The 55,434-nt window shown below is 71.0% G+C and carries 50 protein-coding genes, 3 tRNA genes, 1 pseudogene and 1 riboswitch (1 of these 55 only partly in view); of the genes and pseudogenes, 30 read left to right on the top strand and 24 right to left on the bottom strand.

Annotated features, from left to right (window positions below; translation table 11 throughout):
- From ACWDLG_RS36250 to ACWDLG_RS36240, 3 genes are all read left to right on the top strand, one after another.
- Window positions 1–606, top strand: partial view of an ATP-binding protein gene (locus ACWDLG_RS36250; protein ID WP_449928794.1) — the 3' end only. 927 nt of this gene lie to the left of the window's left edge; the window shows 606 of its 1,533 coding nt (coding positions 928–1,533); the start codon falls outside the window, past its left edge; it ends in the stop codon at window positions 604–606.
- Window positions 603–1,256 (top strand): response regulator, encoded by a 654-nt coding sequence (locus tag ACWDLG_RS36245; RefSeq protein ID WP_449928792.1) that lies wholly within the window; start codon window positions 603–605, stop codon window positions 1,254–1,256. Before ACWDLG_RS36250 ends, ACWDLG_RS36245 begins: the two co-directional genes overlap by 4 nt.
- Window positions 1,257–1,331: 75 nt before the next feature.
- Entirely contained in the window at window positions 1,332–3,329 is a 1,998-nt protein-coding gene (locus tag ACWDLG_RS36240; protein WP_449928790.1) for a VanW family protein, read from the top strand.
- Window positions 3,330–3,335: 6 nt separating this feature from the next.
- Here the strand turns inward: ACWDLG_RS36240 and ACWDLG_RS36235 are convergent, their stop codons facing one another.
- Window positions 3,336–4,400 (bottom strand): PQQ-dependent sugar dehydrogenase, encoded by a 1,065-nt coding sequence (locus tag ACWDLG_RS36235; RefSeq protein WP_449928788.1) that lies wholly within the window; start codon window positions 4,398–4,400, stop codon window positions 3,336–3,338.
- Window positions 4,401–4,438: 38 nt separating this feature from the next.
- Here ACWDLG_RS36235 and ACWDLG_RS36230 point away from each other — a divergent pair, with 38 nt between their 5' ends.
- The 5 genes from ACWDLG_RS36230 to ilvC all read left to right on the top strand — a co-directional run bounded on the left by ACWDLG_RS36230 (window position 4,439) and on the right by ilvC (window position 11,725).
- Window positions 4,439–5,347 (top strand): 2-hydroxyacid dehydrogenase, encoded by a 909-nt coding sequence (locus tag ACWDLG_RS36230; RefSeq protein WP_449928786.1) that lies wholly within the window; start codon window positions 4,439–4,441, stop codon window positions 5,345–5,347.
- A gap of 257 nt (window positions 5,348–5,604) precedes the next feature.
- A complete protein-coding gene (locus tag ACWDLG_RS36225; RefSeq protein WP_449928885.1) occupies window positions 5,605–8,247 on the top strand; it encodes a putative bifunctional diguanylate cyclase/phosphodiesterase in 2,643 nt (880 codons plus the stop codon).
- Between the two features lie 208 nt (window positions 8,248–8,455).
- Window positions 8,456–10,192: an acetolactate synthase large subunit gene (locus tag ACWDLG_RS36220; protein ID WP_449928784.1), complete on the top strand. Its 1,737-nt coding sequence runs from the start codon at window positions 8,456–8,458 to the stop codon at window positions 10,190–10,192.
- Window positions 10,189–10,713 carry an acetolactate synthase small subunit gene (ilvN, locus tag ACWDLG_RS36215; protein ID WP_354909714.1) on the top strand — a complete coding sequence of 175 codons (525 nt, stop codon included), beginning with the start codon at window positions 10,189–10,191 and terminating at the stop codon, window positions 10,711–10,713. Before ACWDLG_RS36220 ends, ilvN begins: the two co-directional genes overlap by 4 nt.
- Window positions 10,714–10,735: 22 nt before the next feature.
- Window positions 10,736–11,725, top strand: coding sequence for a ketol-acid reductoisomerase (gene ilvC / locus ACWDLG_RS36210; protein ID WP_354910059.1), 990 nt, complete (start codon window positions 10,736–10,738; stop codon window positions 11,723–11,725).
- A 49-nt stretch (window positions 11,726–11,774) separates the two neighbouring features.
- On the opposite strand, the gene ACWDLG_RS36205 is transcribed toward ilvC, so the two are convergent.
- Window positions 11,775–13,355 carry an MFS transporter gene (locus ACWDLG_RS36205; RefSeq protein ID WP_449928781.1) on the bottom strand — a complete coding sequence of 527 codons (1,581 nt, stop codon included), beginning with the start codon at window positions 13,353–13,355 and terminating at the stop codon, window positions 11,775–11,777.
- A 185-nt stretch (window positions 13,356–13,540) separates the two neighbouring features.
- Between ACWDLG_RS36205 and ACWDLG_RS36200 the strand changes: the two genes are divergently transcribed.
- A complete protein-coding gene (locus tag ACWDLG_RS36200; RefSeq protein ID WP_449928779.1) occupies window positions 13,541–16,696 on the top strand; it encodes a BTAD domain-containing putative transcriptional regulator in 3,156 nt (1,051 codons plus the stop codon).
- Window positions 16,697–16,928: 232 nt separating this feature from the next.
- On the opposite strand, the gene ACWDLG_RS36195 is transcribed toward ACWDLG_RS36200, so the two are convergent.
- Window positions 16,929–17,795, bottom strand: a complete 867-nt coding sequence (locus ACWDLG_RS36195) for a CAP domain-containing protein (protein WP_449928777.1) — start codon at window positions 17,793–17,795, stop codon at window positions 16,929–16,931.
- A gap of 387 nt (window positions 17,796–18,182) precedes the next feature.
- Complete coding sequence (locus ACWDLG_RS36190) at window positions 18,183–18,845, bottom strand: DUF998 domain-containing protein (RefSeq protein WP_449928775.1); 663 nt, start codon at window positions 18,843–18,845, stop codon at window positions 18,183–18,185.
- 133 nt (window positions 18,846–18,978) lie between these two features.
- Here ACWDLG_RS36190 and ACWDLG_RS36185 point away from each other — a divergent pair, with 133 nt between their 5' ends.
- From ACWDLG_RS36185 to ACWDLG_RS36175, 3 genes and pseudogenes are all read left to right on the top strand, one after another.
- Window positions 18,979–19,302, top strand: coding sequence for a YciI family protein (locus ACWDLG_RS36185; RefSeq protein WP_449928773.1), 324 nt, complete (start codon window positions 18,979–18,981; stop codon window positions 19,300–19,302).
- A 12-nt stretch (window positions 19,303–19,314) separates the two neighbouring features.
- Window positions 19,315–20,538 (top strand): annotated as a pseudogene (locus tag ACWDLG_RS36180) (RNA polymerase sigma factor); the annotation flags it as partial.
- Complete coding sequence (locus ACWDLG_RS36175; protein WP_449928883.1) at window positions 20,524–21,285, top strand: site-specific integrase; 762 nt, start codon at window positions 20,524–20,526, stop codon at window positions 21,283–21,285. The pseudogene ACWDLG_RS36180 and the gene ACWDLG_RS36175, both read left to right, overlap by 15 nt.
- Before the next feature lie 833 nt (window positions 21,286–22,118).
- On the opposite strand, the gene dacB is transcribed toward ACWDLG_RS36175, so the two are convergent.
- The gene (dacB, locus tag ACWDLG_RS36170; protein WP_449928771.1) at window positions 22,119–23,666 is read right to left on the bottom strand and encodes a D-alanyl-D-alanine carboxypeptidase/D-alanyl-D-alanine endopeptidase; all 1,548 of its coding nucleotides are present in this window, start codon (window positions 23,664–23,666) and stop codon (window positions 22,119–22,121) included.
- Between the two features lie 186 nt (window positions 23,667–23,852).
- Entirely contained in the window at window positions 23,853–24,404 is a 552-nt protein-coding gene (locus ACWDLG_RS36165; protein ID WP_449928769.1) for an FHA domain-containing protein, read from the bottom strand.
- Between the two features lie 80 nt (window positions 24,405–24,484).
- Between ACWDLG_RS36165 and ACWDLG_RS36160 the strand changes: the two genes are divergently transcribed.
- The 3 genes from ACWDLG_RS36160 to ACWDLG_RS36150 are packed head-to-tail and all read left to right on the top strand — an operon-like array spanning window position 24,485 to window position 28,226.
- Window positions 24,485–24,997, top strand: coding sequence for a PadR family transcriptional regulator (locus tag ACWDLG_RS36160; protein WP_354909692.1), 513 nt, complete (start codon window positions 24,485–24,487; stop codon window positions 24,995–24,997).
- The gene (locus ACWDLG_RS36155) at window positions 24,994–25,692 is read left to right on the top strand and encodes an ABC transporter ATP-binding protein (protein ID WP_449928767.1); all 699 of its coding nucleotides are present in this window, start codon (window positions 24,994–24,996) and stop codon (window positions 25,690–25,692) included. Before ACWDLG_RS36160 ends, ACWDLG_RS36155 begins: the two co-directional genes overlap by 4 nt.
- Window positions 25,689–28,226, top strand: coding sequence for an FtsX-like permease family protein (locus ACWDLG_RS36150; protein WP_449928765.1), 2,538 nt, complete (start codon window positions 25,689–25,691; stop codon window positions 28,224–28,226). Before ACWDLG_RS36155 ends, ACWDLG_RS36150 begins: the two co-directional genes overlap by 4 nt.
- Here the strand turns inward: ACWDLG_RS36150 and ACWDLG_RS36145 are convergent.
- The 3 genes from ACWDLG_RS36145 to ACWDLG_RS36135 form a co-directional block, all read right to left on the bottom strand.
- Entirely contained in the window at window positions 28,219–28,986 is a 768-nt protein-coding gene (locus ACWDLG_RS36145) for a class I SAM-dependent methyltransferase (RefSeq protein ID WP_449928763.1), read from the bottom strand. The two genes, ACWDLG_RS36150 and ACWDLG_RS36145, sit on opposite strands and share 8 nt — an antisense overlap.
- The gene (locus ACWDLG_RS36140; RefSeq protein WP_449928761.1) at window positions 28,925–30,295 is read right to left on the bottom strand and encodes an MFS transporter; all 1,371 of its coding nucleotides are present in this window, start codon (window positions 30,293–30,295) and stop codon (window positions 28,925–28,927) included. Before ACWDLG_RS36140 ends, ACWDLG_RS36145 begins: the two co-directional genes overlap by 62 nt.
- An 81-nt stretch (window positions 30,296–30,376) precedes the next feature.
- On the bottom strand, window positions 30,377–31,234 hold the full coding sequence (locus tag ACWDLG_RS36135) for a hypothetical protein (RefSeq protein ID WP_449928759.1): 858 nt from the start codon (window positions 31,232–31,234) through the stop codon (window positions 30,377–30,379).
- A 231-nt stretch (window positions 31,235–31,465) separates the two neighbouring features.
- On the opposite strand from ACWDLG_RS36135, the gene serA reads away from it, so the two are divergent.
- Complete coding sequence (gene serA, locus ACWDLG_RS36130; RefSeq protein ID WP_449928757.1) at window positions 31,466–33,055, top strand: phosphoglycerate dehydrogenase; 1,590 nt, start codon at window positions 31,466–31,468, stop codon at window positions 33,053–33,055.
- Window positions 33,056–33,383: 328 nt separating this feature from the next.
- On the top strand, window positions 33,384–33,506 hold the full coding sequence (locus tag ACWDLG_RS36125; RefSeq protein WP_354909674.1) for a hypothetical protein: 123 nt from the start codon (window positions 33,384–33,386) through the stop codon (window positions 33,504–33,506).
- A 217-nt stretch (window positions 33,507–33,723) separates the two neighbouring features.
- On the opposite strand, the gene ACWDLG_RS36120 is transcribed toward ACWDLG_RS36125, so the two are convergent.
- Window positions 33,724–34,212, bottom strand: a complete 489-nt coding sequence (locus ACWDLG_RS36120) for a C40 family peptidase (protein WP_354909672.1) — start codon at window positions 34,210–34,212, stop codon at window positions 33,724–33,726.
- A 162-nt stretch (window positions 34,213–34,374) separates the two neighbouring features.
- Window positions 34,375–34,518, bottom strand: a riboswitch (cyclic di-AMP (ydaO/yuaA leader).
- Between the two features lie 100 nt (window positions 34,519–34,618).
- Between ACWDLG_RS36120 and ACWDLG_RS36115 the strand changes: the two genes are divergently transcribed.
- The 3 genes from ACWDLG_RS36115 (at window position 34,619) to ACWDLG_RS36105 (ending at window position 37,605) form a co-directional block, all read left to right on the top strand.
- Window positions 34,619–35,671 (top strand): 3-isopropylmalate dehydrogenase, encoded by a 1,053-nt coding sequence (locus tag ACWDLG_RS36115; RefSeq protein ID WP_354909669.1) that lies wholly within the window; start codon window positions 34,619–34,621, stop codon window positions 35,669–35,671.
- 209 nt (window positions 35,672–35,880) lie between these two features.
- Window positions 35,881–36,978, top strand: coding sequence for a branched-chain amino acid aminotransferase (locus ACWDLG_RS36110; protein WP_449928753.1), 1,098 nt, complete (start codon window positions 35,881–35,883; stop codon window positions 36,976–36,978).
- A gap of 174 nt (window positions 36,979–37,152) precedes the next feature.
- Window positions 37,153–37,605 carry a hypothetical protein gene (locus tag ACWDLG_RS36105; protein WP_449928751.1) on the top strand — a complete coding sequence of 151 codons (453 nt, stop codon included), beginning with the start codon at window positions 37,153–37,155 and terminating at the stop codon, window positions 37,603–37,605.
- A 48-nt stretch (window positions 37,606–37,653) separates the two neighbouring features.
- Here ACWDLG_RS36105 and ACWDLG_RS36100 read toward each other — a convergent pair whose 3' ends face one another.
- From ACWDLG_RS36100 to ACWDLG_RS36085, 4 genes are all read right to left on the bottom strand, one after another.
- On the bottom strand, window positions 37,654–38,442 hold the full coding sequence (locus tag ACWDLG_RS36100; protein WP_449928749.1) for a dienelactone hydrolase family protein: 789 nt from the start codon (window positions 38,440–38,442) through the stop codon (window positions 37,654–37,656).
- A gap of 122 nt (window positions 38,443–38,564) precedes the next feature.
- Window positions 38,565–39,152 carry a GNAT family N-acetyltransferase gene (locus ACWDLG_RS36095; RefSeq protein ID WP_449928747.1) on the bottom strand — a complete coding sequence of 196 codons (588 nt, stop codon included), beginning with the start codon at window positions 39,150–39,152 and terminating at the stop codon, window positions 38,565–38,567.
- 15 nt (window positions 39,153–39,167) lie between these two features.
- Complete coding sequence (locus tag ACWDLG_RS36090) at window positions 39,168–39,728, bottom strand: Uma2 family endonuclease (RefSeq protein WP_449928745.1); 561 nt, start codon at window positions 39,726–39,728, stop codon at window positions 39,168–39,170.
- Between the two features lie 124 nt (window positions 39,729–39,852).
- On the bottom strand, window positions 39,853–40,497 hold the full coding sequence (locus ACWDLG_RS36085; protein ID WP_449928743.1) for an O-methyltransferase: 645 nt from the start codon (window positions 40,495–40,497) through the stop codon (window positions 39,853–39,855).
- Between the two features lie 69 nt (window positions 40,498–40,566).
- Between ACWDLG_RS36085 and ACWDLG_RS36080 the strand changes: the two genes are divergently transcribed.
- Window positions 40,567–41,217, top strand: coding sequence for a DsbA family protein (locus ACWDLG_RS36080; RefSeq protein ID WP_449928741.1), 651 nt, complete (start codon window positions 40,567–40,569; stop codon window positions 41,215–41,217).
- A gap of 175 nt (window positions 41,218–41,392) precedes the next feature.
- On the top strand, window positions 41,393–42,967 hold the full coding sequence (cimA, locus tag ACWDLG_RS36075; RefSeq protein WP_354909650.1) for a citramalate synthase: 1,575 nt from the start codon (window positions 41,393–41,395) through the stop codon (window positions 42,965–42,967).
- 207 nt (window positions 42,968–43,174) lie between these two features.
- Here cimA and ACWDLG_RS36070 read toward each other — a convergent pair whose 3' ends face one another.
- Window positions 43,175–44,806, bottom strand: coding sequence for a heparinase II/III family protein (locus ACWDLG_RS36070; protein ID WP_449928738.1), 1,632 nt, complete (start codon window positions 44,804–44,806; stop codon window positions 43,175–43,177).
- Between the two features lie 96 nt (window positions 44,807–44,902).
- Between ACWDLG_RS36070 and ACWDLG_RS36065 the strand changes: the two genes are divergently transcribed.
- Window positions 44,903–45,490 (top strand): HD domain-containing protein, encoded by a 588-nt coding sequence (locus ACWDLG_RS36065; RefSeq protein WP_449928736.1) that lies wholly within the window; start codon window positions 44,903–44,905, stop codon window positions 45,488–45,490.
- 4 nt (window positions 45,491–45,494) lie between these two features.
- On the opposite strand, the gene ACWDLG_RS36060 is transcribed toward ACWDLG_RS36065, so the two are convergent.
- Entirely contained in the window at window positions 45,495–45,875 is a 381-nt protein-coding gene (locus tag ACWDLG_RS36060) for an antibiotic biosynthesis monooxygenase family protein (protein ID WP_449928734.1), read from the bottom strand.
- Between the two features lie 143 nt (window positions 45,876–46,018).
- On the opposite strand from ACWDLG_RS36060, the gene ACWDLG_RS36055 reads away from it, so the two are divergent.
- Window positions 46,019–46,222, top strand: a complete 204-nt coding sequence (locus ACWDLG_RS36055) for a cold-shock protein (protein WP_449928732.1) — start codon at window positions 46,019–46,021, stop codon at window positions 46,220–46,222.
- Window positions 46,223–46,272: 50 nt separating this feature from the next.
- Here the strand turns inward: ACWDLG_RS36055 and ACWDLG_RS36050 are convergent, their stop codons facing one another.
- From ACWDLG_RS36050 to ACWDLG_RS36025, 6 genes are read right to left on the bottom strand one after another with little or no spacing between them, the layout of a single operon-like run.
- Window positions 46,273–46,854 carry a hypothetical protein gene (locus tag ACWDLG_RS36050; RefSeq protein WP_449928730.1) on the bottom strand — a complete coding sequence of 194 codons (582 nt, stop codon included), beginning with the start codon at window positions 46,852–46,854 and terminating at the stop codon, window positions 46,273–46,275.
- Window positions 46,851–47,495, bottom strand: a complete 645-nt coding sequence (locus ACWDLG_RS36045) for a DUF6286 domain-containing protein (RefSeq protein ID WP_449928728.1) — start codon at window positions 47,493–47,495, stop codon at window positions 46,851–46,853. The genes ACWDLG_RS36050 and ACWDLG_RS36045 overlap by 4 nt, the downstream gene beginning before the upstream one ends.
- Window positions 47,492–47,830, bottom strand: coding sequence for an Asp23/Gls24 family envelope stress response protein (locus tag ACWDLG_RS36040; protein WP_449928726.1), 339 nt, complete (start codon window positions 47,828–47,830; stop codon window positions 47,492–47,494). Before ACWDLG_RS36040 ends, ACWDLG_RS36045 begins: the two co-directional genes overlap by 4 nt.
- On the bottom strand, window positions 47,827–48,015 hold the full coding sequence (locus ACWDLG_RS36035) for a DUF2273 domain-containing protein (RefSeq protein WP_449928724.1): 189 nt from the start codon (window positions 48,013–48,015) through the stop codon (window positions 47,827–47,829). Before ACWDLG_RS36035 ends, ACWDLG_RS36040 begins: the two co-directional genes overlap by 4 nt.
- A complete protein-coding gene (locus ACWDLG_RS36030; protein ID WP_354909634.1) occupies window positions 48,015–48,290 on the bottom strand; it encodes a hypothetical protein in 276 nt (91 codons plus the stop codon). The genes ACWDLG_RS36035 and ACWDLG_RS36030 overlap by 1 nt, the downstream gene beginning before the upstream one ends.
- Window positions 48,287–48,751, bottom strand: coding sequence for an Asp23/Gls24 family envelope stress response protein (locus tag ACWDLG_RS36025; protein WP_354910057.1), 465 nt, complete (start codon window positions 48,749–48,751; stop codon window positions 48,287–48,289). The genes ACWDLG_RS36030 and ACWDLG_RS36025 overlap by 4 nt, the downstream gene beginning before the upstream one ends.
- 147 nt (window positions 48,752–48,898) lie before the next feature.
- Between ACWDLG_RS36025 and ACWDLG_RS36020 the strand changes: the two genes are divergently transcribed.
- Together ACWDLG_RS36020 and gltX are read left to right on the top strand one after the other, a co-directional pair.
- Window positions 48,899–49,663, top strand: a complete 765-nt coding sequence (locus ACWDLG_RS36020) for a fumarylacetoacetate hydrolase family protein (RefSeq protein ID WP_449928722.1) — start codon at window positions 48,899–48,901, stop codon at window positions 49,661–49,663.
- On the top strand, window positions 49,656–51,032 hold the full coding sequence (gene gltX, locus ACWDLG_RS36015; protein WP_449928720.1) for a glutamate--tRNA ligase: 1,377 nt from the start codon (window positions 49,656–49,658) through the stop codon (window positions 51,030–51,032). The genes ACWDLG_RS36020 and gltX overlap by 8 nt, the downstream gene beginning before the upstream one ends.
- On the opposite strand, the gene ACWDLG_RS36010 is transcribed toward gltX, so the two are convergent.
- Complete coding sequence (locus ACWDLG_RS36010) at window positions 50,926–52,188, bottom strand: MATE family efflux transporter (RefSeq protein ID WP_449928718.1); 1,263 nt, start codon at window positions 52,186–52,188, stop codon at window positions 50,926–50,928. The two genes, gltX and ACWDLG_RS36010, sit on opposite strands and share 107 nt — an antisense overlap.
- Before the next feature lie 54 nt (window positions 52,189–52,242).
- Between ACWDLG_RS36010 and ACWDLG_RS36005 the strand changes: the two genes are divergently transcribed.
- Entirely contained in the window at window positions 52,243–52,803 is a 561-nt protein-coding gene (locus tag ACWDLG_RS36005) for a PadR family transcriptional regulator (protein ID WP_449928716.1), read from the top strand.
- 76 nt (window positions 52,804–52,879) lie between these two features.
- On the opposite strand, the gene ACWDLG_RS36000 is transcribed toward ACWDLG_RS36005, so the two are convergent.
- The gene (locus tag ACWDLG_RS36000; protein ID WP_449928714.1) at window positions 52,880–54,850 is read right to left on the bottom strand and encodes a M3 family metallopeptidase; all 1,971 of its coding nucleotides are present in this window, start codon (window positions 54,848–54,850) and stop codon (window positions 52,880–52,882) included.
- 158 nt (window positions 54,851–55,008) lie between these two features.
- Here ACWDLG_RS36000 and ACWDLG_RS35995 point away from each other — a divergent pair.
- The 3 genes from ACWDLG_RS35995 (at window position 55,009) to ACWDLG_RS35985 (ending at window position 55,394) form a co-directional block, all read left to right on the top strand.
- Window positions 55,009–55,080, top strand: a tRNA-Gln gene (locus ACWDLG_RS35995).
- A gap of 148 nt (window positions 55,081–55,228) precedes the next feature.
- Window positions 55,229–55,304, top strand: a tRNA-Glu gene (locus ACWDLG_RS35990).
- A gap of 17 nt (window positions 55,305–55,321) precedes the next feature.
- Window positions 55,322–55,394: transfer RNA gene (locus ACWDLG_RS35985), tRNA-Glu, on the top strand.
- Window positions 55,395–55,434 lie beyond the last annotated feature (40 nt).

Raw genomic sequence — 55,434 nt, 5'->3', positions numbered from 1 at the left:
CGCGAGCTGGAGTCGGCCAGCTCCACCACCGGGGCGCTGCGGGCCCAGGCCCACGAGTTCGCCAACCGCATGCACACCGTCGTCGGCCTGCTGGAGCTGGGCGAGCACGAGGCGGCGATCAGCTTCATCACCAGGACCACCCGCAACACCTACGCGACCGGCATCCGCGAGCGGGTCGCCGACCCCACGCTGGCCGCCCTGCTGCTGGCCAAGTCGGCGGAGGCCGCCGAGCGCGGCGCGACGCTCGTGCTCGCCGACGACACCTGCGTGCCGCAGGACGCGGTCGACGACCCACAGGACGCCGTGCTCGTCGTCGGCAACCTGGTGGCCAACGCGCTCGACGCGCTCGACGGCGCGCCGGGCACGATCGAGGTGTCCGTCCGGGCCACGCAGGAGGGCCTGCGGGTGCGGGTCGGCGACTCAGGCCCCGGCATCACCCCCGACCTGGTCGACGAGGTCTTCAGAGAAGGGTTCACCACCAAGGCCGCCCGCTCGGGGCCGCGCGGGCTCGGCCTCGCCCTGACCAGGCAGGCGTGCCTGCGCAGGGGCGGCTGGGTGCGGGTTCACAACGCGGGAGGCGCCGTGTTCACGGCGCTGCTGCCATGACCGTCAGGGTGCTCGTCGTCGACGACGACTTCATGGTGGCCCGCATCCACAGCGGCTACGTGGAGAAGGTGGAGGGGTTCGAGGTCGTGGGGGCCGTCCACACCGGCGAGGCGGCGCTGGAGGCGGTGGCCGGGCACCGTCCCGACCTGGTGCTGCTCGACATCTACCTGCCGGACATGTCGGGCCTCGAGGTGCTGAACCGGCTGCGCGGCGTCGACGTCCTCATGATCAGCGCGGCTCGCGACCTGCCGACGGTCAGGGCGGCGATGCGCGGCGGCGCGTTCAGCTATCTCATCAAACCGTTCACCGCCGCCGCGCTGGCCGAGCGGCTGGCCCAGTACGCCGACACGCGCAGGCAGCTCACCGCCATCGGCCCCGAGGTGCGCCAGGACGACATCGACCGCCTGTTCGGGGTGACGAAGACGCCGCTGCCCAAGGGCCTGTCGTCGGCGACCTGCGCGCTGGTGGCCGACGCGCTGCGCGAAGCGGGCGGCGACCTGTCGGCCAGCGAGGCCGCCACGCTGACGGGGCTGTCGAGAGTCAGCGCGCGCCGCTATCTGGAATACCTTTGTGCGGCGGGCAAGGCGGAGCTGCGTCCGCGGTACGGCACGGCGGGCCGTCCCGAGCACCGCTATCGCTGGATGTCCTGATTCAAGGTACATATCGCACCAGCAGTGCCTTAGTGTTTCCTGAGGAAAGGCAGCGGATTGGGAGGAGCTTGAGGCGTGGCGAACGCCCGACCGATGGACCCACCGACCGACCCGTTCGCCTCGGTGCCCACGCCCCCGCCGGGCGGCGGCAGGAAGCCGCGCGTCGGCGGGCTGCCGCCGGGAGTCTCGCCCGACATCTACGGCCCATCCGGCGGCCAGGCTCCGCCCTCCGCCGGATCAGGCGCGCTGCCTCCCGTCGCCCCGCCGCCACAGCCGTGGCCGATGGCCGACGGGCAGCACCACGAGCCCCCGCCCCCGCCGCCGCCCGTCTTCGGCCTGCAGGAGCGCCAGCCCTCCGCCGAGCCGCCGCCACCCCCTCCGCCGCCCAGGCGCCGCCGCGTGCTGCCCGCGATCGCCATCGCGGTGGTGGTGCTGCTGGCCCTGGCGTACGTCGTCCCCGCGGTGATCATGTCGGGGTCGGTCCTGCGCGGCACCGAGGTCGGCGGCGTCGACATCGGCGGGCTGACCGTGACCGAGGCCGCCGACAAGCTCCGTGACGAGCTGGCGCCCACGATCGAGCGGCCGCTCCAGGTCGAGGTGAACGGCCGCAAGGAGACCGTCCAGCCCGACGAGGCGGGCGTCGAGCTCGACGTCGTCGGCACGATCGAGCAGGCGCCGAGCGGCTTCCCCAGCCCGGTCGAGGTGTGGCGGGCGCTGACCGGCACCACGGCGATCGAGCCGAAGGTCACCGTCGAGTCGGCCCAGCTCTCCAGGACGGTCGAGGCGCTGGCCGCCAAGGTCGACCAGAAGGCGCGGGAGGGCAAGGTCGCCTTCAAAGGGCTCGAGCCCGTCACCGTCGCCCCCCGCGAAGGCCGCGTCCTCGACCAGGCCGCCGCCGCCAAGCTGATCAGCGCGGCCTTCCTCGGCCCGCGCAAGAGCGTGACGCTGCCCGTCGAGACCGACAAGCCCACGACCACGCCCGCCGCGGTCAAGGCCGCCGCGGCCACCGCGACCCGCGCCGTCTCCGGTCCGATCACCCTGACCAGGGACGGCAAGCAGGCGCAGATCCCCGCCGCCGTCATCGCCGCCAACCTCACCTTCGTCGCCGACGGGGAGGGCGGGCTCGAACCCCGCTTCGACGCGCGCGAGGCGATCGCCGGCATCGAGAGCCAGCTCGTCGACGCCGCGCAGGCCCCCCGCGACGCCACCTACGACGTGGTCGGCGGCAAGCTCAAGCTCGTCAAGGCCCGCAAGGGCAAGGGCGTCGATGACAAGAAGCTGGCCACGGACGTGGCCGAGGCGCTGAAGACGGGCGGCAGCCGTACGATCCCGGTCGAACTGGCGGTCGTCTCCCCGCGCCTGACCGACAGCGAACTGCGCGCCATGGGCATCAAGGAGAAGGTCGGCTCCTTCACCACCCAGCATCCCTGCTGCGCCGCCCGGGTCACCAACATCCAACTGATGGCCAGGACCCTCAACGGCTACATCGTCAAGCCCGGCGAGACCTTCTCCATCAACGGCATCGTCGGCGAGCGGACCGCGGCCAAGGGCTACGTGCCGGCCGGGCAGATCGTCGCCGGCAAGATGGAGGACGGCGTCGGCGGCGGCGTCTCGCAGTTCGCCACCACGATGTACAACGCCGCCTACTTCGGCGGGTTCCAGGACGTCGAGCACCTGGCCCACATGTACTGGATCTCCCGCTACCCCGCCGGGCGCGAGGCGACGGTCTTCTGGCCCAGCGTGGACCTGAAGTGGAAGAACGACTCCGAGTACGGCGTGCTGGTGAAGACCTCCTACACCGGCACCTCGATCACCGTGGACCTGTGGAGCACCAAGCGGTACGACAAGGTCGAGTCGATCTCCTCGCCGAAGCGTGCCTTCGTCGCCGCCACGGCCAAGGAGGACGACAGCCCCGGCTGCACGCCGCAGGATCCGCACGACGGGTTCACCGTCGACGTCACCCGGGTGATCACCAAGAACGGGGCCGAGGTCAAGCGGGAGACGAAGACCACCGTCTACCGCATGGGCCCGAAGGTCACCTGCGTGAAGCCCGCCTCGGACGACACGGAGTGACGCCGCTCAGCTCAGCGGCACCGACAGGATCCGGTCGTCGCCGTCGCGCGGGTCGCCCCTGCCGTCGTGGTTGCTCGTGCCCACCCACAGGGTGCCGTCCGGCGCCGTGGTGACCGCCCGCAGCCTGCCGTAGGTGTCGTCGAAGTGGGCCACGGGCGTGCCCGCCGAGCCGTCCTGGCCCAGCGGCACCTGCCACAGCCGCCTGCCCTGGAGCGCGCCCACCCACAGCGAGCCCTTCGCGTAGGCCATGCCCGAGGGGGACGCCTCCGAGGTGCTCCAGGTGACGATGGGGTTGATGAAGGCCGGATCGGAGCCGACGCCCTCCACCTCGGGCCAGCCGTAGTTGCCGCCGGCCTTGATCAGGTTCACCTCGTCGTAGGACTGGGCGCCGAACTCCGAGGCGTACAGGCGGCCGGCCGGGTCCCACGCCAGGCCCTGCACGTTGCGGTGACCGTAGCTGTAGACCAGGGTGCCGAACGGGTTGCCGGGGGCGGGCGCGCCGTCCTCGGTCATGCGCAGGATCTTGCCGCCGAGCGAGTCGCGGTCCTGCGACAGCCGCCGGTCGCCGGTCTCGCCCGTGGTGGCGTACAGGAAGCCGTCGGGGCCGAAGGCGAGCCTGCCGCCGTCGTGGATGCCGCCCTTCGGGATGCCGTCGACGATCACCTTGGCGTCGGTGAGCCGGTCGCCGGTGAGGCGATAGCGGACGATCCTGTTGTCCTCGGCCGCGGTGAAGTAGAGGAAGACCCGCTCGCCCTTCACCGCCACGCCCATGAGCCCGCCCTCGCCGTCGGGCTCCACCCCCTCGACCCGGCCCAGCGAGGTGACCCCGCCCGCCGCCGTCACGCGCAGCAGCCTGGCGCGGTCGCGCTCGGTGACCAGCGCGTCGCCGCCCTCCAGGAACGCGATCGCCCACGGCACCCGCAGGTTTCGCGCGATCGTGCGGGGTTCGCCGGGCGTGGTCGACGGCGTGGCCGTGCCGGCCGGGCGCGCGCCGCCGCCGACCTCGGCCGGCGCCGCCGCGCATCCCGCGGCGAGTGCCATGACGATCATGATCTGGAAGATGGACCTCATGTGCCCCATACTCGTGCCTTCCCCATAAAGTTCCGCGTATGAAGATCTGGGTGCCGTCCGAAGAAGCCGCAGGAGTGCTGGCCGATCTGCCCGATGTCGAATGCGTCGTCCACGACGGCCGCGGGCCCGTCCCCGACGGGGCCGACGAGGTCGAGGTGTGGATCCCGCCGCTGATCCCCGTGCCGGACACCCCCGGGCTCATGGCGAGCATGAAGCGGCTGCGGCTGGTGCAGACCGTGACGGCGGGCGTGGACCCTTACCAGCCGTACCTGCCCCCGGGCGTCACGCTGTGCAACGCCCGCGGTGTGCACGACGCCGGCACGGCCGAGTGGGCGGTCGGGGCGATGATCGCGGCGCTGCGCGACTTCCCCGCCTTCGCCGACGCCCAGCGCAGGGGCGAGTGGACCTACCACCACACCGGGGTGCTGGCCGACGCCCGCGTGCTGATCGTCGGCTACGGATCCATCGGCGCGGCGCTCGAGCGCAGGCTCGCCGGGTTCGAGGTCGAGATCGTCAGGGTGGCCAGGACGGCCCGCGAGGGCATCCACGCCATGGAGGATCTGGACGCCCTCCTTCCCGAGGCCGACGTCGTGGTGCTGCTCGTCCCCGCGACGCCCGTCACCACGGGCATGGTCGACGCCGGCTTCCTGGCCCGCATGAAGGACGGGGCGCTGCTCGTCAACGCCGCCAGGGGCACGGTCGTCGACACCGGCGCGCTGGTCGCCGAGCTCGTCTCCGGACGGCTGAGGGCCGCGCTCGACGTGACCGACCCCGAGCCGCTGCCCGAGGGGCACCCGCTCTGGAACGCGCCAGGGGTGTTCATCACGCCGCACGTGGCGGGCAGCACGCCCGCCTCCACGCGCCGCGCGCTGCGGCTGATCCGCTCCCAGCTGCTGCGATACCTGGCGGGCGAGCCGTTGAAGAACGTCATCACGGAGTCGTACTGACAAAGGGAATCCCGAACGTGTCTGCGTCGTGACCTTCGGTGCGTACGGTGGTCGTCATCGATGATTCCACGACAGCCATCCATGACCCGTTGTCAAGGCGATCTTCGGAGCAAAGTGGTCCTCATGGTTATCAGATCGGTGACGACTCCCCGGTTGTCGCCCCCCGCGCGCCCGCGAGAGCACACACTGGCGATGTGCGACTGCCGGACTCCGGCAGTCACGTGAGCTGACTTGACACGGGATGGGCAACGACATTGATCCGCTGGCGTGATCCACGGGCGCCGCTGGCCGCCGCAGCCGCGACAGGCGTGGCGGGGCTGGCCGCCGCCCTCGTCGCGGGCGCGCCGGCCCTGGCGACCGCCGCGGTCGCGGGAGGGCTGGCCGCGCTGCTGGCCGCGGTCTCGCTGCTGGTCGCCTCGGTGAAGATGGCGCCCCAGCACCGCACCACGGCGCGCTGGCTGGGCTCGGCGGCCGTGGTCTGGCTGCTCGGCGTGGTGCTGCGCCCCGTCGCGGGCTCCAGCCTGGCGGTCAACTTCTCCGATCTGCTCATGCTCGTCGCCACCGTGCTGCTCGCGGGGGGGTGCGTGCTGTCCGCCGGCAGGCAGATGCGGCCTCAGGTCGTGCTGAGACAGCTGACCGACGCCTACCTGTGCGCGGCCGCGCTCTTCCTGATCAGCTGGGCGGTCGCGCTCCGACCGCTCTACGTCGACGTCGGCGACTCGTCGACGTTCATGATCACGCTGTTGCCCGCGCTGATCGGCCTGCTGCTGACCTGCGCGGTGGGGCCCGTGGTCATCACCGCGAGGTCCCCGCTCTGGCCGCTCGGCCTCGCCGGCCTGGCCGTACTGGCCGCCGCGACCATCGGTGAGCTGGCGGCAGCCGTCGCCAGGCTCGGCGGCGTCGAGCCGCCCCGGTGGAGCCTCCTGCTCGCCCCCGTCGCCTTCCTGCTGCTGGCCGCGCTGCCGTGGAGCGGCAGGAGATCGCGGATCGTCGAGGCGGGCGACGAGGCCGCGAAGGCGCCGACCGGCCAGGTCACCGCCACGCTGCTGGCCGCCGTGCCGCTGTGCCTGGTCGTGATCGCCGCGATCGCCATGCTGCTCAACCTCAAGGGCCCGCCCGTGACCGGCGTCGCCGTCATCGCCGTCTCCGCGGTGGTGATCCTGGTGGTGCGCGTCTTCGTGCTCATCGGCGCCACCGCCCGCATGCGCCATCTCGTCGCGCTCGGCGAGCGCCAGCTCCGCGAGCTGGCCGAGAGCACCGGCGACGTGGTCCTGCTGTGCGACTACGAAGGCGTCGTGCGCGAGATGGGCGCGGGCGTCGAGGCCATCTACGGCTACCAGGCCGACGACCTGGTGGGCGGCTCGATCTTCGACTACATCCACCCCGAGGACGTGCCCGGCATCCAGCTGGCCCTGCGCCAGATGGACCTCGACGACGACCAGGCGGCACCGGGCGCCTGCCTGATCGCCTGCCGGGTGCGCGCCGCCGACGGCACCTGGCGGCCCACCGAGTCCGTGGCCACCCGCCACGTGCGCGGCCAGGACCTGCTGCTGATCACCACCCGTGACATCAGCGACGAGGAGGCGCTGCGCAACCAGGTCGCGCACCTGACCTTCCACGACGGCGTCACCGGGCTGCCCAACCGCTCCTACTTCGAGGAGCGCACCCGCGAGGTGCTCGAGGGCAGGCAGTCGGGCCGCACCGCGGTGATCTTCCTCGACCTCGACGGGTTCACCTCGGTCAACGACTCGGTGGGGCACGCCAGCGGCGACTACCTCCTGGGGCAGGCGGCGCGCCGCCTGCGCGGTGCCGTACGGCCCGACGACACGCTGGCGCGCTGGGGCGGCGACGAGTTCGCCGTGCTGGTCGAGACGGGGCCCGAGGCGGCGCAGGTCGCCGTCGATGTGGCCGAGCGGCTGGTACGGGCGGTCTCGCAGGAGCCGTTCAGGGTGGCCGACCGCGACGTGGCGCTGACCGCCAGTGTGGGCGTGGCCTTCGCCGAGGACGGCCTGCCGGCGGGCGACCTGATCCGTAACGCCGACGTGGCGATGGCCAGGGCCAAGGAGCTCGGCGGGCGCAGGGTCGAGGTGTTCGCCGCGCACATGCACGCCGACGTGGTGCGCAGGCTCGAGCTGGCCGCCGACCTGCACCGGGCGCTGGTCGAAGAGCAGTTCGCCATCGAGTACCAGCCCGTCGTCGACCTGGCCACCTCCAGGGTCACCGCCGTCGAGGCGCTGGTGCGGTGGTGGCGCGGGTCGGTGTTCGTGCCGCCGGAGCAGTTCCTCGGCCCCGCCGAGGACACCGGGCTCATCGTGCCGCTGAGCGAGTGGATCCTGCGCGAGGCCTGCCGCGAGGTGGCCGCCTGGCGCGCCTCCTCGTGGGACATCGGCCTGTCGCTCAACCTGTCGGCCCGGCAGATCACCGCGCCGCGTTTCGTCGAGACCATCTCCGAGGCGCTGGAGGAGAGCGGCCTGCCCGCCTCCGCGCTCACCCTCGAGGTGATCGAGGAGATGCTGGTCGAGGACGCCGAGGAGACCATCAGCAGGCTGTCGGAGCTGCGCGCCCTCGGCGTACGGCTGGCCATCGACGACTTCGGCACCGGCTACGCCTCGCTGGCCTTCCTGCGCCAGCTCCCGGTCGACATGATCAAGATAGACCCGTCGTTCGTCTCCGGCCTCGGCCGCGACGAGACGCTGACGCTGCTCACCCGCACCATCGTCCGGCTCGGCCACGACCTCGGGCTGATCGTCGTGGCCGAGGGCATCGAGCGGCCCGAGCAGCTGGAGCTGCTCAGGGAGATGGGTTGCACCCGAGGTCAGGGCTACCTCGTGGCCCGGCCCATGGCGGCGCGCGGGGTCGACTCGCTCATGCGTACCAATCTCACAAGTCTCGGATCGTGAGACGCGCGTTCCACCAAATTGACACAGCAGCCCTAGGAGCGGCTATCGTGTGTTCCATGCTTCGCAGTGAGATTCTCGTAGTACTTCGCCGGCGCGCAGGCCGTTAGCGAAGCACGTCGACCTGCGCGCCGCCCCAGCCCCGCACCCCCCGTGCGGGCCGGGGCATTTTTTATGTCCTCAATGCTCAACGCCACGCAAGGAACGAGCGATGACCGAACGGATGACAGGTGCACAAGCCCTCGTGAGGGCGCTGGAGCACGTCGGAGTCGACACCGTGTTCGGGATCCCTGGCGGCGCCATCCTTCCCGCCTACGATCCCCTCTACGACTCGACCAAGGTCCGTCACGTGCTTGTACGGCACGAGCAGGGCGCGGGTCACGCCGCCGAAGGCTACGCCCAGGCGACGGGCAGGGTCGGGGTGTGCATGGCGACCAGCGGTCCTGGCGCGACGAACCTGGTGACGCCCATCGCCGACGCCTACATGGACTCGGTGCCCATCGTGGCGATCACCGGCCAGGTCGCCAGCAGCATGATCGGCACGGACGCCTTCCAGGAGGCGGACATCTCCGGCATCACCATGCCGATCACCAAGCACAGCTTCCTGGTCACCGACGCGGCCGACATCGCCCGCACGGTCATGGAGGCGTTCCACATCGCCTCCACCGGACGCCCCGGGCCGGTCCTGGTCGACATCTCGAAGGACGCGCTGCAGGCCGAGACCACCTTCGTCTGGCCGCCGGTCATGCAGCTGCCCGGCTACCGCCCGGTGACCAGGCCGCACTCCAAGCAGATCCGTGAGGCGGCCAAGCTCATCGCCGAGTCCAAGCGGCCCGTCCTCTACGTCGGCGGCGGCGTCCACAAGGCGGGCGCCTCGGCCGAGCTGCTGCGGCTGGCCGAGCTGACCGGCATCCCCGTCGTCACCACGCTGATGGCGCGCGGCACCTTCCCCGACAGCCACCCGCAGCACATGGGCATGCCCGGCATGCACGGCAGCGTGTCGGCGGTCGGCGCGCTGCAGCAGTCCGACCTCATCATCGGCCTGGGCGTGCGCTTCGACGACCGGGTCACCGGACAGCTGTCCACCTTCGCGCCCCACGCCAAGGTCGTCCACGCCGACATCGACCCCGCGGAGATCTCCAAGAACCGCCACGCGGACGTGCCGATCGTCGGCGACTGCCGCGAGGTCATCACCGAGATGATCGCGGCCGTCGAGGCGGAGAACCGCAAGGGCGACTACACCGACTGGTGGAAGACGCTCAACGGCTACAAGACGACCTACCCGCTCGGCTACGAGGAGTTCGCCGACGGCTCGCTGGCGCCGCAGTACGTCATGGAACGGCTGAGCGCGCTCGCCGACTCCGACACCTACTTCGTCGCGGGCGTCGGCCAGCACCAGATGTGGGCCGCGCAGTTCATCGACTACGAGCAGCCCGGCCGGTTCATCAACTCGGGCGGCCTGGGCACCATGGGCTTCGCCGTCCCGGCGGCCATGGGCGCCAAGATGGGCCGCCCGGAGGCGACGGTCTGGGCGGTCGACGGCGACGGCTGCTTCCAGATGACCAACCAGGAGCTGGCCACCTGCGCGATCGAGGGCGTGCCCATCAAGATCGCGGTCATCAACAACGGCAACCTCGGCATGGTCAGGCAGTGGCAGACGCTGTTCTACGACCAGCGTTACTCCAACACCGACCTGCAGACGAAACTCCGGATCCCCGACTTCGTCAAGCTGGCCGAGGCCTATGGTTGTGTGGGCCTGCGGTGCGAGCGGCCGGAGGACGTCGACACCGTCATCAAGGAGGCCATGGAGATCAACGACCGTCCGGTTATCGTCGACTTCGTGGTCCACCAGGACGCCATGGTGTGGCCGATGGTCGCGGCGGGCACCAGCAACGACGACATCAAGATCGCCCGGGACATGGCGCCGACGTGGGAGAACGAGGAATGAGCAGGCACACGCTGTCGGTGCTGGTGGAGAACAAGCCGGGCGTCCTGGCCCGGGTGTCCTCCCTGTTCAGCAGGCGCGGCTTCAACATCGACTCGCTGGCGGTCGGGCCGACCGAGCACTCCGACATCTCGCGCATGACCATCGTGGTCAGCGTCGAGGAGCTCCCGCTGGAGCAGGTCACCAAGCAGCTCAACAAGCTGGTGAACATCCTCAAGATCGTCGAGCTCGACAGTTCCCAGTCGGTCCAGCGCGAACTCATGCTGATCAAGGTCAAGGCCGACGCCGAGACCAGGTCTCACGTTCTCGAGCTGGTCCAGCTGTTCAGGGCCCGCTGCGTCGACGTCGCGTCCGACGCGGTGACCATCGAGGTCACCGGCACCCCGGACAAGCTCGAGGCCTTCATCAAGGTGCTGGAGCCGTTCGGCATCAAGGAGCTTGTCCAGTCGGGCATGGTGGCCATCGGCCGCGGCGCCCGTTCCATCACCGACCGGTCCCTCAGGGCACTGGACCGTACCGCCTGAAAGGTTTATGTAAGTGACCGAGATCTTCTACGACGACCAGGCCGACCTGTCGATCATCCAGGGCCGGGTCGTGGCCGTCATCGGGTACGGCAGCCAGGGCCACGCCCACGCCCTCTCCCTGCGTGACTCCGGCGTCGACGTCCGCGTGGGCCTGCCCGAGACCTCCAAGAGCAGGGACCTGGCCGCGGCCGAGGGCCTGCGCGTGGTCACCCCCGCCGAGGCGGCCGCCGAGGCCGACCTCATCATGATCCTCGCGCCGGACCACCTCCAGCGCGGCATCTACGAGAACGACATCAAGCCGAACCTCCAGGAGGGCGACGCGCTCTTCTTCGGCCACGGCCTCAACATCCGCTACGGCCTCATCGAGGCGCCCGAGGGCGTCGACGTCGCCATGGTCGCCCCCAAGGGCCCCGGCCACCTCGTGCGCCGCCAGTACCAGGCGGGCCGCGGCGTGCCGTGCCTCGTCGCGGTGGAGAAGGACGCCTCCGGCAAGACCCTCGACCTGGCGCTGTCCTACGCCAAGGGCATCGGCGGCACCCGTGCGGGCGCACTGAAGACGACCTTCACCGAGGAGACCGAGACCGACCTGTTCGGCGAGCAGGCCGTCCTCTGCGGTGGCGTGTCCGAGCTGATCAAGGCGGGCTTCGAGACGCTGATCGAGGCCGGGTACCAGCCCGAGGTCGCCTACTTCGAGTGCCTCCACGAGATGAAGCTGATCGTCGACCTCATGTACGAGGGCGGCGTCTCCAAGATGTACTGGTCGGTGTCCGACACCGCCGAGTACGGCGGCTACACCCGCGGCCCGCGCGTGGTCACCGAGGAGACCAAGAAGGAGATGAAGCGCATCCTGGCCGAGATCCAGGACGGCACCTTCGCCCGGCAGCTGGTCGAGGAGTTCGACGGCGGCCAGAAGGAGTTCACGCGCTTCCGCGACGAGCTGGCCGAGCACCCGATCGAGAAGACGGGCGCCAAGCTGCGTCCGATGATGAGCTGGCTCAAGTCCGAGGGCTGACCCGCTCCCGGGCGTCCCTGACCGGGGCGCCCGGGCGGCGTCGCGCCCCTCACGGGGAAGCGGCGCCGACGAGGGCCGCGTCGCCCTCCGCCCTGTCGCCGGTACCTGCCCTGTCGGCTGTACCGGTCCCGTCGCCGGTACCTGTCCTGTCGCCGGTACGGCAGGCCCGCCCACGCGCCTCCGCGGTCACCGGCAGGCCTCCGTCCAGGGGACGCTCCTCGAGCGCGCGGGGCCGCTCGCCGTCACGGACCGCGCCCCCTCCTTCCAGCAGCCGCCAGGTCAGCACGGCCGCGCCCAGCGCGAACACCACCAGCAGGGCCAGCCCCGCGCGCGCCGCGCCCGTCCAGTCGCCGGCGTCGAGCACGCCGAAGAACACCAGGCCGGTCGCCGTCACCCCGAGCACGCCGCCCACCTCCTGGACGGTTCCCAGCACACCGGCCGCCGCGCCCGCGTGCGCCTGCCGTACCGACGCCAGGACCGCCGACAGCAGCGGCGACATCACCAGGCCCATCCCCGCGCCCGCCAGGAAGAGCCCGGGGAGCAGCGCGCCCGCCGGTCCGCCGAGCGCGTGGACGTTCCACAGCAGTCCCGCGGCGAGGGTGAGCGCGCCCGCCACGGGCAACCGCCTGCCCTGCCGCGAGCCCATGCCGCGCCTGGAGCACAGCGACGCGGCGAAGAATCCCGCGTTGACCGCCGTGAACAGCGCGCCCGACGCCATCGGGGTCAGGCCCCTGCCGTCCTGCAGGTAGAGGGCGAGCAGGAACGACAGGCCGGAGGAGCCGCCGAACAGGAGCGCCACGGCGCCCAGCCCCGGCACGAACCCGCGCTCGCGGAAGACGCTCAGGTCGAGCAGGGGGTTCGCGAGCCGCTTCTGCCTGGCGACGAACGCCGCCATGAGGGGGAGCGAGGCGGCGAGGCAGGCCCATGACCAGGCCGGCCAGCCGGCTTCCTGGCCGTGGGCGAGCGGGAAGACGACGGCCACCAGGCCCGCGGCCACCAGTGCCGCCCCCAGCAGATCGAGCCTGCGCCGCTCCGGCCGGCGGTGGTCCGCGGGCGCGGCGGGTGGGCCGGGCAGGAGACGGCGGGCGCGGGCCAGGGCGAGCAGGCCGATCGGGACGTTGACCAGGAAGCAGCCGCGCCACCCGAGCCCCGCCACGTCCGCCGCGATCAGCGCGCCGCCGACGACCTGGCCGCCGACGCCCGCGAGGCCGACGGCGGTGCCGTACCAGCCGAACGCCTTCGCCCCGTCGGCGCCCTGGTAGAGCGTCCTCATCAGGGTCAGCACCTGCGGCGCCATCAGCGCCGCCGCGCCGCCCTGCGCGATCCGCGACGCCACCAGGAAGGCCGGGTCGGGGGCCGCGCCGCAGGCCGCAGAGGCCAGCGTGAACAGGGCGAGGCCGGCGAGGAAGACCCGGCGGGGGCCGTGGAGGTCGCCGAGCCGTCCCGCGATGATCACGCCGGCCGCGTACGCCAGGCCGTAGCCCGCGATCACCAGCTGGGTCGCGGACTCGCCGGCGCCGAGGTCGGCGCGGATGGCGGGCAGCGCGACGTTGGCGATGAAGAAGTCGAGGGTCGTGACGAACGCGGCCACGAGCAGGACGGGCAGCGCCCTCCACCTGGTGCCGCTCATGGCCGGACCGCGACCTGGTCGAGGCCGTCGACGGCGGGCGGGCTGGGGACGTGCGGGCGGCAGGTGCCGCATGCCTTCCTGGGGCGGTTCATGGGGATCAGCGTGGAGAGGGCGGGTTATGGAAGCCTTACGGTGATCCCGTAGCCGCCCCGAAATCGTCGGTGGCGCTTGTTAGCTTGAGCGGCATGCGATTCGGGGTGCTCGGCCCGCTGGCGGTCTGGTCGACGGAGGGGCGTTCGCTGCGCATACCCGAGGCGAAGGTCCGGGCCCTGCTGGCCGACCTGCTCGCGCACGCGGGCCGGCCGGTCCCGGCCGACCGCCTGATCGACGACCTGTGGGGTGACCGGCCGCCGGGCAAGCCGGCGGCGGCGCTGCGGGTCAAGGTGTCCCAGCTGCGCAGGGTGCTGGAGGAGGCGGAGCGGGACGGCAGGCGGCGGCTGGCCTTCGCCCCCTCGGGCTACGCGCTGCGCGTGGAGCAGGGCACGCTCGACGCCGACCGGTTCGAGGCGCTCGCCGGGAAGGCCCGCGCGAGCGACGACCCCGCCACCAAGGTCGCGCTGCTGGCCGACGCGCTGGCGTTGTGGCGCGGCGAGCCGTTCGCCGACGTCGCCGACGAGGAGTTCGTCCGGCCGGTGCGCGCCCGCCTGGCCGAGCAGCGGCTGGTGGCGATCGAGGAGCAGGCCGAGGCGAGGCTCGCCCTCGGCGAGCACGCCCAGCTCGCGGCCGAGCTGGCCGACCTGGTGGCCGAGCACCCGCTCCGCGAGCGGCTGCGGGCCGTCCACCTGCGCGCCCTCTACGGCGCGGGCCGGCAGAGCGAGGCGCTCGACGGCTACGCCGGGCTGCGCACCCTGCTGGCCGAGGAGCTCGGCCTCGATCCCGGGCCCGAGCTGGTGGCGCTCCACCAGGCGATGCTCGAGCAGAACCCCGCGCTCGACGCCCCGCCCGCCACCACTCCCACCAACCTGCCCGTGCCCATGACCGGCCTGATCGGCAGGGAGGGCGCCACGGCCGAGGTGCGGTCGCTGGTCGAGTCCCACCGGCTGGTCACGCTCACCGGGCCGGGCGGGGTCGGCAAGACCCGGCTCGCGCTGGAGGTGGCCGCGCAGCTCGAAGGAGCGCACCCCGACGGGGTATGGCTGGTCGAGCTGGCCGCCCGACCCGCCACCGGCGGGGTCGTCGACGCCATCGCGGCGGCGATGGGCGTCCGTGACGACAGGGCGGCGGGCAAGCGGGGCGCCGACGCCACCGAGCGGCTGGCCGACGTGCTGCGCGCCAAACGCGTGCTGCTCCTGCTCGACAACTGCGAGCACGTCGTCGACCAGGTCGCCGCCGTCGCCGAGAGGCTGCTGCGGTCGGCGCCCGCGCTACGCGTCCTGGCCACCAGCCAGGAGGCGCTGGCCATCGACGGGGAGCGGCTGTGGGCAGTCCAGCCGCTCGACCTGCCCTCGGGCACGGGCGACGCCGCCGCCTCCAGCGCCGTGCGGCTCTTCGCGGCGCGGGCGACCGCGGCCGCGCCGGGGTTCGTCCTCGACGAGCGCAACGCGGAGGCGGTCGCGGCCGTCTGCCGCCGCCTCGACGGGCTGCCGCTCGCGCTGGAGCTGGCCGCCTCACGCATGCGCGTGCTCAGCCCGGCCCAGCTCGCCGATCGGCTCGACGACCGGTTCCGCCTGCTCGGCGCGGGCAGGCGGGGCGCCCCTGCCAGGCAGCAGACCCTGCGCGCGATGATCGACTGGAGCTGGGAGCTGCTCACGGAGGCCGAGCGGGTCGTGCTGCGCCGCCTGGCCGTCCATGCCGACGGCTGCACGCTGGAGGCCGCCGAGGCGGTGTGCTCAGGGGAGGGCGTGCACCCGGCCGACGTGCTCGACCTGCTGGCCAGGCTCGTCGACCGCTCGCTCGTCGTCACCGTGACGACGCCGCTGGGCACCCGCTACCGCCTGCTGGAGTCGGTGGCCGCCTACTGCCTCGAACGGATGGAGGAGGCGGCCGAGCTCGCATGCGTGCGGCGCCGCCACGCCCACCACTACCTCGCCCTCGCCGAGGAGAGCGGCCGGCGGGCCGCGGGGCGGTCGCGGTGGCTGGCGGCCATCGACGCCGAGAGCGCCAACCTGCGCGCCGCGCTCGACACCGCGGCCCGCCAGGGCGCGGCGGAGCTCGCGTTGCGCCTGGCCAACGCCATGGCTCTGCATTTCCTGATGCGCTGCCGCTTCGACGAGGGGCGCAGGGCGCTGGCTCTGGCGCGGTCCGTCGAGGGCGCGGCAGACCCGGTCCTCAGGGCGCTGGCCGAGATCCTGGAAGCGGGCCTGACGCTGCGCCTGGGGGTCGCCGTCGATCTGAGGGGGCGGGTGGAGGCCGCGCTCGCCGTGCTGGAAGCGGCGGGAGATCTCCACCTGCTGGCCAGAGCCCAGTGGTTCCTCGGGTTCAGCATGTGGGGCCACGGTGTCCAGCTCCGCAGCGAGGAGCTGATCGCCAGGTCTCTCGCGGTGTGCGAGACGGTCGGCGACCGGTGGGGCACGGCGGCCGGTCTCGTCGCCCGTGCCCTCCACGCCATGATGAGGGGCGACCTCCCCGGTGCCGAGCGGGACGGCGAGCGCAGCGCGGAGCTGTTCGAGGAGCTCGGCGATCACTGGGGGATCCTGCAGACGGTCGAGCCGCTGGCGACGCTCGCGGAGATCGACGGTGACTACGAGCGGGCCGCGGCGCTTCACTCCCGGGGCCTGGCCATGGCCGAGGAGCTGGAGCTGGGGTTCGAGGTCTCCAGGTACACGGCGGGGCTGGGCCGCATCGCGCTGCTGCGGGGCGACTACGCCAGGGCCGACGAGCTGCACGAACGGGCCAGGCGGCTGGCGGTGACGCAGGCGCATCCCTACGCCGAGCAGTTCGCCGAGATCGGGCTCGCGCTCAGCGCCCGGCGGCAGGGCCGGCTCGACACCGCGGAGAAGCACCTGCGCACCTCGCTCGACTGGATCAGGAAAGCGGGGGAGTCGGGCTCGGCCCTGCTGCTGGCGGAGCTGGGCTTCATCGCCGAGCTGCGGGGCGATGCCGAGCTGGCCACGTCCCTGCACCGCGAGAGCCATGCCCATGCCAGCGCCATCGCCGATCCCCGGGCGATCGCGCTGGCGCTGGAGGGAATGGCGGGGGCGGTGTCGCTGGGCGGCGATCACCGGCGTGCCGCCAGGCTGCTCGGGGCGGCCGCGGCGGCCAGGGAGTCGGTGGGGCGACCGCTGCCGCAGGCCGAACGCGGCGACGTCGACCGGATCACGGCGCGGGTGGTGGCAGCGCTGGACGAGGAGCCCTTCCTGGCCGAGTTCCGGGCGGGCGCCGGCGACCCGGTCCCGGTGTGAGCCGTCGGACCTCGGCGGGTCCCGGAGGCGGGCATCGGGCGAGGCAACGGCGCGGGCCCGCCTGACACTCCCTTGTGAGCCGCCGGATCTGGGCGGGTTCCGGAGTCGGGCGTCCGGGCAACGGAACGGCGCGGGCCCGCCTGCCGCTCCCTTGTGCGGAGGAGGAGCGGCGGCGGGCCCGCTGGGAGGCGTCGGGCGGGGTGATGGGTTGACCCGACGCACGTGAGGGAAATCAGTGGCGGGCGAAGACCTGGGTCCAGTGCGGGCCCTTCGCGTCGTGCCCGACACCGATGTGGGTGTAGTTGCAGTTCATGATGTTCGCGCGGTGCCCCGGGCTGTTCATCCAGCCCCGAACCACGTCGGCGGCGGTGCGCTGGCCCATGGCGATGTTCTCTCCCCAGGCGCTGACGGGGGAGAAGCCCGAGGCCTTGATGCGGTCGCCGGGGCCGCGGCCGTCGGGTGAGGTGTGGCTGAAGTAGCCCTTGGCCGCCATGTCCGCCGAGTGGCCCTCGGCCGCGGCGCGCAGCTGCGGGTCGTGGGTGAGCGGCTTGCAGCCGCCGGAGGCGCGCTCCGCGTTGGTGAGCTTGACGACCTCGTCCTCGATGGTCGTGCCGCCGCCGGTCGGCGTGCTCGTCGGGGTCGCCGTCGACGTGGTGGTCGGGCTGGCGGTCGGGGTGGTGGTCGGGCTCCCGGTGGGCGACGGCGCGGGCGTCGGGGCGGTGTCGCACGAGATCGAGGCGACGCCGGAGCGGTGCGAGTTGCCCCGGTAGTCGGTCGCGGTCACGTAGAGGCGGCGCGGCACGTCGCTGCAGCGGATCCCGGCCACGACGCTGCCGTTGGTGACGAGCTGCGAACCGCTCTTGAGCAGGCGGTCCGGTCCCGGGCGCACCTCGATGACGCGGACCCGCAGGCGCGTCTGGTCGTCGCAGCCGGTCCGGGCGGCGCCGCCCCTGACGGTGCCGGTGGTGTCGAGGTATGGCTTGGCCGCGACCACGCGGCAGGAGTTCTTCGGCTGGGTCTCCGCATACGCGGCGGTGACCGACGTGCTCAATGCCGCCAGACTTCCGAGGCAGGCGAGTGCCTGGAGCTGTCTGCGCACGTTGTCCTCCGTGGGGTTAGACACTGGGTCGATGACGCATTCTGGTGTGACTGAAACGAAATGTCACGAAAAAACCACGAAAATCTGGGGCTCCATGTGTCCCTTTCGTAACAAAGATCTCTTCTGTCCGCGGTAAACCATGTGCCCGACCTGCGCGTCTACGTCTCTTCGATCTCTGCGCCACCAGATGTGATGTGAAACATGTCGAGTGCCGGATTCCGCCCGCGCCGAAACCGCTGATCAGCCGCGGTCCACCTCGATCGCCCCTCGCCCTTTCCACGCCGATCTCATGCCGGAACCCCGGTACGCCGAACGGCCCTGCCTCTCCCGTCCGCCCCGGAGGTGGGGCGGAGGGGAGGAGCAGGGCCGGGAGGGGCAGAGCGGCGGTCACGAGCTGCGGCGGTAGCGGGCGGCGACCACGGAGATCCAGAGCATCGCGGTGATCGCCCCGATGGCCAGGGTGAGGGAACCTGCCGTGCCCCCGCTCATCGCCCAGCCGTTGCCGAGCAGGAGGGCGGTGCCGGCGACGCGGGAGGCGACGGCGCGGCCGCGGTCGCCGGCCCGGCTGAAGTGGCGGCCCAGGATGTAGCAGGCGGCGATCAGGGCGGCGAAGGCGATCGATCCGGCGGCCATGTGGCCGTAGCCGTGCCAGCTGATCGTCTGCGGCATGCCGTACGGGGTGCCGGTGGGGAAGCCGTCGCCCGGGTCCATGACCAGGACGCCGGCGGCCATCATGCCGATGCCGTTGAGACGGACCAGCCGCGGCACCCACGTCCCGCCGGGGGTGCCGTGCATCGCACGGCGCAGGCCGGACGCGCCCACGACGGTCAGCACGCCCGCGACCAGGAAGTTGGCGATCTGCAGCCAGCCGAGTGAGCCGTTGGCCAGCGCGCTCAACGGGTGGCGGGTCAGGTCGAAGCCCTCGCGGGTGGCGGCCTGCAGGAGTGAGACCGTCGCCCACAGCGGCGCGGCCACGGTCGCGCAGGTGAGCAGGGCGCGGGTGGTGGCGGCGGGCCCGGCGGTGGCGGTGGGGAGCTGGATGGCGGTCATGTCCGGTGCCTTTCTCGGTGTCGGTTCTCATCCAGACGTCGATCCAGCGATGTGACAGGGAATGCGTGTGTTCCCTGTCGCTAGGGTGGTACGACGCGTAGGCAGCGACACGCGAACACGAGGAGGCAGACCCATGCGCTACCTGATGATGTCCAAGGCTTCTGACACGCCCCCCGACGAGACCCTCTACGTCGAGATGGCCGCGTTCGTCGAGGAGCTGACCGCGGCGGGCATCCTGCTGGCCACCGGCGGCCTCGAGCCCGGCGGCATCCGCGTGACGTCCGCCGGCGACGAGATCACCGTGACCGACGGGCCGTTCGCCGAGGCGAAGGAGGCCGTGGCCGGGTTCGCGCTGGTCGAGGTGCGCTCGAAGGAGGAGGCGATCGAGCTGACCCGCCGCTTCCGCAAGATCGTCGGGGACGGCGAGAGCGTCATCCAGCAGGTCTTCGGGGCCTGATCCGCTGCCGGCATGTCCACGACGGACACCCATCGCAGCGTCGACGCGGTCTGGAAGCTGGAATCGGCGCGGATCATCGCCGCGCTCGCCCGGATGGTGCACGACGTCGGCCTCGCCGAGGAACTGGCCCAGGACGCGCTCGTCGCCGCGCTCGAACAATGGCCGCAGTCGGGGGTCCCGGATAATCCGGGCGCCTGGCTCATGGCCGTCGCCAAGCGCAGGGCCATCGACCACATCCGGCGCTCCGCCCGCCTGGAGAGCGGGTACGAGCGGTTGGCCCATGAGCTTCACCAGCCGCAGGACACCGAGCAGCAGGACACCGAGCAGCAGGACGTCCTACGGCTGATGTTCGTCTCCTGCCACCCCGTGCTGCCGACCGAGGCGCGGGTCGCGCTGACGCTGCGGCTCCTCGGCGGCCTGACCGCCGCGGAGATCGCGCGGGCGTTCCTCGTCACCGAGCAGCGGATCGCCCAGCGCATCGCCCAGGCGAAGCGGACCCTCGCCGCGGCGGCGGTGCCGTTCGAGCTGCCCGACGGCACGGAGACGGCCGCGCGCCTGTCGTCGGTGCTCGAGGTCATCTACCTGATCTTCAACGAGGGGTACTCGGCGACGTCGGGCGACGACCTGATGCGGCCGGGGCTCTGCCTGGAGGCGCTGCGGCTCGGCCGGCTGCTGGCCACGCTCGCCCCGGACGAGGCCGAGGTGCACGGGCTGGTGGCGCTCATGGAGATCCAGGCGTCCCGCTCGGCCGCGCGGACCGGGCCGTCGGGAGAACCCGTCCAGCTGCACGAGCAGAACCGGGGTCGCTGGGACCAGCTCCTCATCCGCCGCGGGTTCACCGCGATGCTGCGGGCCAGGGCGATCGGCGGCGCTCCCGGCCCCTACGTGCTGCAGGCGGCGATCGCCGTGTGCCACGCGCAGGCGCGAACCCCCGAGGACACCGACTGGGCGCAGATCGCCGCGCTGTACGAAGGGCTGGCCCGCCTGCTGCCGACGCCGATCGTGCAGCTCAACCGGGCTGTGGCCGTCGGGATGGCGCACGGGCCGCAGGCCGGGCTCGCCGTGGCCGACACCCTCGTCGAGGATCCCGTGCTGCGCGACTACCACCTGCTGCCGAGTGTCAGGGGCGATCTCCTGCTCGGCCTGGGACGGCACGCGGAGGCGCGGCTGGAGTTCGAGCGCGCCGCGGCCCTCACCAGGAACGCCGCCGAGCGTGACTTCCTGCGCCGCCGCGCCGACGAGATCGCGGTCACCGGCGCGCCCGTCCGGACGCTTGGCCGGGCCGTACAGGAATTCCTGGCACGGGACGATCTCGGCGCCCCGACGATCCGCTCCTACCGGCAGACCCTGCGCCGCCTGCTCCTGGCCCTGGGCGAGCAGCTGCCTCTGGACTCCCTCACCGCCGCCCACGTCACCCGGGTGTTCCAGACGGCCTGGGGCGACGCGGCGGCCAGGACGTGGAACCGGCATCGGTCCGCCATCCGGTCGTTCGGCGCCTGGGCGTCCCTGGACGATCTCGCGGCGGGCCTCGACCGGCGACCCGAGACGCGCGCACCCGCGGAGCGGATCGGCCCGGCACAGCTGGAGGCGCTGTGGAGCAGCCCTGACCTGCCCCTGCGCGAGCGGACGTTGTGGCGGCTGCTGCACGAGTCCGGGGCCGGGGTGACGGCCGTCCTGTCGCTGAACGTGGAGGACCTGGACCTCGACGACCGCCGGGCCCGCGCGGGCGGCACCTGGGTGAGCTGGCGCTCGCAGACCGCCGGACTCCTCCCTCTCCTGGTGGCCGGCCGCACCCGTGGGCCGGTGTTCCTCACCGATCGGCGGCCGCGGCCGGCCACGACGCCGGCGGCCGACCTGTGCCCGGAGACGGGACGCCGCCGCCTGTCCTACGAGCGGGCGGAGTACCTGTTCAAGCAGGCGACGAAAGCCCTCGATCCGTCGGGCGGCGGCTACACCCTCCGCCGGCTGAAGGTCGTCTCGTAGCCGCTCCCTCCTCCCTCCCGGCCGGTACGGCACGCCGTGCCACGCGCCACCCCTGGCGCGTGGCCGGCCTCCGTCCAGGGACACGCGTCACCGAGCGCCCGTGGCCGGGCGCCGTTACGGAAGGTGATGTCCGGACGGTACGTGGCGGATGGGGCCGCGGTCCCGGCACCGAGAGCTCCCGACCTCGGTGGAGTCCGTGGCGTCGATGGCCGCGCGACCGTGGCGGTCGGAGGGCGGCCCGTGCCCCTGATGCCGGCGGTCCCGTGACACCAGCGGCTCGGTCGAGATGCGGACCCCGTGATACCAGCGATTCGGTCGAGATGCGGATCCCCCGTGACTCCCGCGGTTCGGTCGAGATGCGGATCCGTAGGCGGGGCCCGGGACCTGCCGAGCCTCGGGCGGGTGGAACCGGCGAACCCGGTGGACCGGGTGGGCCGTGGGCGGTGCGGGGTGGGTGGTGCGCGGGGTGCGTGGGGTCGTGGGTTCGGAGGGTGCGTTGTGCGCGGGATGCGTGGGGCTGGGCGGTGCGAGGTGGGTGGTGCGCGGGGTCCGTGGGGTTGTCGGTTCGCGGGGTGCGTTGTGCGCGGGGCGCGTGGGGCCGTGGCGATGTGGGGTGGGTGGTGCGCGGGGTCCGTGGGGTTGTCGGTTCGCGGGGTGCGTTGTGCGCGGGATGCGTGGGGCCGTGGCGATGTGGGGTGGGTGGTGCGCGGGGTGCACGAGCTGTGGGCTTCGCGGGGCGGGGGTGTGTGGGGTGCCGGAGGTGTCAAGTGTGTGGAAAGGGGACGGCCCGCCTGGAAGGTTCCGGGCGGGCCGTGCGGGTGGCGGTCAGAGGGTCAGCACTCGACGGGCTTGAGCCACGAGCACTCCAGCTCGCCGCCCTCCGGCGCGGCCGGGCTCTCCTCGCCGCGCAGCTGGGCGGCGGTGTCCGGAGCGGTGCGGCTGAACTTCGCCAGCCGTACCGCGATCTTGTCCTCGATGTCCTTGGGGGACCCGGACAGGTACTGGTTCAGCATGATCGAGAACACCAGCGGCTCGCCCTCGGCGCTCGTCACGTACCCGGACAGCGACGTGACGCTCGTCAGCGACCCGGTCTTGGCGTGGACGTTGTTGGCGGCGGGCGTGCCGCGCATCCGGCTGCGCAGGGTGCCGCCGGTGAAGCGGTCGGCGTTGCCGGCGATGGGCAGCGCGTCGTACCAGGTCTTGAACCACGGCTTGCTCCGCACCGACAGCAGCAGCTGGCTGATGGAGGTGGCGGTGACGCCGTCGCGGCGGGACAGGCCGGAGCCGTCGCGCAGGTTCAGGATCTGCACCCCGTTGGCCTTGGCGAAGTCGGAGGTGGCCTTGAGCCCGGCGGCCCACGTGCCCTGGCCGGCGACCTTGCGGCCCATGGCCTTGGTCAGGATCTCGGCGTGGATGTTGTTGCTGAGCTTCATGAACGGCACCAGCAGCTCGCTCAGCGGCATCGACTCGTGCTTGGCCAACTCGGTCGCCCCCTCGGGCGCGCCGCTGACGGTGGGCCCGAGGACCTTGACGCCGTGGGCGTTCAACGCCTTGCGGAACAGGGAGGCGGCGTAGCGGGTGGGGTCGTCGACGGCCACCCACTCGCTGTACGGCCCGGCCACGGTGCCGGTGATGACGACCGTGTTGGTGGCGTGCCGGCGTTCGACGAGCACGTCGGTCGAGGTGCCGACGGTGGCGTTGTTGACGATCTTCAGGTAGTCGGTCTCGGGGGTGGTGGAGACCTTGACCTTGTCCCCGTCGGGTGCGACCGAGACGATGACCGAGCCCGCGTCGTAGTCCTTGTCGGGTGAGGCGGTCAGCGCGGAGATCGGGGCGGCGTAGTAGGCGGTCTCGTCGTCCCAGGCCCAGTCCTGGCCGAGCCGTACCGTGTCGAACCAGGTGTCGTCGGTGACCAGCTTGCCGGTGACGAGCTTGACGCCCTTCGCGGCGACGGCGGCGGCGAGCGCGTCGTAGTCGGCGGCCAGCATCGTCGGGTCGCCGGTGCCGCGCAGCACCAGGTCACCGGTGAGCACGGACCCGACGGTACGGCCGGCGGCCAGCGCGCTGGTGGTGAACCGGTGGTCGAGGCCGAGCACCTCGGCCGCGGCCGCGGAGGTGAACAGCTTGGCGTTGGAGGCGGGGGTCATGAGCTTGCCCGCGTCGTTCGAGTAGAGCTCCTCGCCGGTGGCGGCGCTCTTGACCACGACGCCGGCGCGGGCGATGTCCAGCCGGGAGTCGCTGAGGATCTGGTTGAGGTCCTGGGTGAGGTCGGCGACGCCGGGGGAGGGGTCGGCGGCCGTGGCGGGAGCGACGGGGCCGGACGCCCACGCGAGGGCCACGACGAGCGCTCCGGCGGCGAGTGAGGCGGGGGTGCGACGCATGGAGGTCTCCAGGGTGCGTACTTGGTCTCGCAGGGATCATGGGAGCGCCGATCCCCCGCCGCAATCCGCAAATTTCCGTATCTTTCCCAGCGTGCTTGCGGAGGTTGGCCATCCCGCACGTCGCCGCAGCGTGTGACGGCAGGTGGAAGCGCCTCGGCGCGGAACGGAAACCGCGGGCGATGCGGGTCAGGCGGTGGTCGCCGGGCTGGACACCAGGAAGCCCACGTCGCCGAACGAGATCTCGTCGCCCGAGCGCACGCGCGCGGGCCCCACCAGCCGCCATCCGTTGAGGCGGGTGCCGTTCAGCGATCCCAGGTCGACCAGCATCCATGACCCGTCGTCGGTCCTGCGCAGCTCGGCGTGCACCCGGGAGACGGTCAGGTCGGCCAGCACCAGGTCGCAGGCCGACCCTCGGCCGACCACGTACCTGAGCCGGCTGTCGTCGGGCAGCGCCAGGCGTGGCAGGCGCGGCTTGCGCCACGCGGACTGCACCCGGGTGGTGAACTCCGAGACCGAGGCCACCACGTCGGTCAGCCGCTGGCGAAGGGTGTTGCGCGGGGGAAGGTCGGCGACCAGCTCGTCGAGCTCGTGGCGGCTGCGCGCACGTAGTGCCTGATCGACTCGGCCCACGAACGTGTCGTGACTCAGACGCCCCTCGACGGCGCGGTCGCGGAGCTCGTCGATGGCGCGATCACGTTCCCCATCGGAGGCGCGAAATGGGGGTTGCGTCGAGCTCATGCCCCGAGTATCGGCCCGAACCGCGTTTCCTGTCCAGAAAACCTTGAATGGGGCATACTGCGTATGCATACTCAGTATTCATGTCGATCAGACACGGGCTCCTGGCGCTGCTGAGCCAGGGGCCTCGGTACGGCTATCAGCTGCGCGCGGAGTTCGAGGCGTCGACGGGGGCGACCTGGCCGCTCAACATCGGCCAGGTCTACACGACGCTTTCGCGCATGGAACGGGACGGCCTGGTCGCCTCCGGCGAGGAGGACGAGCAGGGCCGGGTCGTCTACACGGTCACCGAGGCCGGTCGGGCCGAGATGGGGCGATGGTTCAGCACCCCCGTCGCCCAGTCCGACCGGCCGAGGGACGAGCTGGTCATCAAGCTGGCGATGGCCGTCACCGCGAAGGACGTGGACGTCGGCAAGGTCGTGCAGCGCCAGCGGACCGCCACGATGCGCACCCTGCAGGAGCTGACCCGGGCCAAGCGCGCCGGCTCGGCGGGCCCCGCCCAGCGTCTGGTGCTGGATTCGATGATCTTTCAGGCCGAGGCCGAGCAGCGCTGGCTCGACCACTGCGAGGCCGTACTCAAGGAGGCTGGAGCATGAAGCAGGTGGTGGTGTCGTTGCACGACGTGGCGCGCGTGCACGGGGAGGGCGAGGCCGCCGTCCACGCCCTGAGGGGCGTCAGCCTGCAGGTCGCGTCGGGGGAACTGGTGGCGGTCATGGGCCCGTCGGGCTCGGGCAAGTCGACGCTGCTCAACCTCGCGGGCGGCCTCGACCGGCCCACCGGCGGCACGGTGACCGTCGAGGGCGTCGACCTGGCGACGGTCAGGGACCTGGCGGCGCTGCGGCGCAGGAGCGTCGGCTACGTCTTCCAGGACCTCAACCTCATCCCCTCGCTGACCGCGGCGGAGAACGTCATGCTGCCCCGCGAGCTCGACGGCGTGCGCGCCCGCGACGCCCGGCGGGAGGCGCTCGAGGTGCTGGGCCAGGTGGGCCTGGCGCACGTCGCCGACAGGTTCCCCGACGAGATCTCCGGCGGGCAGCGCCAGCGCGTCGCGATCGCCAGGTCGTTGGTGGGCGAGCGGCGGCTGATCCTGGCCGACGAGCCGACGGGCGCGCTGGACACGCCGACCGGCGACGAGATCCTCGAGTTACTGCGCAGCCGCTGCGAGGCGGGCGCGGCGGTGCTGCTGGTCACCCACGAGTCGCGCTACGCGGGGTGGGCCGACAGGGTGGTGTTCCTGCGCGACGGGCTGATCGCCGACACGACGGCCGCGCCGGTGGAGAGCGCCCGATGAGGGCCGCGCTGCGCATCTCCCGGCGTGACGCCGCCAGGGCCAAGGGGCGCACCGCGCTGATCATGGTGATGATCGGCCTGCCGGTCCTGGTGATCACGGGGTTGCTCACCGTCGTGGCGACCGCGAACGTCTCGCTCCGCGAAGGGCTGGTCAGGCAGCTGGGCGCGGCCGACCTGCGGATCACGACGACGGAGTACGCCAGGGTCGGCGAGCAGCACGGCTCCATCGGACTGCCGGGCCCCGTCGACGACGGCGAACCGAAGCGGGGCGGGCCCACGACCGCGGCGCAGGCGGCCGCGCGGCTGCAGCCCGGCGCGAGGCTGATCGGCTTCGACGAGGGGAGCGTCGACGTCTGGCTCGACGACGGCTACGAGCACGTCAGCGCGGCCGAGATCGACCTGCGCGATCCCCTGGCGAAGGGCATGCGGCCGCTCGTCGCGGGCCGCTACCCCGCCGGTCCCGACGAGGTGGTGGTGGCCAACGGGCTCCCGTTCCGGCCCGGCGAGACCATCAGGGTCACCCGGGCCGACCGCCAGGTGAGAGTGGTGGGCGTGGTGGCCTACCCGTTCAGCTCCGCGCACCGCGAGATCATCGGGTTCAGGGGCGTGCTGCTGCTGAACAAGCGCGACGGCGCCGGCACCGGCTGGCTGGCCGACACCCCGGCCCCCGCGACCCTGGCCGACACCCGGCGCCTCAACGAGGTCGGCCTCGTCGGACTCTCGGCGCTCACCGCCGCCTACGACAGGCCGATGGTGCCGACGACGAGCATGGACGTGCTGGCGGTCGCGCTCGTCGTCTTCATGGTGACGGCCGAGACCGTCCTGCTGGCCGGACCCGCGTTCGCCATCGGGTTGCGCCGCCGCAGGACGGAGCTCGCGATGATCTCCGCCCAGGGCGGCTCGGCGGCGCACCTGCGGGCGGTCGTGCTGGCCGACGGTCTCGTCCTGGGCGGCCTCGCCTCCGCCGTGGGGGCCGTCGCAGGGACGGCGGGCGGGCTGCTGCTGGTGCCGTTCGTCTCGACCACCGTGGGCCCGACCGACGTGCCCTGGTGGCAGGTGGCGGGCGTGGCGGCGCTCGGGCTGGTCAGCGGCGTGGTGGCGGCGCTGGTTCCCGCCCAGCAGGCGGCCCGCCAGGACACCGCCGCCGTGCTGGCAGGACGCTCGGGCAGCACCCGGGTCAAGGCCGGCAAGCCGGTGCTCGGGCTGGTCCTGGTGGCCGCCAGTCTCGCCGCGATGGTTCTGGCGGCGAGGACCGAGGAGTTGTGGATCTTCATGGCCGCCATGCTCGGGCTGCTCGGGATGGTGGCGCTGACGCCGTGGATCGTCACGGCCACGGGGCGACCGGCCGGCCGGCTGCCGCTCGCGCTGCGGCTGACCGTGCGCGACGCCGTCCGGCATCGCGTGCGTACGGCGTCGGCCGTCGCGGCCGTCATGACCGCGACCGCCGGAGCCGTCACGGTGGGCATCGGGATCTACAGCCAGCACATCGCCCACCAGGAGTCGTACCGGTCCGCCATTCCGGCCGGCACGCTGGCGATCAGTGCGGCCGCCGCGGACGACGCGGAATGGGCCAAGATCCGCACGGCCGTGGAGGAACGGCTGCCCAGCGTCGAACTGGTCGGAGGGTACCGCGCGGCGGACGACCGGGGCCGCCTGCTCGACCTGCGCGCCCGGCGGCCGGTCCGGTGTGACGGATGCGGTGTGGAGTCCTTCGACTTCTCCATCGGCGACCAGCGGCTGCTCGATCTGCTCCAGGGCGAGCACGACCCGCGCACGGCCGCCGCGTTCGCGGCGGGCAAGGCGGTGGTCTTCGACCCGTCGCTGGTGCGCGACGGCAGGCTCGTCGTCGAGGCCGGCACCTACGCGTCCCGCGACCCGTACCAGACCTTCGAGCTGCCCGCGATCGTGGCGAAGGCGGCCGACCGGAACCTGGGCGCCGTCCTGGTCCCGCCGTCGGCGGTGGCGGCGAAGGGGTGGAAGCTCACCGAGCGCCAGCTCCACGCGCGGCACCAGCCGAAGGCCATGGACAGGTTCAAACGGGACCTCCTGGCGATCAGTCCCCATGCCGGCGCCAACCTGGAGTGGGGATATCACCGAGACATCGGCGATGAACTGCTCGTGCTGCTGGGCGGCGCGCTGGTGCTGGTGCTCGGCGGCACGTTCGTGGCCACCGCGCTGGCGGCGGCCGACATGCGGCCCGACCTCGCGACCGTCTCGGCGGTGGGAGCGCCCGCCACGACGGGCCGGCTGGCGGTGGCCGGCCAGGCCGGCTACATCGCCGGTCTCGGCGCGCTGGTGGGCGCCGTCGCCGGCGCCGCCCCCGGTGTCGCGCTGGCGTGGGTGATGACCAGCGGCGGCGGCACGACCCGGGCATACGGCTGGGTCCGCGTCATGCAGGACATCAAACCGGCGACGATCGCCGTGCCGTGGCCCCTGGTCGGCGGCCTCGTGATCGGCCTGCCGCTGCTGGCCGCGCTCGTCGCGGGAGTGTTCGCGCGGCCCGGAAGGCTGACGGTGACCCGTCGCCTCACCTGACGGCGCGGCGCACGCGGAGCTTGGACTGCTTGAGCGGCAGGAGCTCCCAGTCGTCCATGAACTCCGCCGTCAGGCCGTGCCGCTCGGCCAGCCGCGCGAGCGTCTCGGTCCGGTAGTAGAAGTCTTCGCGCAGGACGTGGTGCTCCTTGCCCTGCGTCCTGTCGAAGGTGAAGTCGAACCAGCCGTCGGGCTTCATGACGCGGGTCACGTGCGCGAAGCACTCCTCGATCACATGCAGAGGGGAGTGGGAGAAGACGCTGTGGGCGTGGACGACGTCGAAGTACTCGTCCGGCAGGAACTCGAAGCGCAGATCGCGGACGGGGATGAGGTGGGGGAGCTTGCCCTGCAGGCCGTAGTCGGCCAGCGTCCGCTGGGCGGCGAAGAGGATGTCGGGAGAGATGTCGAGCCCGTAGTAGTTGCCGGGGGAGAGGTAGTCGATGAACAGCCGCCCGGCGCGCAGGTTGCCGCAGCCGATCTCCAGCATGCGGTGCTCGGGGCGCAGGCCGTGCGTGACGAGGTAGTCGAACTGCGTCTGGCCCAGCTTCAGCCACCGCTGCCTGCTCTTGGCGCCGACGGCGCGGTCGGGGTTGCGGCCGGTGTCGGAGCGCATCACGGCCCGGTAGTAGTCGACGTGGTCACGGGTGTGCAGCCGGAACCACAGGTCTCTGGTGAGCCGCCGCGCGTGGGGGAGGACTCTGTCAGGGTGCCGGAGGGCGTATCTCGCCTGATGTAGAAGACTCGAGCGGGTCATGCAGAACATGTTCCGCTGTCAATCGGTAACGGAACGTCATGAGGACGGCAAGAAAGATAATGGAGGCTGGCACGGCTGTTTGACCGAGGAGCACGGCGGTGACGGCCGATTCCGGCTGCGCCACCGGCCTGCCCGGATCGGACGGCACGAATCCACCCAGCGACAGCACCGCGCCGAAGATCAGCGCGCCGAAGGCGCTCACCGCGCTCTCGACCGCCGTCCACAACCCGGTGAACACGCCCGCGCGCCGCATGCCGGTCGTGGCGGCGTCGAGGGCGATCACGTCGGCCAGCATCGAGAACTGCAGCAGCTGGACGCCGGCGAACCCGATGCCCACCACCAGCAGCATGAGGTGCGCGAACAGGTCGCCGAACAGGGGCGTGGCGACCGCCGCCGCCGTACCGCAGGCGAAGACGAGGCCGGCGATGAGCATCGCCCCCCGCTTGTCGTACCGCTTGGACAGCTTCACCCACAGCGGCATCGTGAGCAGGATCGGCCCGATCAGCGCGGCGAACAGCGTGCTGGTCGCCTTGGGGTCGTCGAGAACGTAGGTGGCGAAGTACGGCGCCGCCGCCAGCATCACCCCGACGGCGAGGAACTGCGTGCAGCTCAGCGCCAGCAGCCAGCCGTACGACGCGTTGCCGCGCAGCACCGCGAACTGCGACCACAGCGAGCCGCCGTCGGGCTCGGGGGCGCCGGTCATGGGGGCGCGGGCCGTACCGAAGAAGGCGCCGAGCATGGCGGCCAGCATCACGATCGCGATGGTGACGCCCATCAGCCGGTAGCCGGCCGGCGTGCCGCCGTCGCCCTGGCTGTTGACGATGGCGGGTGCGACGACGCCGCTGATCACGGTCGCCGCGCCGATGAAGACCATCCGCCACTGCAGCAACGCGGTCCGCTCGTGGTAGTCGCCGGTCATCTCGGCGGGCATCGCCTTGTACGGCACCTCGAACAGCGCGTAGGCGGTGGCGGCGACCAGGAAGACCGCCGCCACGTAGACGGCGGCGGGCGTGCCGGTGAGCGGGGGGCCCGCGAACAGCGCCGCGAAGGCGAGCGGGAGCGTGCAGGCGCCCGCCAGCATCCACGGCCTGCGCGGTCCCATCCGTGACACCGTACGGTCGGACCACCGGCCCACCAGCGGGTTCACGACCAGGTCCCACGCCTTGGGCGCGGCCACGACCAGGCCGGCGAACCACGCGGGCACGGCCAGGAAGTTGGTCATGTAGTAGAGCAGCAGCAGTCCCGGCACCGCGGCGTAGGTGGCCGTGCAGAACGAGCCCACGCCGTACCCGAGCCGCACGCCGGTGGAGACGATCACGCCGCCAGTCAAGCCGACCGAGCTCTTGCTCGGTAGGCCCAATCAGTCCGTGACGTCCGCGCTCTTGCTCGGTAGGCCCAATCAGTCCGTGACGTCCGCGCACACCACGTGCGCGCCCAGCTCCACCATCCTGCGCTCGCTACGCGCGTCGGCCACCCGGGCCATGAGGATCGGCGCCTCGCTGGCCGCCAGCTGCGGCAGCCTGGCGCGAACCCCGCGGTGCAGGTCGCGGACCACGTCCTCGGCGGCCGACATGTGGACCTTGACGTGCAGCATGATGCCGGGGGCGCCCGAGGCCGTCCGCGCCTCGGAGATCCACACGTGGTGGACCAGCGGGTAGTCGGACAGCAGCAGCACGATCGCGCCGCGCAGCGCGGGCAGGATCGGGTGGGTGCACCGGCGGTAGCCGGGATCCACCTGCTGCATGGGCCCCGACAGGTGGGGGCGCGGCGCGGGGATCCACGACTGCGGCGCGGGCGCGACCTGCACGGGCGGCGCGCTCTGCAGCACCGAGCCACCGGTCGAGACCGCGGCCATGGCCCCGGTCGCGTACGCGGTGGGCATCGCGCCGGACAGCACCGGCTGAGATCCCGTCCGCGTCGAGACGAGGAAACGCTGGAGATCCTCGATCGGTACGGCTGCCGCGGCCGGGCCTGCGGCGTCGATCACGATCTCCCGCACGCCGGTGACGCGCTGGATGTCGAGGATGGTGTCGGCGTCGCAGGCCGACAGCGAATGGCCGCCCCGGTGCCGTGCGTAGGTTTGGGGCCCGGTATAACCGAGCAGGACGCGGTCACCGACCTGGGTCGTGCCCAGGACGACGGAGCGGTCAGGGCGCACGGCGACCAGGATTCCCCTGTCGGCGAGTGCGGCCAGCAGCAGGTGCGGACTGCCGTGCTGGACGAGCACGTCGGCGAGAGCGGGGTTCCCGATGCTCATAGGGTGAACGATAGGTAGTAGCCCACGGCTTATCAGGCTAATAGCGAAGAAATCTCCCGATCAAGACAAAGTTGGCTGCGGTCGGGATGAGTTCCCGGGGGGTGGGTACCGGGCTCGCCCAGATCCTGAGACCCTCGTGAATGCGTTCACAAGCCTAGATAGACTCAGAGAGATCCGAGGGGCCCGCTGACGTGTCCCTCAGCCCGTCGCATGCCCGAAGGATCCATCACAGTGAACAAGCCCGTCGTTCTGGTCGCAGAGGAGCTGTCGGAAGCAGGTCTCGCGGTGCTCGGCGCCGACTTCGAGGTCCGTCACACCGATGGCGCCGACCGCTCGCAGTTCCTGCCCGCGCTCGCCGACGTGGACGCGCTCATCGTCCGTTCCGCCACCCAGGTGGACGCCGAGGCCATCGCCGCGGCGCCGAAACTGCGCGTCGTCGCCCGCGCGGGTGTCGGTCTCGACAACGTCGACGTCGAGGCGGCGACGAAGGCCGGCGTCATGGTCGTGAACGCGCCGACCTCCAACATCACCAGCGCCGCCGAGCAGACGATCGCACTCATCCTCGCCAGCGCCCGCAACACCGCGCAGGCCCACGCCGCGCTCAAGAACGGCGAGTGGAAGCGGTCCAAGTACACCGGCGTCGAGCTCGACGAGAAGATCGTCGGCATCCTCGGCCTCGGCAAGATCGGCCAGCTCGTGGCCCAGCGGCTGCAGCCGTTCGGCGTCGAGCTGATCGCCTACGACCCCTACCTGCCGCCGGCCCGCGCCGCGGCGATGGGCGTCAAGCTGGTCAGCCTCGAGGAGGTCATCAGGACCGCCGACTTCATCACCGTGCACCTGCCGAAGTCGAAGGAGACCCTGGGTCTCATCGGCGACAAGGAGCTGCACGAGGTCAAGCCGTCGGTGCGCATCATCAACGTGGCCCGCGGCGGCATCGTCGACGAGGCCGCGCTCTACTCCGCGATCAAGGAAGGGCGCGTGGCAGGCGCGGGCCTGGACGTGTTCGCCAAGGAGCCCTGCACCGACAGCCCGCTGTTCGAGCTGGACCAGGTCGTCGCCACCCCGCACCTCGGCGCCTCCACCCACGAGGCCCAGGAGAAGGCCGGCACCCAGGTCGCCCGCAGCGTCAAGCTGGCCCTCGCCGGCGAGTTCGTGCCCGACGCGGTCAACGTCCAGGGCGGCGTCGTCGCCGAGGACGTCAAGCCGGGCCTGCCGCTGGCCGAGAAGCTGGGCCGCGTCTTCACCGCGCTCGCCGGTGAGACCGCCACCAAGCTCGACATCGAGGTCCGTGGCGAGATCGCCGCGCAGGACGTGCGGGTGCTGGAGCTGGCCGCGCTCAAGGGCGTCTTCACCGACATCGTCGAGGACGCCGTCACCTACGTCAACGCGCCGCTGCTGGCCAAGGAACGCAGCCTGACCGTCGAGCTGGTCACCAGCTCCGAGAGCCCCGACTGGCGCAACGTCGTCGGCGTGCGCGGTGTGCTGGCCGACGGCCGCACCGTCTCGGTGTCGGGCACGCTGTCGGGGCCGCGCCAGATCACCAAGATCGTCGAGGTCAACGGCTACGAGATGGAGATCGAGCCGACCGACCACCTGGCCTTCTTCACCTACACCGACCGGCCCGGCATCGTCGGCGTCGTGGGTCACCTGCTCGGCGAGAAGGGCATCAACATCGCCTCCATGCAGGTGGCGCGGGACGTCAAGGGCGGCAAGGCGCTGATCGCGCTGACCGTCGACTCGGCGATCCCGTCGGACGTGATGGACCAGATCGTGGCGGAGATCGGCGCCGACAGCGGGCGCTCGGTCGACCTGTCCGATTGACGCTTCCCATGGAGAACGCCCTTCCGCCGCTCGGCGGGAGGGCGTTCTTTCTTTCCGCTGCCGTCTCGCATCGTGAGATATTCGGACGTCCAACGAGACAGCCTGGACCGTGCCAGGTACTTTGGTAGGGATGCGCTGGGTACTCGTACTTATTACCTGCCGCGACGGGGCCTGTTAGGGCAGGTCGACTACCCGTCGCGGTGAGCGGCGTTGCGTCGGCCTTAAGTCCCCTTTCGTCCGGTCCGTGATCCGGACCGCACGAGACCAGGCCCGGTCGGATTCGCGACCGGGATCCGACGTCCGATTTCACTCGCGTCCGCGAAACGAGATGAGCCACGTGTACGACATGTATCCATGGAACCGCGCCGACGACCACGAGGAAGAGGCCGCGCAGGCCCTCCAGACCGCCCTGGACCGCAGGGACAACGGCGGTTCCCCCTTCCCCGGCTGAGCGGGACCGCCCCTTTCCCCGCTGGGCGGGACACCACCCTTCCCCCGCTGGGTGGGACCACCCTTTTCCCCTGGGGGCGCCGGCCGGCTTCCCCCGTTGAGCGGGACCACCCGGTGGAGGTCCCCCTGCTCCACCGGGGAGACCCCGGATCCCCCTCCGGGCGCGCGTCAGCCCGGAAACCGCCTCCGGTTCCCGGGCTGACGCGCGCTCCGACGGGTCAGAACGTGGCTCGTAGCCCCACGGGCGCGGACGAGGACTTCGCCTCGACGAGTCGCGCCTGCTGCTTCACGCCCTTGGGGTCGGGCCGTACCGCGCCGACGAACGCCTGGCGCCGCCACGCGCTGAGCTTCTCCTCCTTCACCACGTCACCGCTGTGCGGCGCGTGCACCATGTAGCCGGGCTTGGAGATCATCCCGACGTGGCCCAGTCCGCTGAAGAAGACCAGGTCGCCGGGCTTCAGGTTGTTCCACGTGATCTTCTTGTCGTACGCCTGGTACTGGTCGGCGGCCACGCGAGGAAGCTCGATCCCCGCCTTCTTGTAGGCCTTCATCGTCAGTCCTGAGCAGTCGTAGCCGTTCGGCCCGGTGCCGCCCCAGACGTACGGCGTGCCCCGCTTGGCCATCGCGAAGTCGAGCGCGATCTGCCATGCGGGCTTGGGTGCCTTCTCGAGCTGGGCCTTCTTGATGTCCGCTCCGGTGAGGGTCACCGTACGAGCGGGGTCGTCCTGGACGGGCCGGTCGGTGCCGGGTTCGGCCGTGACCGGCTGCTTCAGGGCGGGGGCGGGGGCGGCCGACGCGGGGGAGGCGGCGGCGATACCTGTGGCGAGGAGGCCGCCGACGACGGCAGCCGTGATGATGCGAGACAGGGGAATGTCCTTCCACGGGGCCGACCGGGTTAGCTGACGGGCTCGGGCGTGGAAGCCGCCCTACGGCATGGGGGTGCCGATTCGCCCCAGGGGGAATGGGTCCCCGGCTCCGTGCGAACGTCGCACCGGATTAGGCTGGCCGAGACTCTAACGAAAGGGTCAAAAGACCGCAAACACGACAAAACGCCGTGTCCGGAAAGTGAGATCAGGTGTTCGCCAGCCGAGACGACCCGGTAAGGTACCGGCCATGGAGTCGCGCAACATTCGTCTGGCCGTCATCCCCGGTGACGGGATCGGCACCGAGGTCGTCGCCGAGGGGCTCAAGGTCCTGGAGGCGGTCGGCGCCAAGATCGAGACCACCCACTACGATCTGGGCGCCACTCGCTACAACGCCACCGGCGAAACCCTGACCGACGAGACCCTGCAGGAGCTGCGCGGCTACGACGCCATCCTGCTCGGCGCGATCGGCGACCCCAGTGTCCCGCCGGGCGTCCTCGAGCGTGACCTGCTGCTGCGGCTCCGCTTCGAGCTCGACCACTACGTCAACCTGCGTCCGGTGAAGCTCTTCCCCGGCGTGACGACCCCGCTGGCCGACACCCGCCCCGAAGACATCGACATGATCGTCGTGCGCGAGGGCACCGAGAGCCTCTACGCGGGCGCCGGCGGCGTGCTGCGTCGCGGCACCCCGCACGAGATCGCCACCCAGGAGTCGCTCAACACCGCCTTCGGCGTCGAGCGCGTGGTCCGCTACGCCTTCGCCAAGGCCGCCGAGCGCCCCCGCAAGAAGCTCACGCTGGTCCACAAGACCAACGTGCTGACCTACGCCGGCGACCTGTGGATGCGCACCGTCAACCGGGTGGCCGCCGAGTTCCCCCAGGTCACGACCGACTACCAGCACATCGACGCGGCCTCGATGTTCTTCGTCAGCCAGCCCGAGCGCTTCGACGTGATCGTCACCGACAACCTCTTCGGCGACATCATCACCGACATCGGCGCCGCCATCGCCGGCGGCATCGGGCTGGCCGCCAGCGGCAACATCAACCCCGACCGGACCGCGCCCAGCATGTTCGAGCCGGTCCACGGCAGCGCGCCCGACATCGCCGGCCAGGGCAAGGCCGACCCCACCGCCACGATTCTGTCGGTGGCCATGATGCTCGACCACCTCGGCCTGACCGAGGAGGCGGCCCGCGTCGAGCAGGCCGTGGCCGACGACATCGTGGAGCGCCTCACCGGACGGGCCGGCCGTACGACGCACGAGATCGGTGACGACATCACCGCACGAGTAGCCGGCGGCGCCTGACCGCCTGCCACTCCAGCACCATAGGCGGCCTGGCGCCCTTCGGCCGGGTCCATACTGTCCGGGATCCGGCGAGCGCGTAGCCGCCTGGATACCACAATCAGCGCCTGGCGGCTCGCGAGAACGCCAGGCGTTTGCTGTAAGTTCCCGTTACCCGGTTCATCGCAAAATGGACTCAGGGCAAATCTCGCGGAAAGAGAAGGATTTCTGTCATGACCACCGCTCAGAAGCTCAGCTTCGATGTGCAGCTCTCCGACCACGCTCGCACCGCTGCGGAGCGCGAGCAGGTACTGGCGAACCCGGGGTTCGGACAGACCTTCACCGATCACATGATCTCGATCGACTACACCGAGGGCAGGGGCTGGCACGACGCGCGGCTCACGCCGTACGGGCCGCTCGTCCTCGACCCCGCCACCTCCGTCTTCCACTACGCGCAGGAGCTGTTCGAGGGGCTCAAGGCCTACCGCCAGGCCACCGGGTCGATCGTGACGTTCCGGCCCTACGCGAACGCCGGCCGCTTCAACGCCTCCTGCGTCCGCATGGCCATGCCGGAACTGCCCGAGGACACCTTCGTCGAGTCGCTCGACCTGCTCGTCCAGGCCGACCGCGACTGGGTGCCCACCACCGAGGGACACAGCCTCTACCTGCGGCCCTTCATCATCGCGACGCAGGTGGGGCTGGGCGTCAACTACCCGTCCAAGAGCTACCGGTACATGGTCATCGCCTCCCCCGCCGCCTCCTACTTCAGCGGCGGCGTGAAGCCGGTGTCGGTGTGGCTGTCCACCGAGTACACCCGCGCCGCCCCCGGCGGCACCGGCGCCGCCAAGTGCGGCGGCAACTACGCGGCCGCCTTCGTCGCCCAGCGTCAGGCCGTCGAGCAGGGCTGCGACCAGGTGGTCTGGCTCGACTCCAACGAGCACAGGTACGTCGAGGAGATGGGCGGGATGAACCTGTTCTTCGTCTTCGGCAACAAGCTCTTCACCCCCGAGCTGACCGGCACCCTGCTGCCCGGCATCACCCGCGACTCCATCCTCTCCCTGGCCGCCGACCTCGGCCTCGAAGCCGAGGAGGGCCGCCTGTCCATCGAGGAATGGCAGGCGGGCTGCGAGTCGGGCGAGCTCACCGAGGTGTTCGCGTGCGGCACGGCGGCGGTCGTGACGCCGGTCGGGTCGGTCAAGGGCGCGGACCGCGCCTGGACGATCGGCGACGGCACCCCCGGCCCCGTGACCATGAAGGTGCGCGAGGAACTGCTCGGCATCCAGTACGGCACCCGCCCCGACACCCACAACTGGATCCACAAGCTCTCCTGACGAGGAGACAGGCCTGCCGCCGCGGGGCTCCGGTCCGTCCTTCGGGTCGACCGGAGCCCCGCCTCGCGTAGGCCCACCCGTTGCCAGGGAATCTCCCTCGGAGACGAGAAGGCACGCTCCGCCCGGCGTTCAGAGAGACGATGGTCTTGAGCGGCGCCGCCCGAGGGGGAGCTCATGCACTGGCACTGTTACAGCTGGGTGGGGGTGGGCGACGAGCTGTGGCGGGAGGCGGAGCGCCGCCCCGTGCCGGGGACGGGCCGGCCGCCGGGGACCACCCATCCGCTTCCCGAACCTGACCCGGCCCTGTTCAGCCGCTCGCACCTGCCGCCCATGCGGACCGGCGACTGGCTGTTGAAGCCCCGCTCGCGGATCTCGCTCACCGGCGACGAGGTGGGCCAGGTGCTGGCCTGGCTGCGCGCCCAGTACGCGCACGCGGAAGGGTCGTTCCTGCGGCCTGACCAGGAGGCGCGGATCGGAGTGGAGTACCGGCTGGAGGAGGCGGCCGACCTGCTGGCGCGCGGGGTGGACGTGCAGTGGGGGATCTGGCTCCAGGGCGGCCGCTATCTGTGTCTCGGCGTCGTCTGCTGCCCTCACGCGCAGCTGCCCCACCCCTGTCCGGCGAGGTGAGCGCGCCCCACGCGCAGCTGCCCCGCCCCCTCCGGCGAGGTGAGCCCGTCACGTTTCGCTGGTGAGACCGGCGTGCGTGCCGACGAAGTCAAGCGTCCGGCGCCACGCGTCGGCCGTCGCGTCCGCGAAGTCGCGGGCGGCGAGCTCGAAGAAGCCGTGCGGCGCGCCGGGGTAGGTGACGAACTCGTGCGGGCATCCGGCCGTGGTCAGAGCCTCGGCGAAGGCGTCGACCGTGGCGGGCGGGATGGCCTCGTCCGCTCCGCCCCAGAGGGCCAGGATGGGGGCGGTCAGGTCGGCGGCGAGCTGGGTGGGGCCGGGCGCGCCGTTGATCGCGTCGGGGAACCCGTAGAAGCCGACGGCGCCCGCCAGCCCGAACCGCGCGGCGGCGGAACGGAAGGCCTGGCGCCCGCCGAAACAGAAACCGAGCGAGAAGAGCGACCGGGCCCCGATCGACCGCACGTGCTCGGCCGCCGCATTGATGTCGGCGTCCAGTCCCGCGGGGGTGAGACGGACCAGATGCGGCATGAGGACGGCCATGTCGTCGAATTCGGCACCGCGACTGCGGTAATCGACGCCGGCGGTGCGGGCGAAATAGTCGAGGGCCAGCGCGGTATGCCCTTGTTCGGCGAGCCGGATGGTGAGCGTTTCATAAAAGACGGACAGGCCCTTGTTGTCGGGCAGTACCAGCACGGCCGCCCCCGACGGCCGTTCGGGACGGGCGAGATAGGCGCCGACCAGGGCGCCGTCGGTGGCGGTGAGCGTCATCGGGCCGGCCTCGGCGACCTGGGTGACGGCGGGGCCGGGCACGGGGGGAAGGGCGGCGGCGTCATAACACATGAGAAATTCCTCGCGGTGGGAGTTGGGCGACTCGCGAGGAAGGCTAACAAGAAATACGCCGCCTATTTCTCAGCATAGCAGGCCGAAATAAATTTATCGCATCTGTTCGGGCCTGTTTTCGGTCACCGGGCCGAGCTGGAATTGCGGCCGGCTTCCCATTCGGCCTTGGTCAGGGCGTATTCGACCTCGCCCTCCTCGGACCCGTCGATGCTCTCCGGCCAGTCCTGGAAGAAGGTCCGTACGAACCGCAGCCCCGACTTCTCCATCACGCGCCTGGATCCGGTGTTCACCGACATCGTGAAGGCGGTCACCCGCTCCACGCCCTGTTCGGTGAAGCCGCGCTCGATGAGCGCGCGCGAGCCCTCGGTGCCGAAGCCCTTGCCCCATGCCGGCCTCCGCAGCCGGTAGCCGAGCTCGATCTCGCCAGGAGGGGCGTCCCGCTGCGGCCTGAAGTGGAACCAGCCGATGAACTCGCCCGTGGCCTTCTCCTCGGCCGCCCAGAAGCCGAAGCCGCCGGGCCGCTCGTAGTAGGCCAGGAGCCTGGGCAGCGTGACGTCCCTGATCTCCTCGCGGGCGACGGGCCTGCCGCCGTTGAGGAAGCGCATGACGTCGGGGTCGTTGTCGAGTTCGACGAGGTTGTCGAGGTCGTCAGGGGTGAGGCGGCGCAGGATCAGCCGCTCGGTCTCGAGAACAAGGTGCACGCCGGGCATTCTTGCGGGGCCAGGTCACCCGGGCGAACCGGTTTTCGGCGTGCCTGGATCGACGAGCTTGCCGGTGTCGATGGTCAGCGCCCATGGCTGCGGCAGCTCCAGCGGCTTGCCCAGGGCGATCTGGGTTCGCTGGGCGTAGCCGCTCGCGCCCGGCAGGCTGAAGAGGACCACGACTGCCCGGGCGGGATCGATGAGGAGATAGAGCGGGACGCCCGCCTTGGCGTACTCGCGGGGTTTGACCACGTGGTCGTCGTTGACGCTGGACGGCGACACCACCTCCACGACCAGGTTGGTGTCCTGGGCGTAGATCTGGTCGTCTCCCCAGGTGCGCGGGTCGCCGGGCACGACGGTCAGGTCAGGGATGTAGCGGTCGGCCTGCGGGCCGAGGAAGAGCTTGACCAGCTCGCCGAACTCCCAATCGTGTTCGGTGATCACGCTGAAGATCAGCTTGAGCAGTCGAGAGACGATCTTGCTGTGGTCCCAGGTCGGCACGTCGCTCACCACGATCCGGCCGTCGACGACCTCGACACGGTGGTCGGGGAGCAGGTCGCAGATCTGTTGGTAGGCCTCCTGCATTGTCGGCTTCTCTGTGGTCGGTCGTTCCAGAACCTTGGCCATGGGACCATCATCCCCTCCGGGAGGTCGAGCGCAACGTGTTCAGCGCACGACGGATCGTAGCCAAGGCTTGACTGACTTTTGGCTAATTCTTTCGAATCATCGTCAGCCCGTCCGCGACCGGCAGGATCACCGATGTCACGCGAGGGTCGTTCCTGACCAGGTCGTTGAACTCGCGCATGCTCCGCGTCGCCGCGTCCTCGTAGGACGGGTCGGCGACGTGCCCGTTCCACAGCGTGTTGTCCACCATGATCACCCCGCCGGGGCCGAGCCGCTCCATCACCAGTTCGTAGTACGTCGGGCACTGCGCCTTGTCGGCGTCGATGAAGGCCAGGCCGATCTCCTCCTTCAGCTCGCGCAACGCGTCGGCCGCCGGCCCGATGGTGAGCGTGATGCGTGCGGCGACCCCGGCCTTCTCCCAGTAGCGCCTGGCGATCGACGTCCACTCCTCGCTCACGTCGAAGCAGCGCAGCCGACCGCCGGACAGCCCGCGCGCGATGCAGAGCGAGGAGTATCCGGTGAACGTGCCGACCTCCACGGCCAGGGATGGCCGCACCAGTTGTGTGATCATGGTGAGGAAGCGACCTTGGTCGGGTGAGATCTGCATACCGGCGTGGCTGCCGGTGACTTCCCTGGTCTCGGCGGCAAGCTGGTCCAGCAGGTCGTCGGGCGGGGTGGAGTGGGACATGATGTACTGCCCGACGGCGGGTGAGAGGTACGACGCCTTCATGAGGCCCATTCTTCCCACCCGGATAGGCTGACACGCGGTCGAAAACGGATCTTATGGGCGGAGCCATACGTGGAGTTGACGGAGGAGAAGCGGGGTCGTCCCCGGTTGATGGCCGCTTTCGTGGCGCTGGCCGTCCTGGCGGGACTGCTGATCATCGCCGCTCTCCCGAAGGGGAGCGCCGCGGCGGAGGTCAGGCTCGTCCGGCAGGCGGACGGATCCATGCTGCTGGCCAGGCCGGGCGTCGAGGCGCCGGTGCTCGACGTGTTCGAGGACTTCGACTGCCCCTACTGCAAGCAGCTGCACGACACCTCGGAGGCCAAGATCGAGCAGATGGTCGACGAGGGCAGGCTCAGGGTCGTCTTCCACGCCGTGACGATCTTCAGGGAGGAGCCGTCGCGCTCGAACTCCATCAGGGCCGCGGCCGCCGCGCGCTGCGTTCCCTCCGCCAGCTGGCTGGCCTTCCGCTCCCAGCTGTACGCCATCCAGCCGACCCCGCACGGCCAGGCGTCGGGCTACTCGGTGGAGGAACTCGTCGAGGCGGGCAGGAAGGCGGGCGTGACCGACTCGGCGTTCGCCGAGTGCGTGACCACGCAGCGGCACGCCGACCAGCACCTCGAGGACAACGCCAGGATCAGGATCGACGGCACGCCGACGCTGCTGCTCGACGGGCGGCCCATCCGTGACCTGTCGGCCCTCGACGACCAGGGTACGTCGGTCTGATGTCTCGGAGTGTGAGATCGATGTGCCAGATGGTGAGTCCGTATGGCAGACTCGCTAGCACCATGTACTTCGGTCTGCTCATTATCGGCAGGCGCGCTGGCTGACAAAGGACAGAGCCAGCGCGCAGACCTCTCACGTCCGTGAGGGGTCTTTTTCTTTTCCTCAGGAGATCTCGATGGCCGACGACCGCTTCCACGTCTACGACACCACGCTGCGAGATGGCGCACAGCAGGAGGGCCTGAACCTCAGCGTCGCCGACAAGCTCGCTGTCGCGCGTCACCTGGACGGGCTGGGCGTCGGCTTCATCGAGGGGGGCTGGCCCGGCGCCAACCCCAAGGACACCGAGTTCTTCAGGCGCGCTCGAACCGAGCTCGACCTGAACCACGCGCAGCTAGCCGCGTTCGGCGCGACCCGCCGGGCCGGTGTGAAGGCAGCCGACGACCCATTGGTGGCCGCTCTGCGCGAATCCGGCGCGCCGGTCGTGACCCTTGTCGCCAAGAGTCACGACCGGCACGTGGAGCTGGCCCTCCGTACGAGTCTCCAGGAGAACCTCGCGATGATCCGCGACACGGTTTCTCACCTTCGTGCGGAGGGTCAGCGTGTCTTCCTCGACGCCGAGCACTTCTTCGACGGCTACAACTCCAACCCAGCCTACGCGCTGGAGGTGCTGAGGACCGCCGCCGAGGCAGGGGCCGACGTCATCGCCCTGTGCGACACCAACGGCGGCATGCTGCCCGACGAGCTCGCCGACGTGGTGCACGCGGCCGTGCAGACCGGTGCCCGCGTCGGCATCCACTGCCACGACGACACGGGCTGCGCGGTGGCCAACACGCTGGCCGCCGTCAAGGCGGGCGCCACGCACGTGCAGGGCTGCGCCAACGGCTACGGCGAGCGCTCCGGCAACGCCAACCTCTTCACCGTCGTGGCCAACCTGCAGCTCAAGCGCGGGTTCGACCTGGTGCCGGCGGCGGCGCTGGCCGACATGACCCGCATCGCCCACGCGATCACCGAGGTCACCAACGTGACCCCCAACTCCCACGCCCCCTACGTGGGCACTTCGGCCTTCGCGCACAAGGCGGGCCTGCACGCCAGCGCCATCAAGGTCGACCCGAACCTCTACCAGCACATCGACCCCGCGCTGGTCGGCAACGACATGCGCATGCTGGTCTCCGACATGGCCGGCCGCGCCTCGGTCGAGCTCAAGGGCCGTGAGCTGGGTTACGAGCTGACCCCCGAGTCCACCAAGACGCTCGTGGGCAGGGTGAAGGACCTGGAGGCCAAGGGCTACACCTTCGAGGCCGCCGACGCCTCCTTCGAGCTGCTGCTGCGCGACACCGTCCACGGCGCCCGCAGGCGCCACTTCGAGGTCGAGTCGTGGCGGGTGATCGTGGAGCGCACCAAGGGCGGCGAGGTGATCAGCGAGGCCACCGTCAAGGTCCACGCCAAGGGGGAGCGCATCGTCGCCACCGGCGAGGGCAACGGCCCGGTCAACGCGCTGGACAAGGCGGTCCGGCTGGCGCTGGAGAAGCTCTACCCCGAGCTGGCCAAGCTGGAGCTGGTCGACTACAAGGTCCGCATCCTGGAGGGCTCGCACGGCACGGGCGCCATCACCCGCGTCCTCATCACCTCCAGCGACGAGAGCGGCGAGTGGGCGACCGTGGGCGTCGACGAGAACATCATCGAGGCCAGCTGGCAGGCGCTGGAGCAGGCGGTCACCTTCGGCCTGCTGCGCTCGGGCCGCGAGCTGTAGCGAATCCCGTGAGCTGTAGCGAATTCTGCGAGCTGTAGTGAATCCTGCGAGCTGTAGTGAATCCTGCGAGCTGTAGTGAATCCCGCGGGCTGTTGCGAACCCGCCGGCGCCGGCGGATCCGGGACGCCGGACCCGGCCCGCGGTCCCGGCCCACCCCGGCCCAACCCCGGCCGGACTCGACCGGGATGCCGGGTGGGCCGGTGACGGCTAGAAGATCGAGGCCTTGAAGGTGACCGGGCCGTCAGCGGCCTGCACGGTCACCTTCCCCCCTGCGCACGACACCTTGGGCTGGTCCGTGCCCGGCACGATCACCGTCAGGACGGACCGCGCGGCGGGCGAGACGACCGCGGTGGCCGGGTTCTTGGACATGTACGTCGGCGACACCCAGCCGAGGGTGCCGCCCCGCTCGACCTTCTGCCCGCCGAGCGGCTTGCAGTCCGCCAGCTGCACCAGGCTGACCTTGAACTTGCCGTCGCCCAGCACCACCTTGCCGCCGGCGTTGGAGACCTGCTTGAGCGCCGAGTCGAAGCGCCAGATGCTGCTGACCTTCTTGCCGCCGCCCGCCGTGTCGAGCACGGCCATCACGTCCTGGTCGTGGTTGACGAGCACCGACCTGGTACGGCTGACGCCGTACGCCTTGTCGGTGAGCTGGTAGCGCTGCCTGTCCTTGTCGTAGGAGGTCTTCACCAGCCTGGTGGCGGTCCTGGGCCGGAAGCGGGCGCCGACCACGGTCGGGACGTTGTGCGCCTCGGGGGACATGGTCCAGTACCTGTAGCGGGTGGACTCGTAGGAGTGGAAGCCCGCGTCGACCAGCACGTCCCTGCCGTGGGCGAAGTAGGTGAGGCCGAGGTGGTCCTCGTGGCCGTGGAATTTGGTGCCCGGACCGAACCTGATGGAGTAGTGCGCCGCTTCGGGCTTGTTCCAGGCGGTCCTGCCGTACACGTAGCCGGCCTTGAAGACCTTGACCTTCTCCGACGGGTTGGGGAAGCCGGTGGGCTCGTGGTCGGCGCCGCCGTCGCCGATCGGCACCATGTAGCCGTTGGGCCTGGTGGAGTGCATGATGAAGGTGCCCAGCCTGCCCCAGCGTCCGGCGATCTCGCCCGGCACCTTGCGACCGCAGTCCTTGAGGTTGTCCATCGCGACCTTGAGCCGGTCGTGGACGTAGATGGCGTAGCGGGGGGCCTGCTCCATCAGCGCGCCCTGCGAGTCGATGTCGAGCCGCACGGTCTTGGTCAGCCGCTTGATCGCGTGGTCCTGCCAGCGCCTGTCGCCGAGGCGGCAGCCGATGCCGAGCAGCGCGATGTCCTGGTCGATGCCGTGGTTGTGGCCCCACTCGTAGAGGCGGTCGTCGCCCAGGACCCTGGCGTGCTCGACCAGGCTCTGCTTGAGCCACGGGGCGTCGACGTGCTTGCTCAGGCACACCAGGGCCGGGGTGCGCAGGGCGATGGGGTGCTCGGCCCACGCGTAGGGGCTGGCGGGGGAGCGGCGGGGGTTGTCCTTGACCCAGTCCTTGGCGATCTCGGTGGCCCTGGCGAGATAGCGCGCGTCGCCGTTGCCCTCGTACTCGGCGACCAGGCGGCCCATCCAGCGCAGGGAGTGGAACACCATGCCCCAGGACCGGTTGCGGTAGGGGTTGGTGCGCCAGTCGACGTCCTGGCCGATCTTGACGGGCGGCAGGTCGAGGAAGGAGATCTCGCCCTTCATCACGTCACCGGCGGTCGGCGTGGCGGGCAGCCAGTCGCCCTGGCACTCGGCGGTGCGTTTCACGGCCGCGCTCGCGGGGTGGACCAGCCCTCCAAGGGCGAGCAGGAGGGCAAGGGGGAGAGCGAGGCGGCGCACGCCAGATCCTTCCGGAACGAACCGAGGGGGCGGAACATGTTGTCCGGAATAAGATCACCTGGTCAAGCTGGGATGGGACATCGTTATCGTGACGGCATGAACATCGTGATTCCCGACACGACGGCCTGCCGTATGTCGCTCGAAGTCGCCACTGCCTTCCATACGCCGGCGCTGCTCAACCACTCCGTCCGCGCCTACGTCTGGGCCGCCGCCTACGCGCGGGACCGTGGCATCTCCTTCGACGCCGAGCTGCTCTACGTGTCGGCGATGCTGCACGATCTGGGCCTCGCGAAGGCCTTCGACAACCACTCCGTGCCCTTCGAGGAGGCGGGAGGGCACGTGGCGTGGGTGTTCGGCGCGGGCGCCGGCTGGCCCCTCGAGCGGCGGCAGCGCGCGGCCGAGGTGATCGTCCGGCACATGTGGGCCGAGGTGGACGTCGAGAAGGACCCCGAAGGGCACCTGCTCGAACTGTCCACCGGCATGGACGTCTCCGGGCGCGGCACCGAGGCCATCCCCGCCGGGCTGCGCGACGAGGTGCTGGCGCGCTACCCGCGGCTCGGCCTCGCGAAGGAGTTCGTCGCCTGCTTCGAGAGCCAGGCCGAGCGCAAGCCTGACAGCCTGGCGGCGACGTTCGTGCGCGGCGGGTTCGCCGCCCGCGTGGCGGCCAACCCGCTGGACCGCTAGATCCCTAGGACTTGGGGCCCGTGCTCTGGACGACCTCGAAGGACCAGAGCTCCGAGCCCGTGGCGGCGGGGCCCTGGCCGTGACCGTGACCCTGCCCCTGGCCGTGACCGTGGCCCTGGCCCTGCGCCTGCCCCTGCGCGTCGGCCTGGGCCTGCGCGTGCCCGGCCTCGAAGGCCCTGCTGGACTGCCAGTTCTGGAAGTCCTCCTCGCTGCGCCAGCGGGTGTAGACGAGGTAGGTGTCGGTGCCCTCGACGGGGCGCAGCAGCTCGAACCACTCGAAGCCGTCGGAGGACTCGACCATCCCGGCCCGCCCCGAGAAGCGGCGTTCGAGCTCCTCGCGCATCTCCGCCGGGACGGACAGCACGTTGATCTTCACTACGGACATGGGATCCACCCTCCCATACGTCATCTTTTTGCCCACCATTGGCGCTGAGCTTCACACTTTGGACTGCCACCTCGCGGAATGCGGGGTAGGGTCCGCAACGCAGCCTCGCGCACAGTGGCGAGGCTCATCAGAAGGAGAAGCAGTTGTCTGAAGGCACCGTGAAGTGGTTCAACGCCGAGAAGGGCTTCGGGTTCATCGCGCCCGACGACGGTAGCGCGGACGTTTTCGTCCACTACTCGGCCATCACCACCAGCGGCTACCGCTCGCTCGAGGAGAACCAGCGGGTCTCGTTCGAGACCACTCGCGGCCCCAAGGGGCTGCAGGCCGAGCAGGTCGTCCCGCTGTAACCGAATGCTGTAACCGAACGGAGGCGGGGTCCCGCGCGGGCCCCGCCTCGTCATTTCACCACCCGCTTCGGCGGCGCCGGCCGTTCCAGGTCGACCCGCGCCACCGCCGGCAGCAGGTCGGTCGCCAGCGCCTGCATGACGTGCGGCACGGTCACCGTGGCCAGCTGGTGCCGCAGCACGCTGATCGGCACCCTGTCGTCGGCGGTCACGCGCAGCCGCAGCCGGGGCCGGTCCCTGTCGCCCGCCAGCGTCGCGCGGGCCGCCTGCACCGACGGCAGCGCGCACAGCTCGGTCGAGGCGGCCTTGGCCACCGACTGGGCGGCGACCGTGGTCTCGCCCTCCGTGCCGCTGTCCACCCTGATCTCTCCCAGCGTGTCCGTACGGCCCTGCGCCACCAGCCAGCGCATCCCGACCAGCGCCACGATCACCGCGAGCACGGCCAGCGCCCACCAGATCCACGGCGAGTACCTGGTGAAGAAGTCGATGACCGGCCGGCCGACCAGTGGCTCGGCAGCCGGCGCCCAGTCCTGCGGCAGCACGCGCAGCCCGCGCGCCAGCGCCAGGCCACCGCCGATGACGAGCAGCAGGCCGAGAACGGCCAGCCCGGTACGGTTGCCGCGCCCCGTCGTCATCGCCGCTCCTTCATCGAGACGGACACGCGGTGGTCGGCGACGGGGTCGAGCGCCTCGATCCTGGCGGTCACCGCGTGCAGCACGGCCTCCGACAGTCTGGCGTCGTCCCAGCCGGAGGCGCGGGCGACGACGGTCACGCTGCCCCGCCGTACGGTGGCCTTGGCCGAGTGCACGCCGGGCACGTCCTCCGCCGCGCGGGCGAGCGCGGCGGCGAACCCTCTCGGGCGCAGCCCGATGACCAGGTCGGGGTCGCCGGTGTGCACGGGCACCGTGCGGACGCGCCCGCCGCGCAGGGCCAGGACCAGCAGCACGAGTCCGACGAGCACCAGCACGGCGGCCCCGGCGAGGACCGCGGGCTGGTCCCATCGCGTCGTCGTCGCCCACGACAGCAGGACACCCTGCGGGAGCCAGCTCACCGGCCGCCCCGTGAGCGTCGTGATGATCTCGACGGCCGCGACGAACCCGACCGCCGCCAGCGCCAGCGCGGCCAGCGACGCCGGGATCGTCCTGCGCGACCTGAACGCGTGCCGCGCCGCCCGGTCGGCGGCCGGATAGGGCGGCGGGACGGGCTGCGCTCCGGGCGCCGCGGGATGCGGGACCGTCGGCCACCCCTCCTCCTCCGGTACGGCCGGCAGCGTCATGGCCGGACCTCCAGGCTCGTCACGCGCACGTCGACCTGCGCCACCTCGAGGCCGGTCAGCTCCAGCACCCTGCGCGCGACGTGCCCCCTGATCTCCGCGGCCACGGCGGAGATGAGCGAGGGGTACTCGAGCGCCACGTCCAGCCAGATCATGGTCAGGTCGCCGTCGACCCTGGCCACGGGGGCGTGCCGGCGGGCGACCGCGCGCACCATGTCCACCTCGCAGGCGGCCTGCAGGGCGATTCCGGAGACGACCCGCTCGCCGATGCGGGTACGGCCCCGCTGCTCGGCGGGCACCCGCTGGGCGGGGATGACGATCGAGGCGCTCGTGGTCATCGTCGCCTCGAGGTGAAGCCCGACAGGTCGATCGCGCCGGTCTCGGCCATGCGACCGACCAGGAGCCCGAGCCCGCCCAGCACGAGGACCAGCAAGAACGCGCTCAGGCCGCCGAAGGCGGCGGTGAGGCCGAGGATGATGCCGACGGCCATGCCGATGATCGGCAGCACGTGGATGGTGCTCATCAGTCCTCCAGGTCGTCGATCGCCACGTTGACGGGGCGGCTGCCGACCAGCGGCGCGACGGCCATGCGCACCTCGTCGGCGGTGATGTACAGGGGACGGCCGCCCTTGGCGACGATGGCGATCTCCACCTGGTCGTCGCGGACGGCCACACCGGCCAGCCGCTCGCCGGGAAGGTACGTCGCCACGGTGCCGTACGGGCCGCCCGAGAGCGCCGACACGCCCGGGCAGTTCCGCACCCGCTCGGCGATGGCGTGGGCCAGCCCGTCGTCGGTCATTGGACTCGCGACTCCCGCTGGCCCGAGCTGTCGGGGAGCCTGGCCGACTCGGGCAGGTGGACGTCGTTCACGTTGACGTTCACCTCGGTCACCTCGAGGCCGGTCATGCGCTCGATGGCTGCTATCACGTTCCTGCGGACGGCGCCGGCCAGGTCGGGGATGGCCGCGCCGTACTCCACGATGAGGTCGAGGTCGACCGCCGCCTGGCGCTCGCCGACCTCCACCTGCACGCCCTGGGTGACGCTCCGCTCCGCGCCGACCATGCCGCGCATGGCGCCGATGGCGCGCCCGGCGCCGCCGCCCATGTCGTGGACGCCGGCCACCTCGCGCGCGGCGAGTCCGGCGATCTTCGCGACCACGCCGTCGGCGATGGTGGTCCTGCCCTGCTCGGTGACGAGGGTGTCGTTCTGTGTCCTCGCTCGCGGCACGGTGGTCGTCGTACTGCCGCTGTTGCTGGGCATCGCTTCTGCCACGATCGGTCACCCCCGCTCGGGAAACGACTCCCTTGTCCTGTTGCCGGGTGATTGTTGGCCATTCGCGGTTTAAAGGGGGTTTTGGCGATTAATGGAGCCGCCGAGGCATCGGGTGGACGGCACTAGCCTTGTCATGTGCGTATAGCGAGGTTCTCCACAGGCGACGAGGTCGTCTTCGGCGTGGTCGAGGGCGATGTCGTCTCGGCGATCGCCGGGCACCCCTTCAACCAGGTCCAGTTCACCGGTGAGCGCTATCCGCTCGCCGATGTACGGCTGCTGGCCCCGATGCTGCCCAGCAAGGTCATCGCCATCGGCAGAAACTACGCCGAGCACGCCAAGGAGCTCGGCAACGAGGTGCCCGAGGAGCCGCTCATCTTCATGAAGCCCTCCACCTCGGTCATCGGCCACGGCGACGCGATCGCCTACCCCACCGCCCAGTCGCGACGGGTCGACTACGAGGGCGAGCTGGCGGTGGTGATCGGCAGGCTCTGCCGCGAGGTGCCGGTCGAGCGCGCCAAGGACGTCATCTTCGGCTACACCTGCGCGAACGATGTCACCGCTCGCGACCTGCAGAAGAAGGACGTGCAGTTCACCAGGGCGAAGGGGTTCGACACCTTCTGCCCGATCGGGCCGTGGATCCAGACCGACCTCGACCCCGCCGACCTGGCCCTGACCACCACGGTCAACGGCGAGGTCCGGCAGAGCGGTCGCACCTCCCAGCTCATCAACGACATCCCCGCGCTGGTGGCCTATGTCAGCGCGGTCATGACGCTGATTCCCGGTGACGTCATCCTGACCGGCACCCCCGCGGGTGTGGGCCCGCTCGAGATCGGGGACGAGGTCAGCGTCGGCATCGAAGGCATCGGCACTCTGACGAACAAGGTGGTCTCTCGTGACTGAAGTACGGGTGCGCTTCGCCCCGTCTCCCACTGGCATGTTCCACGTCGGCGGCGCCCGCACGGCGCTGTTCAACTGGGCGCTGGCCGAGCAGTCCGGCGGCAGGTTCGTGCTGCGCATCGAGGACACCGACGCCACGCGTAACCGCCCCGAGTGGACCGAGGGCATCATCTCGGCGCTCGACTGGATCGGCATCAACGGCACCAACCCGGTCTTCGAGGGCCCCTACTTCCAGTCGGCCTTCGAGCCGCAGCACCGGGAGGCCGTCGCCAAGCTGCTGGCCGACGGCAGGGCCTACTACTGCGACTGCACCCGCGAGGACCTGGTCGCGCGCACGGGCTCCGAGCACAAGGGCTACGACGGCTTCTGCCGTGAGCGTGGCCTGACCTCGGGCGCGGTCCGCTTCCGCACGCCCGACGAGGGCGTCACGGTCGTCGACGACGTCATCCGCGGCCGGGTGGAGTTCCCCAACAGCGCGCAGGAGGACTTCGTCATCGCGCGCACCGACGGCTCGCCGCTCTACGTCATCGCCAACGCGGTCGACGACATCACCCAGAACATCACCCACGTCGTGCGGGGCGAGGAGCACCTGGGCAACGCCGCCAAGCAGATGCTGCTGTGGCCCGCGCTCGGCGCCAGGCCGCCGGTGTGGGCGCACCTGCCGGTGATCGTCAACGAGCAGCGCAAGAAGCTGTCGAAGCGGCGCGACAAGGTGGCGCTGGAGTCCTACCGCGAGGAGGGCTACCTCGCCGAGGCGATGGTCAACTACCTCATGCTGCTCGGCTGGGGCACCGGCGAGGACCGCGAGATCATGCCATGGGCCGACATGATGCCCAGGTTCCGCCTGGAGGACGTCAACTCCGCCAGCGCCTTCTTCGACGAGAAGAAGCTGCGGGCCTTCAACGGCGAGTACATCCGGGCCCTGCCGCTGGAGACCTTCGAGGAGCGCTGCCTGCCGTACCTCGACCCCTCGTGGGACGCCGAGCTGTTCAGCAAGGTCGCCGTGCTGGCCCAGACCCGCATCGCCGTGCTGTCGGAGATCAGGTCGAACGTGGAGTTCCTGTTCGTCGAGGAGCCGGTCTTCGACCAGGCCTCGTGGGACAAGGCGATGAAGGCGAACGCCCCCGAGATCATCGAGGCCTACCTGGAGCGGCTGGAGACGGTCAACTGGGACCCCGAGTCGCTCAAGGAGGCGCTGGAGGACGTCGGCGTCGCCCTGGGCGGGCTCAAGCTCAGCAAGACCCAGGCCCCGGTGCGCGTGGCGATCACCGGCCGGACGGTGGGCCTGCCGCTGTTCGAGTCGATCGAGGTGCTGGGGCGGGAGCGCTCGCGCGAGCGCCTGCGCGCCGCACTGGCGCGACTGCGAGGCTGAGCGTGGTCCCGGCCGCCATCGCGAGCCAGACCCCGGTGACACCGAGCCACGAGCTCAGCAGATAGGCGAGGGGCAGCTGTACGGCGAAGCCCGCCAGCGTGGCGGCGAGCAGTCGGCTGCCCCTTCCGCTCGCCTGGGCCACCCCGCCGGCCGCGATGAGGCCGCCGAAGGGCACCAGGTAGAGCGTCATCCAGCGCAGGAAGCTGACGGCGGCGGCCGGGTCGTCGGTGAAGAGGGCCGCGGCGGGCTCGGCGACGGCGTTGAGCACCAGCGCCACCAGCGCGCCGCAGGCCAGTCCCGTCACCAGTGGCGAGCCGGTCGCCTCCGAGCGGGCCGTACGGATCATGGCGGCCTGCCGCAGCGCGTAGAACGCCATCACGCCCGCCAGCATGATCTTCATGCCGATGCCGTACCCGGCCTGCGCGGCGACGCCGAAACGGGCGACGATCTCGATGAGGAGCAGCCCGACCAGGGCGCGGGCCAGGAAGTCCGCTGAGATCGGCAGGCCGGTCCTGATGATCTCCCAGGCGCCTTCGCCGCCCTCGGCGTCGCGGGGCGCCATCCTCGCGAGCGTCCGCAGGGAGACCGCCAGCGTGATGGCGCGCGCGAGCACGGTGGCCAGCGCGGCGCCCTGGACGCCCATGCCCGCGCCGTGGATGAACACCGGGTCGAGCACGATGACCAGCGCGTTGCAGATCAGCGCGTTGCGCATCGGGATCCTGGTGTTGCCGAGCCCCTTGACCACGCCGTCGGCCAGCGACTGCGCGAAGTAGATCGGCAGGCCCGCCATCGAGATCAGGAAGAAGTCGGCGGTCAGCGCGGCCGAGGCGGCGTCGGCGGTGAGCAGTCGCGCCAGCGGCTCGCGCAGCAGCAGGCCGGGAACCACGACCGCGGCCGAACCCACCAGCCACAGCCGCCAGCCCGACCTGATCAGCGGCGTGATGGGAGCCTTGCCGTCCCTGCGGCCGACCAGCACGGTGACGCCGGTGACGAGGGACATGATCAGCCCGTAGGCGAAGTACTCGGTGGTGGTCGCCACGGTCACCGCCGCGACGGCGGCGTCGCCGAGGCTGGAGACCCAGAGCAGGTCGATGACGCTCACCGCGACGACGGCGGTGAGCAACTCCACGTAGACGGGCAGGGCCAGACGGATCACTGATTACCTCGATTCGCTGTATCTCGATTAGAGGTATAGCGATACGATGCGCCCATGGCAAGTGGCGGGGATCTGACGCTGATGATCCTGGGATTCCTCAACCAGCGGCCGATGCACGGCTACGAGCTCAAGTCGCGGCTGGCCGCGCTCACCGGGCACCTGCGCCCGGTCAGTGACGGCGCGCTCTACCCGGCCATCGCGCGGATGGAGAGCAAGGGGCTGCTGGAACGGCACGAGGAGGAAGGCGCGGCCGCGGCGCGCAGGCAGGTGCTCACCATCACCGCCGAAGGGCGGCAGGAGCTGATGCGGCGGCTGCGGGAACCGGCCGAGCTGGACATCAGCGACCAGACGCGCTTCTTCGCGCTGCTGACGTTCCTGTCGGCGCTGGAGGACCCTTCACTCCAGGCCGAGGTGCTGCGCAGGCGTCTGGCCTTCCTGGACAGGCCGACGAGCTTCTTCTACGAGGACGGCAGGCCGCTACGGGCCGAGGAGACCCCCGACCCGTTCCACCGCGGCATGCTGCTGATCGCCCGAGCCACCGGCACGGCCGAGCGCGACTGGCTCAGGACGACCATCGCGGAGCTCACGGGCTCCGGCCGGGGCGGCGACCCGTGAGCAGGAGCCGCCCGCCGGCGAGGGCCGAGCAACGCGCGAGCGGCGGCCGCCCGGCCGGGACCGCGGGCGGCGGCTGCTAGTCGAGACCGCGGCGCTTGAGCAGCGGCTCGATGCGCGGGTCGCGCCCGCGGAAGTTGCGGAAGGCGGTCAGCGGGTCCATCCCGCCACCGCGCGACAGCAGCTCCTTGCGGAAGTGGTCGCCGTTCTCCCTGGCGAGGCCGCCGTTCTCCTTGAACCACTCCACGCTCTCGGCGTCGAGCACCTCGCTCCAGATGTAGGAGTAGTAGCCGGCGCTGTAGCCGCCGGCGAAGATGTGGGCGAAGTAGTTGGTCCGGTAGCGCGGCCTGACCAGCGGGAAGGCGATCTGGGCCGCCTCCAGCGCGGCCGCCTCGAACGCCTCGGCGTCCGCCACGCTCTCACCCGGCGCCAGCCTGTGCCATGCCCAGTCGAGCAGCGTGGCGGCCAGGTACTCGACCGTCATGAAGCCCTGGTTGAACTTCTCCGCCGCCTTCATCTTCTCCACCAGCTCGGCGGGCATGGGCTCGCCGGTCTCGTGGTGCTTGGCGTAGTTGGCGAGGATCTCCGGCCAGGTCGTCCACATCTCGTTGACCTGCGAGGGGTACTCCACGAAGTCGCGGGGCACGTGGGTGCCCGACACCCGGGGGTAGCGCACCTCGGAGAACAGGCCGTGCAGGGCGTGGCCGAACTCGTGGAAGGCGGTGTTGACCTCGTCGTAGGTGAGCAGGGTCGGGCCGCTCGCGGGCTTGGTGATGTTGAGGTTGTTCATCACCACCGGCTTGTCGCCGAACAGGTACGACTGGTCGACGAGGTTGTTCATCCACGCGCCGCCGCGCTTGGTGGCCCTGGCGTAGGGGTCGAGCGCGAACAGGCCGAGCGGCGAGCCGTCCTCGTTGAACACCTCGAAGATCGTCATGTCCTCGTGGTAGCCCTTGAGGTCGGGCCGCTCGGTGAAGGTCACGCCGTACAGCTGGGTCGCGGCGTGGAAGACGCCGTCCCTGAAGACCCTGTTGAGCTCGAAGTAGGGCCGCATCGCGTCGGCGTCGAAGTCGTAGCGCGCCTTGCGCACCCTCTCGGCGTAGAACGACCAGTCCCACGGCTCGATCGCGAACCCGGCCTGCTCGGCCAGCGCCTCCGCCTCCTTCCTGGCGTTGCGGACGGCCGGCCCGACGAGCTGGCCGAGCATCTCCTCGACCGCCTCGACGGTCTTGGCCGTCTGGTCGGCCACGACGTAGGCGGCGTGGGAGGGGAAGCCGAGCAGGGCGGCGCGCTCGGCGCGCAGGGTCGCCATCCTGACGGCCAGTTCCAGGTTGGGCCGGGCCCGCTCTACGCTGAGCGTGTAGAGCCTGCGCCTGGTCTCCCTGTCGGTCAGCTGGGCGAGCCCCGGCTGGTTGGTGAAGTTGAGCAGCGGCAGGACGTAGCGGCCGTCCTCCTGGCGGATCGCCGCGATCTGGGCCTCGTCGAAGCCGTCGAGCTCCTTGGGGTCCGTCACGACCAGGGCTTCTTCGGTGGAGGCCTTGAGCAGGTTCTGCGAGAACTCGGTGGAGCGCCTGGACAGCTCCTCGTTGAGCTCCCTCAGCCTGGCCTGCTCCTGCTCGCCCAGGTCGGCGCCGGCGCGGATGAAGTCCTCACGGTACTTCTCCAGCAGCCACGCCTCCTCGGCGTCCTCGGTGGTGACCCGTTTGATCCGCTCCCACAGGGCGCGGTTGAGCCTGACCTCGTCGCTGTGCTTGGTCAGCCGAGGGGAGACCTCGGTCTCGATGGCCATGATGCCGTCGGTCGAGTTGGACGCGGCGATGCTGAAGAAGACGGTCGCGGTCCTGTTGAGGATCTGTCCCGAGCGCTCGAGCGCCGCGATGGTGTTGTCGAAGGTGGGCGCTTCGGGGTTGTTCGCGATCGCGTCGACCTCGGCCAGGTGGTCGGCCATGCCGCGCTCGAAGGCCGGCAGGTAGTGCTCCTCGCTGATCTCCTCGAACCGGGGCAGCTGGTAGGGCAGGCTGCTGGGGGCGAAGAACGGGTTCTCAGCCAACGCTAGGGCTCCTCCACGTGGTGTTTTGTCCTCTTCAGCTTGGCACGAGCGAGCCGCGGACGCGCTGGTTGAGCAATCGTTTTGGCCTTGTGCCCCTACCTGGGCTATTCTTTCGGAGTCGCCAGCGAGCGGATCCCGACAGGGAAACGTGAGCGCGGTGGGGTATGGTGTAATTGGCAACACGACTGATTCTGGTTCAGTTATTCTAGGTTCGAGTCCTGGTACCCCAGCTCTGCAAACGGATGTCCACACATGGACATCCGTTTTTGCGTTTCCGCGACATGCCTGGTGGGTAGGCCGTCAGTTTGGCTGTGCTCCACGAGGTGCGGTACAGTTACATCCGTTGCCGGGGAGACCCGGCACATCGCTTGTGGACAGGGTCCCGTCGTCTAGTGGCCCAGGACGCCGCCCTCTCAAGGCGGTAGCGCCGGTTCGAATCCGGTCGGGACTACCACTGCCGCAAGCCGCTTCGGTCCCGTCGTCTAGTGGCCCAGGACGCCGCCCTCTCAAGGCGGTAGCGCCGGTTCGAATCCGGTCGGGACTACATCGGCAGAAACCCGGATGCCCGTCGGCATCCGGGTTTC

This window comes from Nonomuraea sp. NPDC003727 (assembly GCF_053586935.1).
Note: the sequence above shows the minus strand (reverse complement) of the source record. Positions and strands in the feature narration are given on the sequence as shown.

What these genes read in the sequence shown, in the direction of transcription:
- ACWDLG_RS36245 (WP_449928792.1), top strand. Translation starts at nt 603, where the DNA reads ATGACCGTCAGGGTGCTCGTCGTCGACGACGACTTCATGGTGGCCCGC.
- ACWDLG_RS36235 (WP_449928788.1), bottom strand. Translation starts at nt 4,400, where the DNA reads ATGAGGTCCATCTTCCAGATCATGATCGTCATGGCACTCGCCGCGGGA.
- ACWDLG_RS36230 (WP_449928786.1), top strand. Translation starts at nt 4,439, where the DNA reads ATGAAGATCTGGGTGCCGTCCGAAGAAGCCGCAGGAGTGCTGGCCGAT.
- ACWDLG_RS36220 (WP_449928784.1), top strand. Translation starts at nt 8,456, where the DNA reads ATGACCGAACGGATGACAGGTGCACAAGCCCTCGTGAGGGCGCTGGAG.
- ilvN (WP_354909714.1), top strand. Translation starts at nt 10,189, where the DNA reads ATGAGCAGGCACACGCTGTCGGTGCTGGTGGAGAACAAGCCGGGCGTC.
- ACWDLG_RS36205 (WP_449928781.1), bottom strand. Translation starts at nt 13,355, where the DNA reads ATGAGCGGCACCAGGTGGAGGGCGCTGCCCGTCCTGCTCGTGGCCGCG.
- ACWDLG_RS36200 (WP_449928779.1), top strand. Translation starts at nt 13,541, where the DNA reads ATGCGATTCGGGGTGCTCGGCCCGCTGGCGGTCTGGTCGACGGAGGGG.
- ACWDLG_RS36190 (WP_449928775.1), bottom strand. Translation starts at nt 18,845, where the DNA reads ATGACCGCCATCCAGCTCCCCACCGCCACCGCCGGGCCCGCCGCCACC.
- ACWDLG_RS36185 (WP_449928773.1), top strand. Translation starts at nt 18,979, where the DNA reads ATGCGCTACCTGATGATGTCCAAGGCTTCTGACACGCCCCCCGACGAG.
- dacB (WP_449928771.1), bottom strand. Translation starts at nt 23,666, where the DNA reads ATGCGTCGCACCCCCGCCTCACTCGCCGCCGGAGCGCTCGTCGTGGCC.
- ACWDLG_RS36165 (WP_449928769.1), bottom strand. Translation starts at nt 24,404, where the DNA reads ATGAGCTCGACGCAACCCCCATTTCGCGCCTCCGATGGGGAACGTGAT.
- ACWDLG_RS36160 (WP_354909692.1), top strand. Translation starts at nt 24,485, where the DNA reads ATGTCGATCAGACACGGGCTCCTGGCGCTGCTGAGCCAGGGGCCTCGG.
- ACWDLG_RS36155 (WP_449928767.1), top strand. Translation starts at nt 24,994, where the DNA reads ATGAAGCAGGTGGTGGTGTCGTTGCACGACGTGGCGCGCGTGCACGGG.
- ACWDLG_RS36150 (WP_449928765.1), top strand. Translation starts at nt 25,689, where the DNA reads ATGAGGGCCGCGCTGCGCATCTCCCGGCGTGACGCCGCCAGGGCCAAG.
- ACWDLG_RS36145 (WP_449928763.1), bottom strand. Translation starts at nt 28,986, where the DNA reads ATGTTCTGCATGACCCGCTCGAGTCTTCTACATCAGGCGAGATACGCC.
- ACWDLG_RS36135 (WP_449928759.1), bottom strand. Translation starts at nt 31,234, where the DNA reads ATGAGCATCGGGAACCCCGCTCTCGCCGACGTGCTCGTCCAGCACGGC.
- ACWDLG_RS36125 (WP_354909674.1), top strand. Translation starts at nt 33,384, where the DNA reads ATGAGCCACGTGTACGACATGTATCCATGGAACCGCGCCGACGACCAC.
- ACWDLG_RS36115 (WP_354909669.1), top strand. Translation starts at nt 34,619, where the DNA reads ATGGAGTCGCGCAACATTCGTCTGGCCGTCATCCCCGGTGACGGGATC.
- ACWDLG_RS36110 (WP_449928753.1), top strand. Translation starts at nt 35,881, where the DNA reads ATGACCACCGCTCAGAAGCTCAGCTTCGATGTGCAGCTCTCCGACCAC.
- ACWDLG_RS36105 (WP_449928751.1), top strand. Translation starts at nt 37,153, where the DNA reads ATGCACTGGCACTGTTACAGCTGGGTGGGGGTGGGCGACGAGCTGTGG.
- ACWDLG_RS36100 (WP_449928749.1), bottom strand. Translation starts at nt 38,442, where the DNA reads ATGTGTTATGACGCCGCCGCCCTTCCCCCCGTGCCCGGCCCCGCCGTC.
- ACWDLG_RS36095 (WP_449928747.1), bottom strand. Translation starts at nt 39,152, where the DNA reads ATGCCCGGCGTGCACCTTGTTCTCGAGACCGAGCGGCTGATCCTGCGC.
- ACWDLG_RS36090 (WP_449928745.1), bottom strand. Translation starts at nt 39,728, where the DNA reads ATGCAGGAGGCCTACCAACAGATCTGCGACCTGCTCCCCGACCACCGT.
- ACWDLG_RS36085 (WP_449928743.1), bottom strand. Translation starts at nt 40,497, where the DNA reads ATGAAGGCGTCGTACCTCTCACCCGCCGTCGGGCAGTACATCATGTCC.
- cimA (WP_354909650.1), top strand. Translation starts at nt 41,393, where the DNA reads ATGGCCGACGACCGCTTCCACGTCTACGACACCACGCTGCGAGATGGC.
- ACWDLG_RS36065 (WP_449928736.1), top strand. Translation starts at nt 44,903, where the DNA reads ATGAACATCGTGATTCCCGACACGACGGCCTGCCGTATGTCGCTCGAA.
- ACWDLG_RS36060 (WP_449928734.1), bottom strand. Translation starts at nt 45,875, where the DNA reads ATGTCCGTAGTGAAGATCAACGTGCTGTCCGTCCCGGCGGAGATGCGC.
- ACWDLG_RS36050 (WP_449928730.1), bottom strand. Translation starts at nt 46,854, where the DNA reads ATGACGACGGGGCGCGGCAACCGTACCGGGCTGGCCGTTCTCGGCCTG.
- ACWDLG_RS36045 (WP_449928728.1), bottom strand. Translation starts at nt 47,495, where the DNA reads ATGACGCTGCCGGCCGTACCGGAGGAGGAGGGGTGGCCGACGGTCCCG.
- ACWDLG_RS36040 (WP_449928726.1), bottom strand. Translation starts at nt 47,830, where the DNA reads ATGACCACGAGCGCCTCGATCGTCATCCCCGCCCAGCGGGTGCCCGCC.
- ACWDLG_RS36035 (WP_449928724.1), bottom strand. Translation starts at nt 48,015, where the DNA reads ATGAGCACCATCCACGTGCTGCCGATCATCGGCATGGCCGTCGGCATC.
- ACWDLG_RS36030 (WP_354909634.1), bottom strand. Translation starts at nt 48,290, where the DNA reads ATGACCGACGACGGGCTGGCCCACGCCATCGCCGAGCGGGTGCGGAAC.
- ACWDLG_RS36025 (WP_354910057.1), bottom strand. Translation starts at nt 48,751, where the DNA reads ATGCCCAGCAACAGCGGCAGTACGACGACCACCGTGCCGCGAGCGAGG.
- ACWDLG_RS36005 (WP_449928716.1), top strand. Translation starts at nt 52,243, where the DNA reads ATGGCAAGTGGCGGGGATCTGACGCTGATGATCCTGGGATTCCTCAAC.